Source organism: Allobosea sp. 47.2.35, from assembly GCF_024655635.1.
Lineage (GTDB): Bacteria > Pseudomonadota > Alphaproteobacteria > Rhizobiales > Beijerinckiaceae > Allobosea.
Window position 1 is genome coordinate 1 of sequence record NZ_JANLGI010000025.1, and the last position, 45,577, is coordinate 45,577.

A 45,577-nucleotide genomic window follows, 5' to 3' on the forward strand; every position below is an offset into this window, starting at 1 on the left:
CGGCAAGATGGTGAAGGGCATGGGCGGCGCGATGGACCTCGTCGCCGGCGTCAAGAAGGTCATCGTCGTCATGGACCACGCCAACAAGGCCGGCGAGTCCAAGGTGCTGGAGCGCTGCTCGCTGCCGCTGACCGGCGCGGGCGTGGTCGACATGATCATCACCGATCTCTGCGTGATGACCTGCGACAAGGCCAATGGTGGCGGCTTGACCCTGATCGAGCTCGCACCGGGCGTCACGCTCGACGAGGTCAAGGCCAAGACGCAGGCTGCCTTCGCCCTCGCGCCAAGTCTCGCAAAGGCCGCGTGAGCGGTCTTCTCCGCGCAAGGCCGGCGACGACCCCGGCGATGCTGGCCGCGTTCTCGGACGCGGCCACGTTGCGTCATGCCCTCGCCTTCGAGGCCGAGCTGGCCCGCGCCGAGGCGGCCGAGGGCCTGATCGGCACGGAAGCGGCGGAAGCGATCGCGACGCTCTGTAGCTCGATCACGATCGACCCCGCCGAATTGGCGGAGGAAGCCGCGCTCGCCGGCACGCTGGCGATCCCGCTGGTGACACACCTGCGCGTTGCCCTGAGCGGCGAGGCCGCGAAAGCCTTGCACAGGGGCGCAACCAGCCAGGACGTCGCCGACACGGTGCTGGCCTGCCAGATTCGCGCCGCGAACGGACTGCTCGGCCGTGAGCTTAGCCGCATCACGACGGCGCTCGCCGCCCTCGCCCAACGCCACGCCGCGACGCCGGCCATCGGCCGGACGTTGCTGCAGGATGCGCTGCCCATCGGCTTCGGCCTGCGCATCGCGCAGTGGCAGGCCGGCATCGCGGAGGCCGCAACCCGACTCCGTCGAGAAGCAGAGGCAGCTGCCGCCCTGCAGTTCGGCGGCGCCGCCGGTTCGCGCGCCGGCCTCAATGGTAAGGCCGCAGCCGTCTCCGCTCGCCTTGCCGCCGCGCTTGACCTCCCCGACGCACCGCCCTGGCATGCCCGCCGTGGCGGCATCGCCGGCGTCGCGGCAGCGCTCGCCATCGCCATCGGCGCGCTCGGCAAGATGGCGCGCGATGTCTCGCTTTTGGCTCAGAACGGCATCGCTGAGGCCCGCGAGCCCGCGATCCCCGGGCGCGGCGGCTCCTCCGCCATGTCCCATAAGCGCAACCCGACCGGCTGTCAGGTCGCCCTCTCCGCCAGCCTGCGTGCGCCCGGCCTCGTCGCCGGCATCCTCGCCGGGCTCCCCGCAGAGCAGGAACGCGGCCTCGGCGGCTGGCAGGCGGAAGGCCCGGCGCTGGCCGATCTCTTCCTGCTCGCGGCCGGCGCGGCTGAGGCCATGGCGACGGTCGCGGAAGGGCTGGAGGTCGACGAAGCCGCCATCGCCCGCAATCTCGCGGCAGCCGGGCTTGGCAATGATATCGGCGAGAGCGCAGCTTTAGTCTTGCAAGCCCTCAAGCTGCGGGAGCCGAAAAATGCCTGATGATCGACGGCGGCACTTGTACGCGACATCTCTGATCGCCGCGCCGCGCCGGCATTCTCCTTATGGAAAGCGAAGAGCCTGCTAGCGAGGTAAGTGGGTGCCGCATAAGGCATTGGAATTTACTTTGTGCACTGATATTCAGTATGCTTATTAATTTGTGCTGTTGCCGCCAACGCTAGCTAAGCGAATGGCTTTAGCCGGAGGAAAACAATGTGCAGCGACGACTCTGAAGGCGTTGGGGCCGCTAGCGAACTGGATATCGGCGAGCCTTCGGCCAACGCATCTCCAGCTCTGCTTGACGAGTTGGTGGCAGCCAATCACATCCTGTTCGACCAGGGTGTGGTAGATGCCTTCGGTCATGTCAGCGTCCGTCACGACAAGAGGCCGGATCGCTTTTTTCTTGCCCGCAACATGGCGCCCGGCAGGGTTACTCTCGACGATCTGGTGGAATTTACACTCGACGGCGAGCCGGTAAGTGCTAATGGGCGCAAGGTTTATCTCGAACGCTTCATCCACTCCGAAATCTTCAAGGCGCGGCCCGACGTCCAGGCGGTCGTGCACAGCCACTCGCATTCAATCGTTCCGCTCAGTGTTGTCAGCGGCGCACGTCTGCGCCCTGTGTTCCATATGGCGGGCTTCATCGGGTCCGGTGCTCCGGTTTTCGAGATTCGAGAGGTCGCAGGCGATGCGACGGATCTTTTGATCAGCAACAGCGAGATCGGCGCGGCGCTGGCACAGCATTTCACACAAAGCGACATCGTGCTGATGAGAGGGCACGGATCGACAGTAGTCGGCGACAGCATCAAGCGGGCCGTCTACCGCGCCGTCTATGCGGAGCTTAACGCGCGCTACCAGCTGCAGGCGTTGCAGCTCGGTGATGTCACCTTCCTTACCGAAGGCGAATGCCGCGCCTGCGTCGATAGGGTGGAGGGGCAGATGCAGCGACCCTGGGAACTCTGGCTCGATAAGGCACGCATCCGTTGCGAGGCCGTGCCGAACTGAGTCTCACGCTGCTTCACGATTTCGGAGTGCCCGTGCAGTTCCATCTCAATGGCTTCAGACCGGGCGACCCGGCTGAAAAGACGATCGCATCTCTAGGAAGCGGCCAACGCCTGCCGCGTGAGGTCGACGTGTTGATTGTTGGCTGCGGTCCGGCCGGGCTGGTTCTGGCGGCCCAACTCGCTGCCTTTCCGGATATCAGTGTCTGCATCGTGGAGCAGAAGTCCGGGCCGCTGCAGATCGGACAGGCGGACGGCGTGGCATGCCGCACGATGGAAATGTTCGAAGCCTTCGGTTTTGCCGAGAGAGTCGTCAAAGAGGCGTATTGGGTTAACGAGACCACCTTTTGGAAGCCCGACGAAGTTGATCCCAACAGGATCATGCGCCATGGCCGCATTCAGGACACCGAGGATGGCCTGTCGGAGTTTCCGCATGTCATCCTCAATCAGGCGCGCGTGCACGACTTTCTTCTTCAAGCCATGCGCCATGCGCCGCTCGGGATCGAGCCCCACTATGGGGTGCGCTTCATCGATATCGAGATTGCAAGCTTCGCTGAGGGCAACTCCCCGAGCCATCCGGTAACGGTGAGGCTGGAGCGAGTAGACGGTGATCCTCGGCGAAAGGTGGAAATCGTCAAGTCCCGCTACGTCGTCGGTTGCGACGGCGCGCGCAGCGCCGTGCGAAAGGCACTCGGCCGCAACCTGACCGGCGACTCCGCCAACCAGGCCTGGGGCGTGATGGATGTTCTCGCCGTCACCGATTTTCCGGATATTCGCCTGAAGGCCGCGATCCATTCCGCCGAGGAAGGCAGCATGCTGATCATCCCGCGCGAGGGCGGCTATCTCGTGCGCTTCTATATCGAGCTCGACAAGCTCGCCGAAAACGAGCGGGTCTCGGCCCGGGCGATTACCGCGGACCGCCTCGTCGCGGCAGCCCGGCGGATCATCCGTCCTTATTCCCTCGAGGTGAAGGAGATCGCCTGGTGGTCGGTCTATGAGATCGGCCAGCGGCTATGCGACGGATTCGACGACGTTGCGCCCGGAGAGGACCGCCGGCCGCGTGTCTTCATCGCCGGGGATGCCTGCCATACCCACAGTCCGAAGGCGGGCCAGGGGATGAACGTCTCGATGGGAGATGCCTTCAATATCGGCTGGAAGCTGGCGGCGGTCGTTCGAGGGCAGGCCTCGCCGCGGCTGCTCGACACCTATTCGAACGAGCGCCATGCGGTCGCGAAGGAGCTGATCGATTTCGACCGCGAGTTCGCCAGGATGTTCAGCGCCCGTCCCAAAACCGGGGCGGAGGATCAGGACGATGCCGTCGATCCTGCCGCGTTCCAGCGCTATTTCGTCAAGCAGGGACGGTTCACGGCGGGCACGGCCGTTTGCTACGAGCCGTCGCTGATCCGGGGCGATGAGGGGCACCAGGCACTGGCGAGCGGATTTCCGCTCGGCATGCGGCTGCATTCGGCCCCCGTCCTGCGGCTGGCGGATGCAAAGCCAGTGGAACTGGGCCATTGCGTGAAGGCGGACGGGCGCTGGCGCCTGATCGCCTTCGCCGACGCGGGCGAGCCTTTCGATGCCGGATCGAATCTGGTGAGGCTCTGCCATTTCCTCGATGCTGACGAAGCGTCGCCCGTCCGGCGCCACACCCCTCCCGGACAGGATGTCGATGCCGTGATCGAGATGTTGGCAGTGCTCCAGCAGAACCATCGCGAGGTCGACATGACCCGCGTTCCAGCCTTCCTGCGGCCGGCAAAGGGACGCTACGGTCTATGGGACTATGAAAAGCTGTTCTGCGCCGACACGCGCTCGGTTCGGGATATTTTTGACCTGCGCGGCATCCGTCGCGATTCCGGCTGCATGGTCGTCGTCAGACCGGACCAGTATGTCGCCGCGATCCTGCCACTCACCGATACGGCGGCGCTTTCAGGCTTTTTTGCTTCATTCATGCTCGAACCGGCCGAAGCGAGATTGACGACATAAACAAAGGTGAAGAGACCAATTCCCGCTGATAGGTATAGATTCCAACGCATTTTCAAAGCGAATTCGGATTGGATTACGTGCAGAAAATGCGTTGAAAGCGATTATGAGCAATTCCGCGGTTCTAAGAGTTGCGGAATTTCTCCAGTATGGCCGAGCCACTCTAAGGTTTTGGGAATGACGAGCCAGAAACTCAATTTGATGCCCGGCCACCTGATCAGGCGTGCACAACAGATCGCTGTTTCGATCTTCCTAGCTGAGTGCGCTTCACTGGATATGACTCCGGTCCAGTACGCCGCGCTTGTAACGATCGGGGAAAACACGGGGATCGATGCGACGCGGTTGTCCGCGCTGATCGCTTTCGACCGCTCCACGCTCGGAAACGTACTGGAGCGTCTGGAGTCTAAACGGCTCATCCGTCGGTTGAGCGATGGTAAAGATCGACGCGTCAAGGTTCTGCAACTTACCACGGAGGGAGAAGCAATCCTTGCGCAGGCCGCGCCTTTCGTCGAGAGCGCGCAGCACCGGATTCTCGCGCCGCTTTCCTGCGAGGATCGACGATCGTTCATGACGATGCTGATGCAACTGGTCGAGGCAAACAATGAAGCGTCTCGTGTACCGCTGCGCTTGCAAGAATCAGGGTGATTACCGATGGGCTGAGCCGGAATTTACAGCATTCGTTCTGCGCGGCTTCGTCGCGGGCACCGATAGTCGCGAATGCCTGGTGTGCCATCGGCAACAGGTGATGATCCGCCGACAGATTTCGAAGATGTCAGACTGGTTCACCGTCTGCCGCGGCATGGGGCGGCAATTGAAACGCAGCTGTCACTTGGTTCCAGTTAAGTCTTCCGGCCAGAGCAGTGCTCCCGCTCTTGGAGACGCGGGGTCGCGTTAGACCATCGGACTGAATAACGTATTCAGTCCGATGGTCGAGTTCTTTGATCTTGCATCGGATTTCCCCAAAAAACCACGTTCCACTTTTCGGGCCGATGCTCCAGGTCCGGAGCGTCAAGCCGCGCCGTGCCGCAGGTGTCGGTTGATCGCCAGCAGCATCAGGCTCGCCGTGATCGCGAAGCCGACGATCAGGAACGTCAGCGCCATGATCCGGTCCGTATCGTGCAATCCGATTGCCTGCATGAGCAGAAAGCCAATGCCCCTTTGGGACGCAAACATTTCGCCGAGCAAAGTGCCTATGAGTGTCAACGAAAAGCCCAGTCGCAGCCCGGTGAAGATCTCTGGACGAGCCGCTGGAAAAAGGATGGTCCAGACGCTCTGCCACCGCGTCAGGCGTAGGACCTTCGAGGTACGACCTAGGATGGGAGGCAGGTTCCGCAAAGCCCCGAGCGTGAAAATCGTGATCGGCATGATTCCATGAATGGCGCCGAACGCGACCTTGGAGGGCATCCCGATGCCGAAGATCAGCAAGACGATCGGATAAAGAGTGATCTTCGGCAGCGAGTAGAACGATACCAGAAGGGGCTCCCCGACCTCGCCGGCAAGCCGGTTCATTCCCAGGCAGAAGCCGAGCGCGACGCCCACCGTCACGGCGATGGCGAGTGCGAAGGTGAATGCTTGAAGCGTTTCGTTGAGATGGGCCATGAACCCTTCCGAACCGATCAGCGACCAGGCATTGCGGATGGTGTCGAGCGGAGGCCGCAGCGCAAGATCTCCGATTGCCCAGTAAGTGATCTGCCAGACTCCGAACATGGATAGGATCACGAAGAGATTGTTCCTCGCGCTCGACATCACGATCGACTCCTGCGGCTCAAGAGGCGTTTTTCCCAAGCGTAGAACACCCAGTTGACGGTTCCGGCCGCCAGCAGGACGAACAGGATGAGCGGGTACATCACCTGATTTTCGAAGTTGTTGTAGGCAAAGACGATCTCGTGCCCGATGCCGATCCTAGACATGATGAACTCGGCTCCGATCACGCCGATGAAGGAATAGGACACCGCCAGTTTGACGCCGGTCGCCAGATAGGGGCCGGCATGGGGCAGATAGATTCGTCTCGCAGCTTCCAGCGTGCTCATCCCATAGACCGCCGCAGTTTTGCGGAAGACACGCGGTATGCGGTCGAGCGCGCTGATCGTGTTGACCACCACGGCGACGACGGCCAGCATGAAACCGATGACGATCTGGGGAGCCTCTCCTATGCCGAAAATGGCGATCATCATCGGATAGAAGGCATAGATCGGCACCGCATAATATGCTGTGAAGAACGGCGACAGCGTGTCGGCAACGGCCCGGAAGTGCTGGACGACCACGCCGACCAGAGTGCCGACGGCGATCGCCAGCGCGCAAGCGATCGTGATCTTGCCGAGCGTCTGGCCGATCGCAGGCTGGACGCGGCCGGAGAGCAGCAGCCGCCCGAGGTCGACAACGATCTCGCTGGGGGGTGGGGCAACGAATCTAGAGATTGCGCCCGAGCGGCTTAGGATCTCCAGAATCAGCACGATCAAGGTAATCAATCCGAGCCGAAGGGCTGTCGCGGGCTTCATGTCAGGCTGCCTTGTGGGAAAGCGCCGCCATGGACTCGTCGCGAAGACGGGTCCACAGGTGAGCGGTGATCTCTCCGAAGCGCGGATCCGAGACCACGCGACTGTCGCGATCCTTTCCCCAGGGTGTCTCGACGACATCGATAATTCGCCCGGGACGCGCCGACATGACACCCACCCGATCGGCAAGCATGGCTGCCTCGTCCAACGCGTGTGTGATGAGCAGGACGGTTGCACCGGTCTCCCGCCAGAGTTTGAGAAGCTCCTCCCCCATGATGAGTCGCGTCTGCTGATCGAGCGCGCCGAAGGGCTCGTCGAGCAGGATAAGGCGCGGGCGCTGCACGAGGGTTCGTGCGATGCAGACCCTCTGGCGCATGCCGCCGGAGAGTTGTGACGGATACGCCGCCGCGAAATCGCGCAGTCCCATGAAGGTCAGCGTATCGTCGACGCGACGCGTGATCTCGGCTTCGCCGAGACCGGCGCGCCGTAGGCCGAAGGCGACGTTGTCCGCCACGTTAAGCCATGCGAACGAGGCGTCTTCTTGGAAGACGACGCCGATGCCTTCAGGCACCGCCCGACCGTTGAGTTCATGCCCCTCGAAGACGGCCCGCCCTTCCGTCGCCGGCGAGAGCCCGGCGACGATGTCGAACAGGGTCGACTTGCCGCAGCCGGACGGGCCGACGACGGCGAAGAACTCGCCCTTGCGCAAGTCGAGATCGATGGGGCCGAGGGCCTCGACCCGCGTCTTCGGATCCGTCCCGAAGACACGGGTCACGCCGCGCAGGCCGACATGGACGGCCGCGTCGATCGTCGTGTCGTTCATTTCAAGACGCGCTCGCTCTCGGGAAGGAAGCTCTCGTCGATCATCTTGGTCCAGTCGATGTCGCCGTCGGCGGCGCCGACCAGGATCTGGGCCCGCCACATCTCCTTGAGCCCGGCGAGGTCGAACTTGCCGGTGCTCCAGTAGGGAAGCCCAGCCTTGGCTCCGATCAAATTGCTCACCGCCTGGAGCGCCACCGGCTGCTCCAGCTTGTAGACCTTCGCCACGATCGCCGCGGCCTCCTCGGGGTGCTCCTTCATGAAGGCGACCGCCTTGGCCCGCCCGGCCACGATCGCCCGCAGGAAATCTCCGCGCTTCTCGGCTGCGGCTTGTGTCGTCACGCCAACGACATTGCTCATGGAGGGGAACAGCGCGTCCGCCGTCGCGATGACCCTGTACTTGTCGCGGTATTTGGAGAGCAACGGCTCGGTCGCCGGCGCGACGTCAATGGCACCGAGATCCAGCGCGACGAGAGCCTCGCCAAGTCCGCCGGTCATGACCAGCTCGACGTCGGATGGCTTGAGGCCGGCCTTTTCGACGATCAGCATTCCGAGAGCCTGACTGACGGAACGAGGACTGGAATAGCCCAGCTTGCGACCCTTGAGGTCGGCGATCGATTTGATCGGGGAGTCGATCTTCACCATCCAGCCGAATTCGGAAACCGTCTGGACGTTGTTGCTGATGATCTTCAGCGGCGCGTTTTGTCTGATAGCGGTGGCCACGGCGATCGGACTGACCTCCGCATAGGCTATGTCGCCGGCCAAAAGATTGCGTACGGTCGTGCCGCCGCCCTGGGATGACAGGATTCCGGTCACCTTGCCGTCGAAGAATCCTTTCTCCATCGCCACCGCGAAGGGCATGCCGCTGGCGGACACCCCGTAATTGCTGACGACGATCTGCTCGGCACGTGGTGCGGTCGCACCCAACGCGCAGGCGACCAGCGCCAGCGACAGGCACCACCGCAATTTGCGCATGAATTGCATTTCCTTCCTTCCTTTACTTTTTGGCTGATTGTTCGGAGACAGACGTCAGATGTCGGCCGACCAGTACTCCCAGATCCTTTCGATGACCGCGGCCGCCAGGTTGCTTTGACTGGACAGTTCGATCTCGCCGTTCGTCAGCGGGGAGAGCGATCCGATCGTCGCCGCCTGTAGCTGCAATTCGGCATTGAGCCGCAGATGGACAGCCCGGAAGGTCAGCTCGCGGACCGAGCGGCCGGCCACGGTCGCGCCGTGGCGGCGCATCATCACCACCCAATTGTCCGCCAGCGCAGCGGCGAGCGAATCGGCCTGGTCGGCCGTGCGCACGAGCAGGTCCGTGTCGCCGAAGTCGTCCCGGCTGTCCCACACCGGCACCCGCTTCCCGATCACCGCGCCGAGATGGCAGACCGGCACGATCTCGACCCCGGCTATGCAGAAGGCTACGACGGCCGGCGCGTGATGGTGGCAGACGGACATCACATCGGGGCGCGCCCTGTATATGGCTTCGTGGATCACACGCTCCGCGTACAGCTTGGCACCAGTGTCGCTGACGGGGCGGCCATCAAGGCGCAGCTCGATCAGATCGGACTTCGCGACGAGCGCGGGACTTCGCGAGCGGGAGATAAAGTAGCGCTGGGAATCGACCGGGTGGCGGGCGCTTACATGCCCGAAGCCGTCGAGGACACCTTCATGCGCAAGAATGCGGTTGGCCACGACCAGGTCGTTCAGGACATCTTCCAGGTCCTGCGCATGCGAGGCTTCGGCCGCGCCAGCGTCGGAAGCGAGCGCTGTGCTCATCGGCAAACCTTTCCTCTCGTATATTGACCGGCTGCTCTGCACGCCGCGGATAGCGCCCGGCATCGGCACAAACCGGCTGCGGCAGCTCAATTTCAAGGAATGTGAAGTATTCTGACGGGTCCCGCAAAGGTTGTTTCCGCCTTGCCGCCAGCAGAAAAAACGCTCGCCAACAGGCCGCCTCCTGTGGCATGCGGATCGCGGAACGGCGCTGGTGCCGCCAGCGGCCGATACCCGAGGAAAACCACCGGCCGTGAGATTCCGTCAGCTCGAATGCTTCGAACGGGTTTGCGAACTCGGCAGCATCACCCAGGCCGCCGCCTCTCTCAATCTGGCCCAGACCGCGCTTGGGTTGCAGATCCGACAGCTGGAGGAAGAGACGGGCGTCTTATTGCTGAGCCGGACGAGCCGCGGCGTGCTTCCCACGGACGCCGGAAAAGTCTTCCTGGACTGGGTTCGGCGGACGCTCGACAGCCGCAGGGACATAAAGGGCGCCCTCGCCATGTTCCGCGACAATACCGTTCCCAGAACCGTAACGGTCGGCCTGACGCCGAGCCTCACCCTGCTGATGGGAGCCGAGTTGATCCAGGCGGTCGCGCGGTCGCCACTGAACGTCACTCTCCGCCTCACCGAAGGCCTCAGCCATGTGATGGTGGCGAGCCTCCCCACGGGCAGGATCGACCTGGCCTTCGCCTTCAAGCCTGAGGCGGGCGGGGCCTTTCGATGCACGCCATTGTTGAAAGACTCGTTATTCCTTGTGCGCTCGCCGTCTGAAGCCGGACGGCTCGCAAAGACGATCTCGCTGCGCGAGGCGCTCAGCGATCGTTTCGCGATGCCCGATCGCGATGATGTCGTACGCCGTATGGTCGAGGACAGCGCCTCCGCGGAGGGACTGTCTTTGAATGTGGCTTACGAGGTTCAGTCGCTTATAGCGATCAAGCAGCTCGTTTCGCGTGGACTGGCCTCGGCCATACTCCCCTTAGGGAGCGTCCACGAGGACGTCGCCGCTGGAAGACTCACTGCCTTGCGCATCCTTGACGCTTCGCTTGAGAGGACGCTTTACGCCATACGCGCGCACGACATCGACCCTGCTGTGGACGGGTTTCTGGTCTCGACCTTCCTGTGCGTTTACCGGAAGAACGCAGACGGGTGGGGAACGGGGGAAGTCCTGATGCTTGCCTGACAGCGTCCAACAAGGCGGGTCGAGATCTCTCCGGATTTGTCGGAGGTTCTAAGGCCGTGTCCCAAGCTCGGCTCCCGCCCGGCGCTCCATCGGCCGAACGACAGCAGTTAGGTCGTCTATCTCGACGCCTTCGGCCTTGGCGCGTCTGTAAGCTTGCAGAGCGCTGCGGCAGGTGTCGACGACAGCGCCCTCGTTCGCGGCCGGCTCGGCCAGGAAAAGCTCCAGGTCCTTGATGACGACGTCCAGGCTTGCGCCGAAATCGAACGAGCGCGGGACGATGTGAGCCGGAACCTTTGCCTGCGTCGCGCTGTTCTGGCCGCTTCCGTTATTGATCACCTCCAGCATCGCATCGATCGGCAGGCCGGCCTTAGCCCCGACAACCAGGGACTCGCAGGCCGCCACGAGATTGACGAGCGCGATCGCGTTGTTGACCAGCTTCAGCGTCTGAGCTCTGCCAGGCGGGCCGTCGATCCCCACCACCTTTCGGCTGTAGAGGTCGATAGCGCCCCGGATAGCGGAGAAGCATTCCGGCTTGCCAGAGACGATCGAGGTCAATTCTCCCGACCGCGCCTTCGGCGGCCCGCCGGTTACAGGAGCATCTACCGTCTCGATCCCTGCCTCTGCCATGCTCTTCGCCAGACGCGCCAGTAGGGGCGATCCGCTCGTCCCCAAGTGGACGTAGATTCTGCATCGCCTGCCTCTTATCAGACCAGCCGAGCCCAAAAGGGCTTCGAGATGATGGCTTTCGGCTGCAAGGCAGGCGAATACGATATCGGCACGGTCTCCAGTCTCGGCGGGTGACGCAGCTCGCTCGATCGCTGCGGGAAGTCCATCGAACCTGGCTGGGTCGGGATCGAAGGCTACGATTGGCCCTGCCAGCGCCAGCCGGCGCGCGATGGGCGCGCCAAGCGAGCCTAGCCCAAGAAAGCCGAGACTCTGAATTCGATCGGGATGTCCCACTTCTTTGTCCTCGCTGCGGCCCATGCCTGTTCACAATGCCGAATGGAGGACGGCAACACTTATTTTTCGCTCGCCGCGAGCGATCGCTTCGCGCCTTTGACGCCGATAGCGCATCCGACCGTAGCGCACTGCGGGCGGCTTGGCAGAGAGAGCGCTTTTGTTTTGGACCAATGGTGGGATGGGCGGCTAGGATGCCGACAAGCGCCGTCTTCTGCGCTGTCCAAGAAACGGGAGGATCGAACTTGCCCACCATCCGCATCGAACCTGTTGAGGACGTCGCCTCCGGCCGCTTTGCTATTGAAATCTATTATCCGGCAGATGCCGAGCGGCCGCTCGTCACGACGGCGCCGCGCTATAAGAGCGCCGCCGCGGCCGAGCAGGACACACTCGCCATCCTCGCCGCGACCGCCAACAATCCACCGCCGGAAGAGCCTGCAAACAGGCGATAGACATCAACCGATTTGGTGGGACACCGACCACCGGCGTCAGGCGACGACCATGAGCACGCCAGCCGTCGCGGCGAGCGCAGCGATGATCGTGATCAGATTCGGTGCGCGTTCGGTTCGCAAGATAATGGTTGCGATCAACATCGAGACGAATACCTCAAGCGACTGGATCGCCCCGACGGTTGAGATCGTCGTGTATTGGATCGCATAGAAGTTGCCGATCTGCCCGACCGCGAAGCACAGCGCCGCGACAACTCCCCAGATATTGCGGGCGATCAGCGCGGCAACGATCGCTTGGCGGCTGCGCGGGCTTACGAGCGCGGCGATAACATAATAGCTCATCGCCGCCATGGCGCCGACGAAGGTGCCTAGAGCTCCGTCCGGAATGAGGTTGAGCCCCAGTTTGCGCGCGACGTAGGCCGAGGCGTAACACAGGCCCGAAGCCGTTCCCCAGAGATAGCCGATCGGCTCGATCCCGTCGGCCACCGGCGCGGAAACTTTCCCTCTGCCGGCGAGATCGACCGCCACCAGGGCGGCAACGCTGATCCCGATCAGCATCAGGCCGCCAAGCTTGGCCGAGGTTAGGATCTCGCCGAGAAAAACGACGCCGAAGAGCACAGAGAAAAAGGGAATGGCGCGTTTGACCGCAGCGCCACGAATAGCTCCGAGATCCCGTACTGATAGGAAATAGAGACTGCGGGCAAGGGCGGTCGCGAGGAGCCCCGAAAGTGCAAACCATGCGAGACCTGCTAGCAGGCCAGGTTCTCTGAGCAGATGAGCCGAATCTCGTGCAGTGCCCAACCAGAGAGCCGCTGAAAGCAGCGCGGTGAACCCAACTGAGAGAATGGCGCCCCCGTCCCCCGGGCCTCTCTTGCGTGCCTTGGCGATCGCCACTCCGCCGAAGGCAAAGGCCAGGACCGACAGGATTGAAAACAGCTCGCCGAGCCGCGCCGCCAACAATGTCATGTAAAAAGCGAACTTTCCGTACGTACGCCGACGGGCGAGTGAGATGAGGTGGGCCCCTGTGGGCGTGGCTTGTGCGGGAAACGGCCTCGATCGAAGTTCGAAAATGCCGCAAACTCGGAACGGGGCATCCTGCAGAACACAGGGTGCGGAGAAAGGACGCCACTCGCCCGAAGCCCCGCGAGGCTGCACCCGCCGATGAGGGCCAGGCTTCGCTCGAATTCATCCGGAAGTATCGCGAGATCACTCTGGCCACCACGCCTTGCTGTCGCAACGCCGTACAGCGTCGGGCAGCCTAACATGACCGGACGGCTCCTCGCGCGACGGCCTTGACAAGGTCGAGGCCGCGCAGGATGCCACCGTCCATGAGCACGAAAATCCGAACCGCGCGCCGTCTAACTGGAGTCCGTCGGCATTTGCGATGCCGCCGCCAGCTCCGTGGCCAAGGGCGCGATTGAATCTCTCGTGATTGCGGCAGAACTGGCTCACGGTTGCGATCCATCCTCTCGCGAGATCGACAAGCGCGAGCGCATGAATGCTACATCCACCGACCCCTTTCCGGACAATCTCGTCGATCGTCACCCCCTGCTTAACGGCGGCTGTCCACCAGGAAACGCACATCCGAAACACGTTCGAGGCCGAACGGCTCGTCCGGGACGAGCTTGGCTGCGACTAATGCCTGATGGACCCGCCTGGTCCCTGCCGCGGAAATTTCCATCTTCGGCGTCAATATGCCCAACCTCGCAGTATCCCGGATAGCGCGCTCAGCGAGTTTCTCGTCGGTTCTGAGCTCGCGGGCCGCGACTTTGATCGCGGCCGTGGGGTCCTCGGTGATTGCATCGAGCCCTCGCTGCAGGGCGCGCAGAGCGCCGACGAGTTCGGCCCGATGCTGCTCGGCCCAGCGCAGGTCCACATTGACGCTTGTGAACTGCCAGTCGGGCACGAAATCCGCCAAGGTGCCGAGATTGCTGAACCCGGCAGCTTCAGCCTCGTAGCTCAGCGGAAATGGCTGAAGGCCGGCATCTATCTCTCCCGAGCGAAGAAGTCGCCAGCGTGTCGGCGCACCACCCACCGCCTTCACCGTATAGTCGGATGGCCGGAGGCCCGCGCTCCGCGTGACTTCGGGCACGAGATGCGTGGTACCTTCGTCGCTCGACAGCACCCCGATCGTTTTGCCGCGAAGGCCGGCGATTGAGCGAATCTCCGGGCGAGCGATCACGTAGTGGGGCAGCCGGCCGGCATTCCCCGCCGCCATTCGCAAACTCCCGCCCTTAAGCGCGTCGACTATAATGCTTTCGGGAGTCGAGACGGCGATCTGAGCGGCGTTCTCGCGCAGGGCGCCGTTAATTTTCTCGGCATTGTCGAAGACCTGAACATGGACGTCGAGGCCCTCGTCTGTGAAGTAGCCTTTTTCCGCTGCCAGCCAGACGGGCAGGTAGAAAATTGTCCGCGAGACGATAGCGACATGGAGCTGTTTGGCTCCTTCGGCTGAAACCGATGTCGCTGCGATGATCCCCAGTCCGACGAGCAGCCCACGCAAGACTCTCAATCGTAGTCCTCCTCTAGTCGACGCCGTTCTTGGTTTATATTAGTTAGAAAACTAAGTGCTAATTTTGAGAATGGCAATTGCTGGTGAACCTTTCCGTCCGACCGCCCAACCAGGGCGCAGTTTGGCCGGTCAGGCAGGGGCGCAAACCCGCGTTCCGGTTTTGCGCGCTTTGAGGAGAATGACTTTGAGTTCGATTTGTCGAAGCGATCTGTCGGGCGCTTTAGCTGCGACGGCGACTTAGCCACCGGCATATCCGTAGCACTCTTCCGACTCACGATGTGAAGCTTTGCTCTGGATGCGAGCTTCCTGCGCCTAGCGCTACGCATGCCTTATTGAAACCGCCGCCGGCGCGGCATTTTCCCAGCGGACAGAACATGACGAGTATCTCAACCAACAGGCCGCGACTGGTCTTCTTCGACGGATGGGTGGACGCGGTAGCCGAGAGCATGCTGCGTGATCGTAAAGACATCGAACTGGTCAAGCTCGACTACGCCACATCGGAAGCGCTCAACTGGCAGGTCATGGCTGGCGCCCACGGGTATCAGGTCCAGGCTCGCACGGAGTTGCGCGAACCCTGGTTCGGAGACGCGGCGCTGATAGCGCGCTGCCCAAACTTGTTGGCGATGAGCTCGACCGGCGCCGGCTACGACTATATCGATGTCGATGCCTGCACCGCGGCCGGCGTCCTGGTCTGCAACCAGGGAGGAACCAATACCGAAGCGGTCGCCGAACACGCTCTGGGGATGATGCTCGCCCTGTCCAAGCGCATCGGACTCGCCGACAAGTTGCTGCGCCGGGCAGGCGCCGCAGTCGACCGTTACGCGCTGCAAGGCAACGACATCCACGGCAAGACTGTCGGCATCATCGGCATCGGCACGATCGGCCGACGCTTCGCAGAACTCTGCAGGGGGCTGTTCGGAATGACGGTTCTGGCCTGCGATCCTTATCTCAACGCCGATGAGATCGCGCGTCGACATGGGCGCAAGGTCGATATCGATGAGCTCCTGCGTAGCAGCGACTACGTATCGGTTCATTGTCCGCGCTCGAAGGAAACGCTCAATATGCTGGGCGCAGCGGAGTTCGCGCTCATGAAGCCGACCGCCTATTTCATCAATACCGCCCGCGGCGGGATCCATGATGAGGAGGCGCTGGCCGACGCGCTGCGTGAGCAGCGCATCGCAGGAGCTGGTATTGACGTGTTCCTGAACGAGCCGCCGCCGCCGGAACATCCGTTGCTGGCCCTCGACAATGTCCTCGCCACGCCGCACACGGCCGGAATTACGGAGGAGGCGCTGTGCCAGATGGCGATTTCAGCGGCAGAGCAGTGGATCGACCTGCTGAACGGCCGGACTCCTCCGCGCATCGTCAATCCGGAAGCGTGGCCGGACTTCAGTCGGCGCTTTACCGAAATCATGGGCTTTGCGCCGGAGCCACCCTCGTTGTTCTGACCCCGGCGTCTGCACCGCCAGGAGAGCAGCTCAGGCGCCCGGACGAGCGTCGCCGAGAGCGACCTCTCGGCCGGAGGCCGCAGAATCGAGAATGGCAAGGCAAGCTTCCAGTGTCGCCATGCCCCATTCCCCGGAGTGCAGCGGCGGCACATGCTTGCGTACGGCCGCATAGAGTTCGTCCACGACCTCCGATCGAGGCACCGCCGGAACCGGCAACCTGTCGAGCCAGTTGCGTTCGTCGGCGTAAATATGGACCCCTTCAGCCGTCGGCCGTAGATCAGCCTTGTCGCATGAGACCACGATGTGCCCGAAATGGTTGTGGCTCGCCGGGACAGCAAAGGAACCGGCTCCGCCTGTCGAGATTCCGTAAGCGCGCTTGTTCTTGAGCGCAACCTCCTCCTCCGGCGACGAGATTTCGGCGAGCGCTCGGCGCGCCGAGCCATATTGCGACGGGTCCCTCTTTTGGCCGAGCTCGCCGAGCCAGCCCAGTTGCTCGTCGGTGTCGTAGCGTCCGTAGCCGCTGTAGGTCAGCATGGCGCTCGCACCATTGGCGAATGTCAGGAACGCCTGGTAGGCGCCCTCGGTCGGACGCGCCGGATCAAACGTTGCGGTCACAGCGCGGACTGTGCTGATCTGGCTTCCCGCCAGCAGCCTGACCACATCCAACTGATGTGCGGCCTGGCTGAACACTACGCCGCCGCCCTGGCTGGTGTCGAGTTCCTCCGGCCTTCTGGGCCTGTATAGGAAGTCTGTGAAATTCGCTGCGAGGATCATGCGCGGCGGGCCGTATTCACCAGAGCGGATCAGCTCGGCGGCGCGAAGGTAGGGAGCGTCGAATGAGTGGCTGTGTCCGACCAGGAGATGGACGCCGCTTTCGCGGGCGGCCTGGATCATCGCCCGGCAATCGGGCAGGGTAAGAGCCATCGGCTTCTCGACGAGAATGTGCTTTCCGGCTCGCGCCGCCAGCCGCACATGCTCAACATGGAACTGGTGAGGCGAAGCGATATAGACGGCTTCCACGCCGGGATCGCCGCATAGTGCTTCGGGCGTCTCGTAGGAGCGCGCGGCGTATCCGGGCTTGGAAAAATCGGCTTCGAACCGCCGTCTCGCTTCCTCGCGCGGATCGCTCGCCGCGGTCAGGCGCACTAGGGGATGCTGAGCGAAAGTGGGCAGCATTAGCATGAAGGCGCGGCCGAGACCGACCACGCCAAGGCGCAACGGATCGCTCATCACCGTTCCTCAGAGATCGAGTACAAGTTCGTCGGATTTCGCGCGCGAGACACAGATCATGATGTTGCGCGCACGCTCCTGCTCGGAAAGGGCCAGATCGCGGTGATCAGGCTCGCCGCTCACGAGCCGCGTTTTGCAGGTGCCACAGGTGCCGCTCTCGCAGGAGCTCGGCAGAGTCTTTCCCGCGCTGCGGAGCACCTCGAGGATCGACTTGTCGACCGGAATCTCGTGGCGCTCGCCGCTCTTGCCGAGGACAACGGTGAAGGGCGTATTGTCCTCCGGGCGGGCCTTGGCGGCACCGAAATCCTCGAAATGCACCGCAGCTGAGGACCAATGGCCGGTCATGTCGCGCACGGCCTCCATTAGGCCGCGCGGACCGCAGCAATAGAGATGGGCGCCCTTCGGCTCTTCCAGAACCGGCCAGAGGTCATAGGCTTGTTCGGGATCGCCGTTGTCGTGATGAATGACGACCTTGCCGCGGAATTCCGGCCCGACGAACTCTTCGCGGAACGCCATCATCCCCGGCGTCCGGGTAAAATAGTAGAGCTTGAACGGCTTGCCGCGCGTCGCCATCAGGTGCCGGATCATCGACCGGATCGGCGTGATGCCGATGCCGCCGGCGATGAAGATGTAGCTCGACGGGCCTTCCTTCAAGGAGAAGTCGTTGCGTGGAGGCGTGATTGCAAGATCGTCGCCGACTTTCGTCTCCTCGATCAGGCTGACCGACCCGCCGCGCCCGCCATGCTCCTTCTTCACCGCGATGACGTAGCGATCGACCTCATCGGGCCCGTTGCAGAGCGAATATTTGCGGAGCTCGCCATTGGGCACCTGCACGCCCAGATGCGCGCCCGGCGTGAAAGGCGGCAACGGGCTGCCGTCGGCGTTCTGCAGTTCGAACATCACGATATCGTCGGCAACCGCCCGCTTCCCGATGATTCTGACGCTAAAATTCTGATTTTCCTCAGTCATCTTCACCCTCGGCCTGCCCGCTCGACAGGAGCTTGCATCCAGACTAATGTGAGGATTAGATATCTAAGTATTTTCCGGCTGGCTAGCCCCGGTCGATGTGAGGAGGAAGCCGATGCTATCGCGCGAGGAAAACGAACTACTGTGCCGTGTCGAGGGCGATGCGCCCATGGGCCAGTTGATGCGCCGCCATTGGGTGCCGGCATTGCTGTCCGAACAGCTCGTCGAGAGCGATGGTGCTCCGGTCCGGGTTCGACTCTTTGGCGAGGATCTCGTCGCTTTCCGCGACACCGACGGCCGCATCGGCGTGCTCGGCGAGTATTGTCCTCATCGGAAGGCGTCGCTCTTCTTCGGCCGCAACGAGGAATGCGGTTTGCGCTGCCTGTACCACGGCTGGAAATTCGACGTGGACGGCAAGGTGCTGGAGATGGTCTCGGAGCCGGCAGAGAGCGGTTTTGCCGAGAAGGTCCAGCATAAGGCGTATCCCACGCAGGAGGCCGGCGGCTTCATCTGGGTTTACATGGGGCCGAAGGAGGAAATGCCGGCGTTCGAAGCGCCACCTTGGGCGCCCACGCCCGAGGCCAAGGTCTCAATCGTGAAGATCGACCTGCCCTGCAACTGGGCGCAGATAATGGAAGGGCAGATCGACTCAGCTCATTCGTCCAGCCTGCATTCGTCGGACATGAAGCCAGCGCGAGTGACGACCGCCGGAGCCACCGACACACACTGGACCAGGCCTTCCACCGACAAGAATCCGCGGATCCAGGTCCAGCTCACCAATTATGGCTTCCGCTACGCCGCCCTTCGCCGGCCCATCGCGAATGCCCAGACGCATGACTACGTACGCCTAACCGTCTACGTCGCACCCTTCACTGCGCTCATCCCGCCGAATTCCTCTTACAACGTGGCGACGGTGATCGTGCCGAAGGACGACGTTTCGAGCTATTTCCACTTCATTGCATGGGGCAACGACGACTGCATCGACCAGGAGAGCTGGCGCAAGTTCTGCGTCGCCCAAGTCGGCATCGACCTCGACAAGACCTACAAGCCGGTCCTGCGCACCCGAGCCAACAATTATCAGCAGGATCGTCAGTGGATGAAGCTCGGCAATTTCACGGGCGTTCCGGGCATCCCCAACCAAGACATCATGATGTGGGAGTCCATGGGGCCGATCGCCGACCGGACCAGCGAGCGTCTCGGCGCCAGCGATATTGCTATCGTTCAGTTCCGTCGTGTCATGATCGATGCCGCCCGCAAATACGCGGCCGGAGGCCCGCCCATAGGGCTGATCGAACCACATATTCCGCAGGCCAAGCTGCGTTCTTACCAAGGTATCGTCCCCAAAGGCGACGATTGGCGGCGGCTCGGCGCGTCTAGCGAGGAAATCGCGCTGATCGAGGGCATGGAACAGGACGAGACTGAAGCCGAGATGGCGGCTGCCGCGAGCGCCTGATTGCGGACCAGTTCGTGAGGGGTGGCCGTGTCGGCCGCCCCTTGGCTATGGCTTGCGAGGACCTGAGGATGTTGAAGTCGCAACCGGCCCCCGGTGGCCGCAGCCTCTATTTCGATGGTAATTGGCACCACCCGGGTTCAGGGCGCTACAGACCGACTTTCAATCCCGGGCTCGACGCGCCCATCACCGAAGTTGCGGAAGCGGATGCGTCTGATGTCGATGCTGCGGTCGGTGCCGCCCGTGAGGCGTTCCGCGTCTGGCGCGATGTCGCGCCGCTGGAGCGCGGGCGCCTGCTCAAGGAAGTGGCGGCTGTTGTACGCGCCAATGCGCGAGAGCTGGCCGCTCTCGATGCTGCCAATTGCGGCAATCCCGTACGCGAGATGATCGGTGATGCCACGATTGCCGCCGCCCAGCTCGACTTCTTCGCCGGCCTCGTCACCGAGATGAAGGGCGACACCATTCCGATGGGGCCCGATGCGCTGAACCTCACTGTGCGGCAGCCCCTCGGCGTCGTGGCCCGCATTCTCGCGTTCAATCATCCGTTCATGTTCTGCGCAGGCAAGATCGCGGCTCCACTCGCCGCAGGCAATGCCGTGATCGTTAAGCCGCCCGAACAGGCCCCGCTTTCCTCGCTGAGGCTGGCGGAGCTTGTTCACAGCATCCTGCCCAAGGGCGTGTTGAGCGTCCTACCGGGCGGGCGCGAGGCGGGCGCGGCCCTTGCAAGCCATCCCGGCGTAGACAAGGTCGCCATCATAGGCAGCGTCGGCGCGGGCCGAGCGGTCATGCGCGCGGCCAGCGACACGATCAAGCCGGTTCTGCTCGAACTCGGCGGCAAGAATGCTCTGATTGCCTTCGCCGATGCCGATCCTGAGCGGGTCGCGCAGGCCGTTATCGCAGGTATGAACTTCACTTGGTGTGGCCAATCCTGCGGCTCGACGAGCCGCGCCTTCATCCATAAGGACATATACCAAGACGTCTTGTCCCGCCTGCCGGCCAAGGCAAGCCATTATGTGCCTGGTCTGCCGACGGACGACGCCACGACGATGGGGGCCATCATCAGCAAGAGTCAGTACGAGCGCGTCCTCGACTACATTGCTTCAGCGAAGCAGGAGGGAGCCCGACTCGTGACGGGCGGCGGCCGGCCCGAGAACCCCGCGCTACAAAAAGGCTTCTATGTCGAGCCAACGATCTTTGCCGATGTGACACCCAGCATGCGGATTGCCCGGGAGGAAATCTTCGGCCCGGTGCTCGCGATCGCGCCGTGGGACGACGAGGCCACGATGCTGTCGCGCGTTAACGGCGTCGAATACGGACTGACTTGCTCCATCTGGACCAACGATCTCATCAAGGCTCATCGGACCGCGATGGCAGTCGAGGCCGGCTTCGTCTGGATCAATGAGGTCTCCAAGCATTTCCTCGGCGCACCTTTTGGTGGCTGGAAGCAATCAGGCCTGGGGCGCGAGGAGTGCTTGGGCGAGCTCCTGGCGTTCACGCAGGAGAAGAACGTTCACGTCAGCCTGAAGCGAAGCGACCGCTGATCGGATTAGTCCAGGCTGCCCGAACGGGATTTGCTTTTGCAGATGGTCGGGCTGGGCTGCACGTTCTATGCGTCTTGTCCAAAGCCGGCGAGCTTGCTGCCAGACAATCATGATCCGTTCTGACTGGCGAGCGGGTATGCGAAAAGCGGCATAGCTAGAAAAGCATAACCGAGGAAACTTTGATGAGCACTCCGCTGGACGGCATCGACACGCCGGTCGCATCCCACGACAATGGGTTTTGGGGCAGCGATGCGGTAGCGCTTATGCTCCGCAAGCTCGACATTCCCTATCTCGCGCTCAATCCCGGATCGAGCTTCCGCGGGCTGCATGACAGCCTCGTGAACCATCTCGGTAATGAGCAGCCCCAGATGTTACTCTGCCTGCACGAAGAGCATGCCGTCGCCGTAGCCCACGGCTTCGCGAAGGTGACGGAACGGCCGATGGGGGTGATCCTCCACAGCAATGTCGGCCTGATGCACGGCGCCATGGCGATCTATAACGCGTGGTGCGACCGTGTCCCTATGTTGATCCTCGGCGCGACGGGCCCCTTCGACGCAGCAGAGCGCCGCCCCTGGATCGACTGGCTGCACACAGCCAAGGACCAAGGCGCGCTGATCAGGCCCTATATCAAATGGGACGACCAGCCCGTTTCGGTGCCGGCGACTCTGGAGTCCTTGTTGCGCGCAGTCAATCTGACCCGCGCAACCCCGATGGCTCCGACCTATGTCTGCCTCGACGTCTCGATGCAGGAGCGATCGCTGGATGCGATCCCAGTGTTTCCCGAGCCCGCCCGCTACGCCACTCCATCACGCAGCATCCCGTTGCGGGAGGAGGTCACCGCTGCCGCATCGCTCCTGGCCGGAGCCCGGCAACCTCTCATCTTGGCGGGGCGCCTTTCGCGCAGCCCGCGCGACTGGGCGCGACGCGTCGCGCTTGCTGAACACCTGAATGCCAAGGTGCTAACTGACATCAAGGTCGGGGCGGTGTTTCCGACCGATCATGCCCTCCATCCCGCCAAGCCGGGCTACTTCCTGGACGAGGCGGGAGCTCAATGCATCCGGGACGCCGACGTGATCGTCGCCTTCGACTGGGTGGATCTCGCGGGAACGCTAAAGCAGGGCGGCGGCGCGAGCCACGCCAAAGTCGTCAATGTGACCCTCGACCACCATCTTCACAACGGCTGGAGCATGGATCATCAGGCGCTGGTGCCTACGGAGCTTTACCTGGCCGGAGACCCCGACCGCACGCTGCATCTGATCGCGGACGAACTCGGCGTGGCGTCGGGAAGGGAGCCGGAAGCTCTCACGGCTCTTCCCGCGCTGAAGCTTGAGGGGCCGCCCCGCGAGTTGGACGTCGTCTCGCTCGCCGCGGCCGCCGGCGAGGTCCTGCGAGACGAGGTCATCTCGCTGGTGCGGCTTCCTCTGGGCTGGGCGGGCGATTCCTGGCATTTCCGCCATCCACTCGACTATCTCGGCTCCGATGGTGGTGCCGGCATCGGCTCCGGCCCCGGCATGCTCATAGGGGCGGCGCTCGCATTGAAAGGGTCGGGCCGGCTGCCGGTTGCCGTGCTGGGGGACGGGGACACCATGATGGCCGTCTCGGCCTTTTGGACGGCTGCTCACTACAAGCTGCCGTTTGTGGCGATCGTCTCGAACAACCGCTCGTTTTATAACGACGAAATTCATCAGGAGCGTGTCGCGCGCACGCGCGCCCGGCCGATCGAGAACAAGTGGATCGGACAACGCATCGACGATCCGGACATCGACATCGCAGCCATGGCCAGAGCCCAAGGCCTCGTCGGGATTGGCCCCGTCCGGACAACTGACGAACTTGTCAGAGCTGTGCGGGAAGGAGTGGAGGCAGCACAAAGGGGCGCGTCGGTAGTCATCGATGCGCGCGTGAAGCCAGGCTACAACCCGGCGATGGCGGCAGGTATGACGCGGGAGGGCGCGAAGGCAGTCGGAAGCTGAAGCATTTCCGAGGCAAACAGGCACTGCTTCGCTTCATGAACGTGCGGAGTACCGCGTATTCGCGCTGCGAGCAGCGCGGAACTGTCTTAGTCGCCGATGTCCTCAGGCCCCGCGGTGCAGTTGCCCAGATTATGTTGGACCGCCGCGAGATATCGGATGAACCGGGCTTTCTCTTCGGGTGTGAGACCCGCTGTCGCCCGGTTCACGACATGATTGGCGCAGGGCATCAACACGTCCTTCAAAGCCAACCCTTTCGCCGTCAGCCTCACATTCAGCTTTCGCCGATCGCTGACGTCGCGCTCGCGAGTGACGAGACCAGAACGCTCCATGGCGTTCAGCGCCGTCAACGTCGTCGGTTCCATCGTGCCTATGCGCTGCGAAAGCTCGCGCTGGGTTAGTCCGTCTTCCTGCCAGAGCGCCCGTAGAAAATACCACATTCCGAGCGTGACGCCATGCGGTTCGATCTGCGTCTGCAAATATCGTTGGGTCGCCCGATTAGCCATGCGAAGCTGATAACCGACGCTCTGGTCAAAAGGCAGGTCGTCAGAAACTGCGTTCGGCTGGACCGACGACCCAGTTTTGCTTCTCGGCATGTCTTTCCCATTCACGATCGGTTCGTTCTCCTAAGTATCACTATTGCTGCTTTGGCTCACCCCATTCGGCCTACTCCGGCTAACGGGCAAATGTTTGAGAGGCCAATCGAGATAATCTTGGACCTGGAAGCGTCGCACCCATACCGTCATTATCAAGCGGGCATCCAATAAAAACACCATGCGGCAGGGAAGGACGACATGCCCGGAGTAGGCCTGATCATCATCAAAGCTGCCATGCCCGCTGTTATGTCGCCGTACAGGCCGACGCGGGGAGTCCAATAATGAGCGGCAGCCACCCGGAGGACGACGAGGATATGCGAGCTGCAAACGCCAAGCTGCGCCTTGCCAGCGATACGACCGATGAAGTCGATCTGGTCATTCAGGATGTCTCGATGCGCTTCAACACGCGCGAGGGCACCGTGACCGCCGTGGACGGTGTGTCGTTCGAGATCAAGCGCGGCGAATTCGTTTCGATCATCGGTCCGTCAGGCTGCGGCAAGTCGACGGTGTTCAACATCCTCGGCGGACTTGTCCGTGGCTATGAGGGTTCCGTCACCGTCGGCGGAGAACAAATTTCCGGCCCTCACGCTTCGATCGGGATGGTTTTCCAGGAGGAATCGACCTTCCCCTGGCGGACCGTCATAGACAACGTCGCGTTCCCACTCGAAGTGAAAGGGGTCGGCAAGAACGAGCGCTACGAAGTAGCCCGGAAATTCATCGACATGGTCGGCCTCGCGGGTTTCGAGCAACGATACCCTGCCGAACTGTCCGGCGGCATGCGCCAGCGCGTTGCCATCGCACGCACACTCGTATTCGAGCCGAAAATCCTGCTGATGGACGAGCCCTTCGCCGCCCTCGACGAGCAGACCCGCGTCCTGCTCGGGGACAAGGTCCTCAAGATCCAGCAGGAGCTGCGCCAGACCACGCTCCTGATCACGCACAACATCACTGAAGCGGTCCAACTGTCCGACCGGGTGCTGATCATGACCTTCCGCCCCGGCAAGGTGAAGCGCGTCGTCGATATCCGTCTCCCGCGTCCCCGAACCGGCGACGTCGTCGGCAGCGATGCGTTCGGACGTTATGTCGCCGAGATTTGGAACGATCTTCGCGAGGAGGCTTCGCGCGGCATGGCCGAGGCGGAAGACGGCGCGCGCATGAGGAAGGCCTGAGCCGTGGGCAAGCTGATTGTTCCGCCGCCCATCTTCGGTGCGGCCTGCGTGGCTCTCTTCCTTGGCCTGGTCGAGTTCCTGCTGAGCGTCGGGCTGTTGAATCAGTTCGTCATCCCGTTTCCTTCGGCTGTGCTCGGAAGTTTCTGGCGGCTGTTTGAAGAGGAGCAGCTGCTGCACCGGCTCGTCGTAACCGGCGCGGAAGCGCTGTCGGCTAGTATGCTTGTCGTCGCGTTCGGTGTTGGGATCGGCGTGCTTCTGCACAAGCGGCGCATTCTGAGGCTTGCTACCGAACCCTGGATTGCCGCTGCTGCGGCCGCCCCGATCGTGCTGGCCTATCCCCTTTTCCTCGTTATCTTCGGAAGGAGCTCGGCGACGATCGTAGCGATGGGCTTCGTCGCAGGCCTTGCGCCGGTCATCTTGAAGACAGTCGAAGGCTTCCAGGGCGTCAAGAAGTCCTTCTTGAACGTAGGTCGTAGCTACAATCTGTCGCCTGGGCAGCTCTTCTGGAAAATCCAGTTCCCGGCTTCAATCCCGACGATCTTCACGGGTATCCGCCTGGGTCTTATCTTCACCCTTATTAATCTGATCGGCGTCGAGTTCCTGATTAACTTCGGAGGGCTCGGTCAGTTGATCAACGATCTGGCGGAGCGTTACGACCTCCCGGGCGTCTTCGCTACCATCATCTTCGTGATCCTGGTGAGCGTTGTGATTTTCTCCTTGCTTGAGCGGCTTGAGCGTTGGTTGCGGCCGGTACGCTAGCTGGCACGTTTCCATGCTTCTCAAAGCCGCGTGAATGCGCCGTACCTCTGCCCATTCACGCGCGACTAGGTATTTGCTTCGCTTGGTCTCCCTTCGGGCTTCGCGCTGCCTTGAACTCACCATTTCGGCGTCTTCTCGTCGATGGTCAGCGAGGTCATACTGGGTCGTCTTGAGATGCCATCGGAGGCGGCCATAAATCTTCGACAGCTTCGCTACTTTGTTCGGATCGCGGAGGTGGGCAACATCACGCGCGCAGCCGAGCAGCTCAACGTGGCCCAACCGGCACTCGGCCTTCAGATCCGCCAGCTCGAACAGGAACTCCAGACGGAGTTACTGCTCCGCCATTCGCGCGGCGTGGTTTTGACGGAAGCCGGAAAGCTGCTGTTGGAACGAGCTCGCAAGCTGCTCAAGGAGGTGGAAGATCTGAAGCGCGAGATCGGGGGCGTCTCCGGCCTGGAGCAGGAGATGCTAGTGCTCGGTCTGACGCCGAGCATCATGCTCCAGATTGGGCCAGACATGTTGCTCGACGCGAAGCAGACGATCCCGAACGTTTCGCTCTCCCTCGTCGAGGAGCTCAGCTATAGCTTGGCGACCTCGCTGGAGCGAGGCGAGCTTAACTATGCTCTCGCATATGGCGCGGATGAGCAGCGCCCGAATGTGGATCGCCGTGCGATCCTCGAAGAAGAACTTCTCTTCGTACGTCCGAAGACCGAGGAGAACCTGCCAGAAACATTGACCCTAGCCGAGGCGTTGACCCACGAACTGGTCCAGGCAGGGGAGCGCGACATGGTGCAGCAGCTGCTCAAGCGAGCCGCCGACAAGTACTCGCTCAAATTGCAAATCACCTACGAAGCCCAGTCCATCCCGGCGATGCGCACGGTGGTCGTTCGCGGCGCCGCAGCGAGCTTCATGCCTTACGGCACTGCGATCGAGGAGATTCGGACCGGGAAACTCGTTGTGCAGAGAATCTCGGATGTCCCCCTGTCGCGCACGCTTTATCTCCTGAAGTCGACGAAGGATGCGCCTTCGCGCTATCAGGATGCGATCGACCAGTTTATTGACAACATCGTCGAGCGACTCCTTGCCTCCTTGGGTCCCCTGGCGCGCCGCGTCGGCCGTTGAGCCAAACAGCCAATATCTCACTGGCATGTCGCGGAAGTCTTTGTCCCCAACGACGCCAAGTCGCATGATCGCTCAAAATCAGGCCGGCGATTGCTGCCGTTTGGGAGGGATCTTTGTCTCGACTGCGTCTTTCTATCGCGATTGGCGATTATGACCGCAACAGGCCTTTGCTGGATGGCGAAGTCCAGATCGATGGTGTCGAACCGGTCTTCATGAAGCTGGTGCCCGAGGAGATTTTCTTCCGGGCTTTTCGCCATGCAGAATTCGACGTCGCAGAGGCGTCTCTGTCGAGCTTTGCGATTAAGACCGCGCAAGGCACGAATCCCTATGTCGGGGTGCCGGCTTTTGTGTCCAGAGCCTTTCGCCATACCGGAATCTTCATTCGCAACGACCGTGGGATCGAAAAGCCGCAGGACCTGAAGGGCAAGCGCATCGGTTGCCCCGAGTATCAGCTTACCGCCTGCGTCTGGATTCGCTCGATGCTGGAGGACGACTATGGCGTGAAGCCCTCCGATGTGATCTGGGTGCGCGGCGGCATCGAGCAGCCCGGGCGCACCGAGAAGATCCAAGTCTCATTGCCACCGGACATCCGCTTGGAGCAGGCGCCGGCAGACCGGTCGCTGAACCAGATGCTGGTCGACGGCGAGATCGACGGCTTCATCGGGCCGCGCTCGCCATCGTCCTTCGATGCCGGCCATCCCAAGATCTCCCGCCTATTCGCGGCGCCAACCGTAGCGGCGGCCGAATATTATAAGCGCACCAAGATCTTTCCCATCATGCACATCATCGGCGCGCGCGGCACCATCGTGGAACAGCATCCGTGGTTGCCGGCGGCGCTGCTCAAGGCTTTCGAGCAATCGAAGCGGGTGGCCCTGGGTCGCTTGAGCGACACCTCGGCGACGAAAATCACGCTGCCTTTCGTGGAGGAGCAGCTTCAGGCGGCCCGCGAGCTCATGGGGGATGATTTCTGGTCCTATGGTGCGGCGCCGAATCGGCATGTGCTCGAAACCTTTCTGAAGACGCATCATCTGCAGGGACTGTCTTCCCGCCAGCTCACGGTCGAGGAGCTGTTTCATTCGTCCGCCCTGGAGGCCTTCAAAATCTGACGCAGCTCGATTGAAATTGTCCTTCACAGTCAAAAAACGTAACCGAGGGAGGAAGCTATGACTGTATTGAAAGGAATTCTGCTGGCGGCCGGTATTGCCATGGCCATTTCGACCAGCGCGGCCCACGCTCAAGATCAGCTCAAGCTGGCAGTCGGCCAACGCGGGAACTGGGACACGTCCATATCGGAAGTGGGCAGCCGTCTCGGCATCTTCAAAAAGCACAATCTGCAATTGCAGATTCTCTATACGCAGGGTGGCGGCGAGACGCAGCAGGCCGTCCTGTCCAACAGCGTCGACATCGGCGTCGCGGGTGGCATTATGGGTGCCCTCTCGGCTTTTTCGAAAGGCGCGCCGATCCGCATCATCGGCGCCGAGACCACCGGCGGACAGGATCTCTACTGGTATGCGAAGGCGGATTCGCCGATCAAAACTCTCAAGGATTTCGACGGCAAGACCGTCGCCTACTCGACAAACGGTTCGTCGACCCATGGCGTCGTGAACGCATTCGTCCAGGAAAACGGCATCAAACCTCGCCTGACGGCGACCGGCGGTCCTGCGCCGACCCTCACTCAGGTCATGTCGGGGCAGATCGACGTGGGCTGGTCGGCGCCCCCCTTCGGGCTGGAGCAACTGAACAAGGGCGAGATTCGCGTGATCGCTACTGGGAATGACACAAAGGCGTTCAAAAGCCAGACTGTTCGCCTCCTGATCACGAATACGTCCGTTCTGCAGGAGAAAAAGGACCAGATCGATCGCTACATGACGGCGTATCGCGAAACCATCGAGGCGATGTATTCCGGCGAGGAGGCTCTCAAGGTCTATGCCGATTTCGTGGGCGTGCCGCTCGCGATCGCCAAGCGCACGCGGGACGAGTTCTTTCCCAAGGAGGCGCTGAATCCGGACCGGATCGTGGGACTCGACACGATCGTCAACGACGCAGTCACGCTGAAGTATACCGCTCAGCCTGTGACCAAGGACAAGCTCGACGTGCTCATCCAGATTCCGTCGCGTCGGTGATCGCCGCTCCGCCGTGCCTCCTCGCGGAGGCGCGGCGGGAGTGCTTCATCCATCTTGTTTGCATCGGGCTTCCCGAACCGGGATTTTTGCCTTTCCGGCCCGATGCCGCAGCCATCACAGGATCCGGTCATGCAGCGGCTTGCCATACTTGGAACTGGCCGAGCGATCCCGGGCACGGGGTCCGACGAAGCTCGTTCCGTGCTCCTGACTCGCTTGGTGATTCTCGCATCGGTGCTCGTCGGCTGGGAGTTCCTGGCTCGCTCTGGCCTGCTCTATCGCGACGTCGTGCCGCCGCTCCCCCTGATTGCAAGAGAGTTTGCCCTGCTGTTCGCGGACGGCAGCTTCTACTGGAATCTATGGGTCACGGTCGGCGAGGTCCTGCTGGCCCTGGCGATCGGCGGAAGCATCGGAGTCGTGGTCGGGGTCGTCTTGGGCAGGAACCGCTATCTCAGCGGCGCTTTCGAGCCGCTGCTGCATTATCTCGGACCGACGCCGAAGATCATATTCTTTCCGATCATGATCATGTGGTTCGGCGTCGGACCGGGATCGAAGATCGCGATGGGCGCGTTCTCCTGCTTCTTTCCGGTCGCCGTCAGCGTTGCCAGCTCGATGCGCCAGGTCGATCAGGTGCTTATCCGCGTTGGGCTCAGCTTCCGTCTCAGCGCCTCCCAGATGTTTGCCAAGATCTACATTCCGGCGATGCGGCTGCCGGTCATCAACGGCATCCGCATCGGCCTCGGGGTGGCGATCGTCGGCACGTTGTTGGCCGAGACCAAGCTCGCCAACCAGGGATTGGGCTACGCCGTGATCCAGACCTATGCTACCTTCAACATGCCGCGCATGTACGCGCTGTTGGTCGTGGTCTTTCTGCTTGCCGTGGGCGTCAACTCGTTGCTGGGCCGATATAACGAAGGGCGTCAAGCCCCAAAGGACGGCAATGATTGATCGTACCGCCAGCCGACCGGACGAGGCGCCCGACCGGAACATGAAGATCGCCTATCTCGTCGCGACTATGCCGCCGCTGTTCTGGGCAGGCAATTTTCTGATCGCTCGGATGATGCGAAACGAAATTCCGCCGATCCAGATGTCATTCTGGCGCTGGCTCTTGGCCGTGGTCATTCTGGTTCCGTTCACCTGGTCACCCATCAGGCGGGACTGGAGCCGAATCCGCTCGAACCTGCCGTTTCTCGTGGTGCTTGGCGCTGTCGGTGTGACGGCCTTTAACTGCTTCATATACACCGCGCTCCATTACACCTCTGTGGTGAACGCTGCACTCGTCAACTCCCTCTTGCCAGTCGTTACGGTCGTTCTCGCATTGGTGTTGCTCCGTCAGCCGGTTTCGCTTCGCCGCGGGCTGGGCATCCTGATCTCCCTGCTCGGCGCAGCTCTCGTGATCGCCCACGGCAATATCGCCTCTCTCGGGAGCCTCACGGTCGGCCGGGGGGATCTTCTTGTTTTTGCGGGCATGAGCTTCTGGGCTCTCTACACGGTGCTCATCAGGCGGCGCCCGCTCGGCCTGCACCCGCTCTCGCTCCTCGGCGTCACCAGTCTGTTCGGTATGCTGTTCCACATACCGTTGATACTGGTCGAAGCGGGTAGCGCCGGATTGTTCCTGCCTGGCATCCGCACATGGCCGGCGATGCTGTATTTCGCCGTTTTCCCGTCCATCCTGGCCTACGTGTTCTGGAACCGTTCTGTCGCGGCCCTAGGCCCGGCCACCACGGGCATGTTCATGCATTTCATGCCGGTGTTTAGCGCCGCGTTGGCGGCGATCTTCCTCGGTGAAACCCTGGCGTGGTATCACCCGGTGGCATTTGCGATCATCATCGTCGGGATCGTTTTGGCGACCACGCAGGCTGGCACCGCAGGCAAGCGCAACGCTTCCGGCGAGCCCGCCGCCAGCCGATAGATCAGAGGCCCGCGAAGTCCACGGTTGCCGACGATGGTCTAGCCTCGACCGAAATAAGAGTCGTCGGAAACATCCTCAAGCCAAACCACCGACACGCCATCGACCGCCGGCTGGATGGTGAAGATGGAGACATCGGACTCGGGTGAGCCGCCGTGCCAATGTTTCTCGTCCGGCGCGATCTGGATCACATCGCCCGGCCGCAGATCGCGGATGTGCTGGCCCCAACGCTGCATGCGGCCGAGCCCCGCCTTCACGACAATGGTCTGGCCAAGCGGATTTGTGTGCCAGGCGGTTCGCGCCCCGGCTTCGAACTTCGCATGCGAGCCCGGCGAGCGGCCGGAGAAAGGATCAGGCGGCCGGCGATCGACGCTGGCCCGACCGGTGGTCCGGATGACGAAGGGCGTTTTGCGATGAGGCCTCCCGGAATTGGCGGCGTTCAAGGTTCTCTCCGTTCTCCCGTCAAGTGCTTCTCCAAAGACCCGTCACGGCAGCCACGGAATATCATGCGCGTCCGGTTGAAGCGGCAGTTCACGCCTTTTTCGGCTCCTCGCGGAGTCTTGTTGCGAGGGCCTCCTGGTACCCACGCAGTGCATCCGGCCCCGCGCCGGCGGCACCCAGGAAGGCCAAAGGCTTCGAGAATGTCATGCCAGTATATCTGGCGCTGGCGCGCAGCGGTGTCAGCACCTCCTCGATGGAGAAGCCAAGCCGACCTTCGCCGCTGTAAGCCTTCGCATCGCCGGCTGTCGTCGTGACGACCAGCAGCTCTTTGCCTCTCAGTTCAGGCGGAGCCCCGACACCCCAGACCTCGTTCATGTAGGCCTTGAGCATCGGCGTCAGGTTGAACCAGTGGATCGGGAACATCATCACGAGCCGGTCCATCTTCTCGTAGAGCTTGCGCTCCGCTGCTCGATCGAATCCGCGCATGTCGTCGCCGTAGACGGCTTCGAGATTGCGAAACAAGGTATCGTCAGCCTCCCGTGCGACCTCCCACAGGGCTTTATTGACGACGGAGCGGTCAGGATAGGGATGCGACGCTATGATCAGCGTCCTGGCGTTGCCGGCGGCCTGGGCATGCGCATCCCTTGTCACCGCAGAAATCGTGGTGCTGATGGCGATTCCGGCGCCGGCCTTGACCACATTGCGCCGGTTGATCGTGCTATCGCCCAACATGATAGTTCCTTCTGGGGTTTGCTGGTCAGCGGCGCCGGATGCATATGGTGGCCGCGCGCGCCTGATCGCCGATCATGGATGCCAGATACGGGCTGCCGCTGTATTTCGTTCGATATGCCTCATCGATGCGGTCTTTCAGCCTGGTTTCGGCCTGCTCGAAAGATACCTCATAGGAGGTCTTGGCTACGCTGATCTGGCCGGACTTCTCCCGAACTGCCGCCTTGTACCAACGCGAGTCCACGCCATGATAGGCGCGGACAAAGAGCCCGTCCTCGATAACGACGGACCAGATCCAGGTGGGCGTGCCGGGCGTCATTCCGTCCTCGCGAAATGGCGCGATGCGAAGGTCATCGGCCTTTGCGATGTTCCCGAGTTCATCTTTCGTCCACGGCATAACAACCTCGCTTGTTTCGGTGCGGCTTCGTCAAAGAGGTTGAACGAAGGCTTCACCAAGGCTGGCTTGTCGGCCCGACCGTGAACTCGCTGATGGTCGTGTCCTCCGGCACGTCGATCGCGAACGCGACGACGCTGGCGATCCGATCGGGGCTGATGGCGTGCTGCGCGTAGAGCTTCTTCATCCCCTCGGCCGCGCCCGGGTCGGTGATTCCGTTCAGCAGCTCGGTGCTTATCGCGGCGGGATAGATTGTCGCCGTCCGGATGTTCGTGCCCTCCATGGCCGTTTCCATGCGAAGGACTTCCATGAAGTCGCGCACGAACCACTTGGTCCCACCGTAGATCGCGCTGCCCGGATAAGCCTTGATGCCGGCAACCGACGACGTCGCGATCACCTGGCCGGACTTTTGCGCGATGAAATGAGGCATTACGGCCGCGACGCCGTTCATCACGCCCTTGATGTTGATGTCGACGGCCTTGTTCCATGCGTCGGTCCGCAGCGCCGATACCGGCGATGTCGGCATGATGCCCGCATTCAGGAAGATCACATCGACGCCGCCGAACTTGTCCTGCGCCAAACGCACGATGGCCTCGTTGTCGTCCGGCCTGGTGACATCCATTGCCTGGTAGATGGCTTGGCCGCCATCACCGACGATCGCGTCGGCGATCTCCTTCAGCCTGTCCTCACGCCGCGCGCCGAGAACGACCTTGGCCCCCTGCTTGGCAAGCAGCCGCGCGGTGGCCTCGCCGATCCCGGACGACGCCCCGGTTATGATTACAACCTTGTCCTTGACCATGGTGCCTGTCCTTTCGTCGTCATGCTGACAGCGTTCAATCGTCCGGGCCGTGCGAAAGGCGCGCTTCAACCTCTCTCTGGAACCGGCGGTGTCGTCGTGAAGCGTTACCTCGCCCCGTCCGCTAAGCGATCTCGATCGAAGGTCACTCAGCATCGGGCGGGCAAATTCTTCGCCCCTTTGCTCTTTGAGAGCGAGACTGGGCGTCAGATAGGCCAATGCCGCTCTTGCACCATGAAGGATGGCACTGAAGAGCCGACAAATGAATGGGCGATTTTCAATCTCGCCTATGAGCGAAATTCATCAATCACGATGCGAGAGACGAGGCTCAGGTTGCGGCGGCGGATTTGTCATCAGCAAATTCCGTGGCCAGCCGGCGAAGCGTGACGAGCGGAGTCATGGGCAAATGACTGCCGCCCGCATTCATGAAGTGGCCTCATAACATTATGCCGGATCGCAGAAGAAACCTGCGGGCATGTTGCCAGTTTATAATCAGTCTTGTTCCAGCGATTGCCGCCGCGCAGCCACCGTGCGTACATCAAACCGAGCCTGAGGAGACACCGATGGCCGAGCTTCCCGAATGTAAGCCGTCGCGCCGCGCCGTCATGGCAAGCGGCGCCGCGACCGCCCTTGTTCTGAGCACGTCTACGCGGCGCTCACATGCGCAACCTGCCATATCGACGGAGGCCATGATCATGATGCCCGTGCGCTTCAAGGTGAACGGAGAAAGCCGGGAACTCACATTGGACCCGCGTACGACCCTGCTCGATGCGCTCAGGGAGCATCTGCATCTGACCGGCACCAAGAAGGGCTGCGACCACGGTCAATGCGGCGCGTGTACCGTCATTGCCGGCGGCCGTCGCATCAATGCCTGCCTGAGCCTCGCGCTTCAGCATGACGGCGATGCAATCACGACCATCGAGGGGCTGGGGACGCCGGACAAGCTCCATCCGATGCAGGCTGCCTTCGTCAAGCATGACGGCTATCAGTGTGGCTATTGCACGCCAGGGCAGGTCTGCTCGGCAGTCGCGGTCCTTGACGAGATCGCGCGCGGCGTGCCGAGCCATGTCCAGGCGGATCTCCTGCAAAGGCCGCAGGCCAGCAATATCGAGATGCGCGAACGGATGAGCGGCAATATCTGCCGCTGCGGCGCCTATTCTAACATTGCCGAGGCCATGGCCGACGTTGCGGGAGGTCGGGGATGAAGCCCTTCACCTATGAGCGCGCGAGCAGCCCCGTCGAAGCCGCGCGGATTGTTGCCAATCGGCCCGGCGCCCGTTTTCTGGCGGGAGGGACGAACCTTCTCGACCTGATGAAGATCGAAGTGGAGACGCCGACCCATCTCGTCGACGTGCAGGATCTCGGACTCGACAGGATCGAGGAGACGCCCGAAGGCGGCCTCAGGATCGGCGCGCTGGTCAGCAATACCGACCTCGCCGCGGATGAGCGCATCCGGCGCGACTATGCGGTGCTGGCCCGCGCGATCGTGGCCGGCGCTTCCGGCCAGTTGCGCAACAAGGCCTCGACCGCGGGCAACCTTCTCCAGCGCACGCGCTGCCCGTATTTCTACGACACCAACATGGCGTGCAATAAGCGCTCGCCCGGCGCCGGCTGCGCCGCGATCGGCGGCGTGACGCGGCAGCTCGGCGTGATCGGCGTCTCCGACAAATGCATCGCGACCTTTCCCGGTGACATGCCGATTGCGATGCGCCTGCTGGATGCAGTGGTCGAGACGGTCGACGGTGAGGGCCGGCGGCGCTCGATCCCGATCGCGGAGTTCCATCGCACCTGGGGCGATACACCCCATGTCGAGACCGCGCTCCATCCTGGGGAGCTCGTCACCGCCGTGACCTTGCCTGCGCCGCTGGGCGGCAAGCATTTCTACGAGAAAGTGCGCGACCGCGCTTCCTACGCCTTCGCACTGGTCTCGGTTGCCGCCGTGATCCAGCCCGACGGTTCGGGCCGCGTCGCGTTCGGCGGGGTGGCGTCCAAGCCCTGGCGTGTCGAGGAGGCGGAGGCGCTGATCCCGCTGGGCGCCGCCGCGGTCGTCGCCCGCGCTTTCGAGGGCGCGACGCCAACCGACGACAACGCCTTCAAGCTGCCGCTCGCCATGCGCGCGCTCGCCTTCGTTCTTTCGCAAGCCAAGAGCTGATCATCACGGGGCCAGACGCTGATGAAATTCGCAACTCCCGCCGGCGCTAATCCGATCGACCGCATGGCGATCGTCGGTCGCGCCCATCCCCGCATCGACGGCCCGCTCAAGACGACGGGCACTGCTCCGTACGCTTATGAGCATCAACACCTGGAATCCAAGCTTGCCTATGGCTGCATCGTCGGGGCGGCGGTGGCCAAGGGCCGCATCACCGCGATCCGCGTCCACGAGGCGCGGGATGCGCCCGGCGTGCTCGCGATCGTCACCGCGCAAGAGGCCGGCAAGCTTGGCAAGGGCAAGCGCAACACGGCCAAGCTGCTCGGAGGCCCTGAGGTGGATCATTACCACCAGGCAATCGCCGTCGTTGTCGCGGAGACCTTCGAGCAGGCGCGCCATGCGGCGGGTCTCGTCCATGTCGACTATGATCGGACCGAGGGGCGGTTCGATCTTGCCACGGCATTGGAGAAGGCGGAGCTGGCCATCGATCCAAACGCCGCGCCCGCGCCCAAGGAGAACCGCGTCGGGAATTTCGAAGAGGCTTTCGCCGCCGCTGCGGTCAAGCTCGATGCCTCCTATACGACGCCGGATCACAGCCATGCGATGATGGAGCCCTTTGCCTCGATCGCCGCCTGGAACGGAGACGAACTCACTGTCTGGACCTCCAACCAGATGATCGACTGGGGCCGAACCGACCTGGCCATCACCCTGGGCATCCCGAAGGAGAAGGTGCGCCTGATCTCGCCCTATGTCGGCGGCGGCTTCGGCGGCAAGCTCTTCCTGCGGGCCGACGCGCTGCTGGCGGCGCTCGGTGCCCGTGCGGCAGGCCGCCCGGTCAAGATCGCGATGCCGCGCCCGCTAATGGCCAACAACACGACGCACCGGCCGGCGACCCGGCAGCGGATCCGCATCGGCTGCGATGCCGGCGGCACGATTACCGCGATCGGACATGAGAGCGGGTCGGGCGACCAGCCCGGCGGCAGCCCCGAGGCGGCGGTCAGCCAGACACGCCTGCTCTATGCCGGCGCCAACAGACTGACGACCCTGCGTCTAGCCGAGCTCGACCTGCCGGAAGGCAACGCCATGCGCGCGCCTGGCGAGGCGTCGGGCATGATGGCGCTGGAAATCGCGATCGACGAGATGGCGGAAAAGCTCGGCATGGATCCGGTCGCATTCCGCGTGAAGAACGACACGCCGGTCGATCCCGAGAAGCCGCAGCGGCGTTTCTCCGAGCGCCAGCTCGTGCGCTGTCTCGAGGAAGGAGCGGAACGCTTCGGCTGGTCGCGCCGCAACCCCCGGCCGGGTCAGGTTCGCGACGGGCGCTGGCTGGTCGGCTTCGGTGTCGCAGCCGCCTTTCGCAACCATCTCGACATGCCGTCGGGCGCCCGGGTCCGGCTCGGCCGCGACGGGCACATCACCGTCGAGACCGACATGACCGATATCGGCACGGGCAGCTACACGATCATCGCCCAGACTGCGGCTGAGATGATGGGTGTGCCGGTCGATGAGGTTACGGTCAGGCTTGGCGACTCCGCCTTTCCGGTATCGGCGGGATCGGGCGGCCAGTTCGGCGCCGCAAACGCGACGGCGGGTGTCTATGCGGCCTGCGTCAAGCTGCGCGACGCCGTGGCGCAGCGACTGGGGTTCAATTCTGCGGAAGCCGTCTTCGCCGATGGACGCGTCACCGGCGGCAACCGCTCCGCCGCGCTGCGCGAGGCCGCGGCGGCGGGCGAACTCGCCGGCGAGGACAAGATCGAGTTCGGCGACCTCAGCAAGACGTATCAGCTTTCCACTTTTGGTTCCCATTTTGTCGAGCTGGGCGTGGATAGCTATACGGGCATCGTCAGGCTGAGGCGGATGCTGGCGGTCTGCGCCGCCGGCCGGATCCTCAACCCGGTCTCGGCCCGCAGCCAGGTAATCGGCGCGATGACGATGGGCGCCGGCTCCGCTTTGATGGAGGAACTGGCCGTCGACAAGCGCTTCGGCTTCTTCGTCAACCACGACCTCGCCGGCTACGAGGTGCCGGTCCATGCCGACATCCCGCATCAGGAGGTGATCTTCCTCGAAGAGGCTGACGACAAGGCCAATCCGATGAAGGCCAAGGGTGTGGGCGAGCTCGGCCTCTGCGGTTTCGGCGCGGCGGTGGCGAATGCCGTGTACAACGCGACCGGCGTGCGGGTCCGGGATTATCCGATCACCCTCGACAAGTATCTCGATCGTCTCCCTCCCGTCGATTGACGTTTTGCCACTACGACAGGAGCGAGACGCACAGATCGCGAAATCATCGCGAACGGAAAGTCCCGGCCGGTGTGAGGCGAACAGCTACGCCTCGATAGTTTCATGAGGTCGGCTCATGAAACCTATCCGATCCTCCGTCTAATGCGATGCGGCCACGCTGCCTAAATTCAAATGGTCAAAAAAAGCCATGCCGCTGCGGATACGAAAGGACGTGAAAATGAAGCACCTGGCCGCCGCTCTCATCACTGTAGGCCTTGGCGCCGGCCCTGCATTTGCACAGGAAAGGTCACCGATCATGCCGAATGATATTCAACGCGTCGCCCCCGCACTCGGCGCCTATACGACTGAGGGGCTATTCGGAAAGGTCTGGGCAGGAGCCGACCTCTCGGCGCGTGACCGGGGCCTCGTTACCGTGGCGATTCTCATCACCCGCAACCAGACGGCGGAACTCAAGGCCTACATCGCTCGCGCGCTTGAGGCCGGCGTCACCCCCGCGGAGATATCTGAGACGATCACGCATCTGGCTTTCTATGCCGGCTGGGGCAATGCGATGGCTGCCGTGGCTGCCGCGGCGGACGTCTATGAGGAGCGAGGCGTGGATGCCAATGCATTGCCGAAGGCCAAGCCGGAGCCGCTGCCGCTCAACGAGGAGGCCGAGAATGCGCGCCAGAAGCAGGTTCAGGGCAATTTCGGCAGCGTTTCGCAAGGCGTCGTAGACAACACGCAGAACTTCCTGTTCCGTGACCTATGGCTGCGCCCTGATCTGAAGCCGCGCGACCGGAGCCTGATCACGGTAGTCGCGCTGATCGCCTCCAGCCAGGTGGCCCAGATTCCGTATCACCTGAATAGGGCGATGGATAACGGCCTGACACGGGAGGACGTCGGCGGCGTTTTGGCCCATGCTGCCTTCTATACGGGCTGGCCCAACGTCTTCACGGCTCTGCCGGTGGTCAAGGAGGTCCTTGAGAAGCGGACGAAATGATCGGCCCTTTTTTGATCGGGAAGCGCCCTGACCGCGAAGCGCGGGCAGGGCGCTCGCTCATTTGGGCTCGCGCATCTGCCGGGTCGTGAAGACGAAGTCGTTGGCGGCCTGCGACTGATGGCAGGCGGCACAGCGCGAGCCGTCCTCGCTGGGGTTCGGCGATTTGTCTGGCGCAAACTCACGAAACTGCCACTGCCCAGCCCGCGAGATGCGGCCCCATTCCGCGCGCTTTTCCATCACGACGTAGCGATGGAGGCCACCGTCCCGGTGGTCTTCCATCGTGATGATCGTGCCCTCTGGAAAGGGTCGCCCCTCTCTCGCCGCCGCCAGCGCCGCGGGTGACGCGAAGAGCTCCTCGCGGATATTGCCGCGGGTGACTGTGCCGTAATGGACGTCGTTTCGATAAGCCTCCGGGAACGTCACGGCATCGTTGGTGGTTTGGGCGAAAGCGAGCGTGGCGACGATGAGCCCGCCCGCGCCGAGCCCTGCTGCGGTTCGCAATCGCATGGCACCTTCCTGATCCTGGATTTAGAAGGAAGACAATGGGCCCAGCGTTTGGATCCGGGTAGCGTCTCGGAGCAGAAGGCAATTATGAGGGGGATTCATAGGTCACGGCTCGCGATGGCGTAGCGCATCGACGATCAGGGAAAACGCGGGCGAGGACTGCCTCCGATGCGGGTAATAGAGGAAATATCCCGGAAAGGGCGGGCTCCATTCGTCCAGAACGATTTGCAGACGACCCGATTTGACATGGGACTCGGTCAGGCTTTGGGGGACATAGGCGATGCCGAACCCGTCGACAGCTGCTTGTACGCAGGGGTTGATGGTGTTGAAAATGAGCTGACCCTCGACACGCACGCGGATTTCGCGCCCCCTTTGTTCGAACTCCCAGGCATAGAGCCCGCCATGTGTCGGCAAGCGGAGATTGACGCAGCGGTGACGGGTGAGTTCCTGCGGGGTTTCGGGAACGCCATGCTTCTTGAAGTAGGACGGCGCACCGATCGCGACCATGCGGAAATCCGGACCGACCCTGACGGCGATCATGCCGTCCGAAACCGACTCGCCCAGTCGCACGCCGGCATCGATCTTCTCGCCAATGATGTCAGTGAGCGCGTAATCGGTGACGATTTCGACCGAGATGTCGGGATATTTCTTCAGCAGAGGCTTCAGCTTCGGCCACAGGATCGTATCGGCTGCGTAGTCGGTCGCCGTGATGCGAAACAGGCCGGCCGGACTATCTCGTGACTCGATGACGGACGCGAGCTCGTCCTCCAGTTCAACGAAATGAGGCGCCATCCGCTTCATGATGCGCTCGCCGACCGCGGTCGGAACGACCTTGCGGGTGGTCCGGGTCAAAAGTCGGACGCCGATCCGCTCCTCCAGCCCCTTGATCGCGTGGCTGAGCGCCGATTGCGAAACGCCGATCTGCGCGGCCGCGCGCGTGAAGCTCCCTTCCCGGGCCACGGCGACGAAGGCCAGCAGATCGTCGATATTCTCTCTCAGCATTGATGAGCTGCCCTCATAGCGTCTTGAAGATTCTATGGGCTAATCGATCCGGCTTGAACAGGGCATTCTGTCTTGCGCGAGCATTGATCACGCAGGAGGCCAAACGATGAGAGTCGGAATCCTGGGCTCGGGCCTGATGGGCGGCAAGCTCGGGACGATCTGGGCGAAAGCCGGGCACGAGGTCACCTTCAGCTATGCCCGCGTTGCGGGCAAGCTCGAACGGCTCGCGCGCGAGTGCGGCGGACAGGCTGGAACCGTCGCGGAGGCAGTCCATCGCGCCGATGCCTTGCTCCTCGCGGTTCACTGGTCGCGTATCGACGACGTGCTGGAGCAGGCAGGCGATCTGGCGGGGAAGGTCGTGCTGAACTGCTGCGTCCCGCTTGATACGAGGAACCGCGATCTCGTCGTCGGCGTTACTACGTCGGGAGCCGAGGACGTGGCGCGCAGACGCCCGCATGCGCGCTGGGTCGCCGCCTTCAACACGAGCCCCAGTGAGGCTTTGTTCGATGTCTTCGCGCGGAACGGAAAGGAGCCCCGCCCACACCTTCTCCATTATGGTGACGATGTCGAAGCGAAGAAAGTGGTTGCCGCCCTCATCGAGGATGTCGGCTACGCGCCGCTGGACGCCGGACCGCTTCGCACCGGCCGCTTCGCCGAACCATTCGCCATGGTTACGGCGGAGCTCGCCTATGCCCAGGCCGGCGGGCCCAAGCTGATCTATCGCTTCGACAGGCTCCCCTAACTTTGATGAGCCGCGTTCATAGGAGCGTGTATGCGGGGCGGGCTAATCGACCGCCGAAACAGTCCCTAAGATTTCAAAAAGGCAACGGCTCCGAAAGGAAACGACGATGAAGATCACGAGAGCGGGTTCCGCGCCTTCCGCCAAGGGGCCGGCGGATTGGTTTACCGGCACGGTTCGGGTCGACCCATTGTTCAATGCCGAAGCGCCCGGGCGCACCGGGGCGGGCGCCGTAACCTTCGAGCCCGGCGCGCGGACCGCATGCCATAGCCATCCAGCGGGACAGGCTCTGATCGTCATCTCGGGTCGTGGCCGTGTGCAGCGCGAGGGCGGTCCGGTCGAGGAGATCCGGCCGGGGGACGTCGTGTGGTTTCCCGCCGGGGAGAAGCACTGGCATGGCGCCGCACCGGACGTCGCGATGTCGCATATCGCCATTACGGAAACCGTCGACGGCAGCAATGCAACGTGGATGGAGAAGGTGACGGACGCCGAATACGGCGGGTGACTGCGGGCAATGGCGCAACAGACCGACGTGCCCCGATTGGGCTTCGCCGGTCCATTTGTCTACCAGCGAACAAGACGTGATCAGGATGCGGCCCAGGATTATCTGCCACATGATCGCCTCGGTCGACGGAAGGCTTACCACCGAGCGGTGGACAGCGCCGGACGGAGGACCCGCCGCCGCGCTCGTCCATAAAGCCTATGATGCCACGGCTGCGCGGCTAGGCAGCCAGGGGTGGATGGTCGGACGAACGACCATGGCCGACTATGTCGAGCGGGAGAGCGCCCCGCAGCTCCTGGACAGGCCGATCAGGCGCGCGTCCTTCGAGGGGCGCCGGAACGGCCGGAACCTAGCCGTGGTCCTGGACCCCTCCGGCAAGCTCGTGCATACCTCAGACGATCTCGACGGCGATCATGCCGTCGCGATTGTTTCGGAGCGCGTTGACGAGGTCTATCTCGAAGCACTTCGTGCAACCGGCGTTTCCTATCTCTTCTCCGGCCCGGATGGTTCGGATCTCGCTGGCGCCATGGCGACGCTTGGCGAGGTTTTCGGCGTAACGACTATCCTTCTCCAGGGCGGGGGAACCATCAACGGCGCCTTCCTGGCGGCCGGTCTGATCGACGAGTTCAGCACCCTGATTTTCCCATCGGTCGACGGTCTGGCCGGAATTCCTTCTATTGTCGATTACCGCGGCATATCGACCGACCGGCCTGCATTGGGGCAGAGTCTCCATCTAATCGGCAACGAAATGCTCGAAGGCGGTGTCGTTTGGCTGCGTCACGGAGTCAGCCACAGGGCTGGCACAACGCTGTGACGCGGATACTGAAGCGGCCAGAAAAAGGGAGCGCCCGGCGAATGGCCTCTCGCTTGAAAGCGAAGGGCGCCCTCTTCATTCATGAGCCTCGCTCATCATTTCTAGTGTCTGTTCGCCGCTAATCCTACAGCCTGAAATGGCCCATATTCACGAAGCAAGGTCGCCGTGCCCAGCTAGCCCGACGCTGCGGCGCACCGCTATCAGGGATCCGTTCCTGTTTTTTGAGAGGAACCCGGCTATGCGGGTCAACAGGACATATTCGGCCTGGGCGTGCGCTGGACGGATCGGGGTGATCGCTCTGCTGGCGCTCGGCGCCTGCACTACGGCCTGCGCCGGTAACGAGCTCGGGACGGCCAGAAAGGACGGAGCCATGAGAGTTCGTGTCGTCATCGACGGTCAAGCCCTGACGGCGACGCTCGACGACAGCCCGGCGGCGCGGGACTTCGCATCCCTGCTGCCGCTCGACCTCACGCTCTCGGACTATGCCTCCACCGAGAAGGTCGGCGACCTTCCGCGCCGGCTTTCGATCGATGCAGCGCCGCGCAGCTATAAGCCTTCGAGCGGCGACATCACCTACTACGCGCCTTGGGGCAACCTCGCGATCTTCTACCGGGACTTCCGGGACTCGGACGGTCTCGTGAGGCTCGGCGCCTTCGACGGCGGCATCGACGCATTGCGTCGGGCCGGTGCGTTTGCGGCCCGGTTCGAACGGGCAGAATAGCGGGCACGATCGAATTGCTGGCCATGAGATCGGGCCCGGAGAAGCGGTCCGTGCCGGTATGAAATGGACCGCCGTGTCACCTCGAATGCCAGCGGAGACCCCGACATGCCACACGTGATCGTCAAAGCCCTGCGGGGCCGAACTGAGGATCGGAAGACCCGTCTTGCTGATGCCATCACCCGGAACGTGATGGAGATCTTCGGCAACGATTAAGACGCAGTCTAGATTTCGATCGAAGACATCGCCCCGGACCGGTGGAATGAAGAAGTCTACCAACCAGATATCGCCCGGAAGCCATCAGAACTCTACAAGAAACCGGGGTACAGGCCCTGATTTCGACTTTCATGCTGCAACCAAGAAAGGTCTTCATAATGAGAAAATTGATCTCAGCCGCTTCTTTCCTGGTGTTGTCGACCGTGCTTGCCCGTGCCCAGGGCATCGAGATCACGCGAAACGCATCCGCCCCTTCCACGGTGGGCGACAACAAGCTGTTCAGCGGCCATGCGGTCGTGGACCCGCTTTTTCCCGCTAATGCGTTCACGCACGGCACCGGCGGCCTTGTCACCTTCGCGCCCGGCGCCCGCACAGCCTGGCACACGCATCCTGCGGGCCAGATGCTGATCGTCACGTCCGGCAAGGGCTGGGTCCAGCAGGAGGGAAGCCAGAGGCAGGAGATCAACCCGGGCGATGTGGTCTGGATTCAGCCGGGCGTAAATCACTGGCATGGCGCGACGGACAAGTCCGGGATGAGCCACATTGCGATTTCCTACATGAAGGACGGCAAGAACGTCGAATGGGGCAGGCTCGTCACCGGCGAGGAATATGCCAAGTGAGCCGTCACGTTGACGGAGCGAGCGCCAGCTCGCTCCGCTCGTTCATGCCAAGCGAAGCAAGCCCCCGCCTTTGATCTGACGATCTGAAACAACCTTGCCCGCCACCACCTTGGAGCGCCGCCGGCGTCTCCGAGGCTGGCGTTCTGCGCCGGATACCCCGGAGAACCCCCTTGAATATTCGATACGACTTCACGGGCCATGTCGCCCTGGTCACCGGTGCCGCCTCCGGAATGGGGCTCGCGACGGCGAAAGCCTTTGCCGAGGCCGGCGCCAAAGTGGCTCTTGCCGATGTGAACGCCGACTCTCTCCAGACGGCTGCCGATGCATTGTCCGCTTCAGGGCACGATGTCATCGCTCTCCAGTGCGATGTCGCCGACGATACCCAGGCCTCGACTTTGATCAAACGCACCGTCGAGCGGTACGGCCGTCTCGACGCCGCCTTCAACAACGCCGGCATCCAGAGCCCCGCGGTCGAGACCGCCGACGTTCCTGTCGATGTCTACGACCGGATCATCGCCATCAACCTCCGGGGCGTCTGGTGTTGCATGAAGCACGAGCTCCTTCAGATGCGGTCGCAGGGTAGCGGAGCGATCGTGAACTGCTCTTCTCTGGGAGGGCTTGAGGGCGTGCCCGGCCGCGCCGCCTACCATGCTGCCAAGCACGGCGTTCTCGGCCTGACGAAAAGCGCTGCCCTCGAATATGCGGCACGCGGCATCCGGGTCAACGCGGTCTGCCCGGGTATCATCGATACACCGATGGTGTCCGACATGCTGACCGGCGAGAAGGACGTCATGGAAGAGATGATGCGGAACGTCCCGATCAAGCGACTGGGTCAAGCGGATGAGATCGCCCAAGCCGTACTTTGGCTTTGCAGTGACGCTTCGAAATTCTTGATCGGCCAGGCTCTGGCCGTCGACGGCGGCTACACCGCCCGCTAGGCCGCTCAAGGATCCGCCATGGCCGCTCCTCTTTCCGAAGCTCCGGCGGATACCCGCCCGGTCTTCATCATCTTGCTGCCGCTGATGATGGCGGTCTTCGTGGCGTTCCTGGTGATCGGCGTCGCCATGCCGGTGCTACCCTTGCATGTGCATAGCGGGCTTCACCTCAGCACTTTCATGGTCGGCCTCGTCGCCGGCGCTCAGTTCGTTGCGGCCTTGGCATCCAGGCTCTGGTCCGGCCATGTCGCGGACACGCGCGGCGCCAAGCCGGCCGTTCTCGCCGGCCTATTGGCCGCTGCCGTCGCGGGATTGCTCTACTGGATCTCTTTGCCTTTCGTCGACACTCCCTTCGTATCGGTGGCGATCCTGCTGCTCGGCCGGGCGGTTCTCGGCGGGGCCGAGAGCTTTATCATCACGGGAGCGACGATCTGGGGGCTCGCACGTGTCGGTCCCGCACATGCGGGCAAGGTGATCGCCTGGATGGGAACGGCGATGTTCGCCGCCTTCGCGGGCGGCGCGCCGATCGGTACGATCCTGTACGAGAAGGAAGGCTTCGGCGCCATCGCAATCGCGACACTGGCGGCACCACTCGCGACCATGTTTCTCATGGCCCGGCTGCAATCCGTGGCGCCGCCGCCCCGCAACGGAAAGCCGCACTTCCTGACGGTCATCGGGCAGATCTGGAGGCCGGGCCTGGGCGCGGCCTTGAGCAGCATCGGCTTCGGCACGGTCGCAGCCTTCGCATCGCTGCTGTTCGTTGAGCGAAGCTGGAGTCCCGTCTGGCTCGCCTTCACGGCCTATGCGGGAGCGCTCATCCTCGCCCGGCTCATTTTCGGACATGTCAAATCGCATTGAAGCGCAGCCCCCTTATCGCGTTGAAGGCTAGCCCCCCTT

General features: G+C 62.7%; 47 protein-coding genes. 30 read left to right on the plus strand and 17 right to left on the minus strand.

Going from position 1 to position 45,577, the window contains the following annotated elements; genetic code table 11:
- The 5 genes from NUV79_RS22155 to NUV79_RS22175 all read left to right on the plus strand — a co-directional run.
- The coding region (locus tag NUV79_RS22155; protein ID WP_308218239.1) for a CoA-transferase at positions 1–307 on the plus strand (307 nt) is incomplete at its 5' end.
- Positions 304–1,455: a lyase family protein gene (locus NUV79_RS22160; protein ID WP_257735239.1), complete on the plus strand. Its 1,152-nt coding sequence runs from the start codon at positions 304–306 to the stop codon at positions 1,453–1,455. The genes NUV79_RS22155 and NUV79_RS22160, both read left to right, overlap by 4 nt.
- A gap of 210 nt (positions 1,456–1,665) precedes the next feature.
- Positions 1,666–2,457 carry a class II aldolase/adducin family protein gene (locus NUV79_RS22165; RefSeq protein ID WP_257735240.1) on the plus strand — a complete coding sequence of 264 codons (792 nt, stop codon included), beginning with the start codon at positions 1,666–1,668 and terminating at the stop codon, positions 2,455–2,457.
- A 32-nt stretch (positions 2,458–2,489) separates the two neighbouring features.
- A complete protein-coding gene (locus tag NUV79_RS22170; protein ID WP_257735241.1) occupies positions 2,490–4,436 on the plus strand; it encodes an FAD-binding monooxygenase in 1,947 nt (648 codons plus the stop codon).
- Between the two features lie 174 nt (positions 4,437–4,610).
- Positions 4,611–5,078 (plus strand): MarR family winged helix-turn-helix transcriptional regulator, encoded by a 468-nt coding sequence (locus tag NUV79_RS22175; protein ID WP_257735242.1) that lies wholly within the window; start codon positions 4,611–4,613, stop codon positions 5,076–5,078.
- Between the two features lie 363 nt (positions 5,079–5,441).
- On the opposite strand, the gene NUV79_RS22180 is transcribed toward NUV79_RS22175, so the two are convergent.
- From NUV79_RS22180 to NUV79_RS22200, 5 genes are read right to left on the minus strand one after another with little or no spacing between them, the layout of a single operon-like run.
- On the minus strand, positions 5,442–6,179 hold the full coding sequence (locus tag NUV79_RS22180; RefSeq protein ID WP_257735243.1) for an ABC transporter permease: 738 nt from the start codon (positions 6,177–6,179) through the stop codon (positions 5,442–5,444).
- Positions 6,179–6,931: an ABC transporter permease gene (locus NUV79_RS22185; RefSeq protein ID WP_257735245.1), complete on the minus strand. Its 753-nt coding sequence runs from the start codon at positions 6,929–6,931 to the stop codon at positions 6,179–6,181. Before NUV79_RS22185 ends, NUV79_RS22180 begins: the two co-directional genes overlap by 1 nt.
- Position 6,932: 1 nt before the next feature.
- The gene (locus tag NUV79_RS22190; RefSeq protein ID WP_257735246.1) at positions 6,933–7,751 is read right to left on the minus strand and encodes an ABC transporter ATP-binding protein; all 819 of its coding nucleotides are present in this window, start codon (positions 7,749–7,751) and stop codon (positions 6,933–6,935) included.
- Positions 7,748–8,722, minus strand: coding sequence for an ABC transporter substrate-binding protein (locus NUV79_RS22195; protein WP_257735247.1), 975 nt, complete (start codon positions 8,720–8,722; stop codon positions 7,748–7,750). The genes NUV79_RS22190 and NUV79_RS22195 overlap by 4 nt, the downstream gene beginning before the upstream one ends.
- 54 nt (positions 8,723–8,776) lie before the next feature.
- Entirely contained in the window at positions 8,777–9,526 is a 750-nt protein-coding gene (locus NUV79_RS22200; RefSeq protein WP_257735248.1) for a class II aldolase/adducin family protein, read from the minus strand.
- A gap of 250 nt (positions 9,527–9,776) precedes the next feature.
- Between NUV79_RS22200 and NUV79_RS22205 the strand changes: the two genes are divergently transcribed.
- A complete protein-coding gene (locus tag NUV79_RS22205) occupies positions 9,777–10,706 on the plus strand; it encodes a LysR family transcriptional regulator (RefSeq protein WP_257735249.1) in 930 nt (309 codons plus the stop codon).
- 48 nt (positions 10,707–10,754) lie between these two features.
- Here NUV79_RS22205 and NUV79_RS22210 read toward each other — a convergent pair whose 3' ends face one another.
- A complete protein-coding gene (locus tag NUV79_RS22210; protein WP_257735250.1) occupies positions 10,755–11,690 on the minus strand; it encodes an NAD(P)-dependent oxidoreductase in 936 nt (311 codons plus the stop codon).
- 218 nt (positions 11,691–11,908) lie between these two features.
- Between NUV79_RS22210 and NUV79_RS22215 the strand changes: the two genes are divergently transcribed.
- Entirely contained in the window at positions 11,909–12,115 is a 207-nt protein-coding gene (locus tag NUV79_RS22215) for a hypothetical protein (protein ID WP_257735251.1), read from the plus strand.
- A 36-nt stretch (positions 12,116–12,151) separates the two neighbouring features.
- Here NUV79_RS22215 and NUV79_RS22220 read toward each other — a convergent pair whose 3' ends face one another.
- On the minus strand, positions 12,152–13,078 hold the full coding sequence (locus NUV79_RS22220; protein ID WP_257735252.1) for a DMT family transporter: 927 nt from the start codon (positions 13,076–13,078) through the stop codon (positions 12,152–12,154).
- A 586-nt stretch (positions 13,079–13,664) separates the two neighbouring features.
- Positions 13,665–14,615: an ABC transporter substrate-binding protein gene (locus NUV79_RS22225; protein ID WP_257735253.1), complete on the minus strand. Its 951-nt coding sequence runs from the start codon at positions 14,613–14,615 to the stop codon at positions 13,665–13,667.
- Positions 14,616–15,007: 392 nt separating this feature from the next.
- Between NUV79_RS22225 and NUV79_RS22230 the strand changes: the two genes are divergently transcribed.
- Positions 15,008–16,072 (plus strand): NAD(P)-dependent oxidoreductase, encoded by a 1,065-nt coding sequence (locus tag NUV79_RS22230; RefSeq protein WP_374679315.1) that lies wholly within the window; start codon positions 15,008–15,010, stop codon positions 16,070–16,072.
- Positions 16,073–16,102: 30 nt separating this feature from the next.
- On the opposite strand, the gene NUV79_RS22235 is transcribed toward NUV79_RS22230, so the two are convergent.
- Together NUV79_RS22235 and NUV79_RS22240 are read right to left on the minus strand one after the other, a co-directional pair.
- Positions 16,103–17,302, minus strand: a complete 1,200-nt coding sequence (locus NUV79_RS22235; protein WP_257735255.1) for a Gfo/Idh/MocA family oxidoreductase — start codon at positions 17,300–17,302, stop codon at positions 16,103–16,105.
- A gap of 9 nt (positions 17,303–17,311) precedes the next feature.
- On the minus strand, positions 17,312–18,202 hold the full coding sequence (locus tag NUV79_RS22240; protein ID WP_465246828.1) for a PDR/VanB family oxidoreductase: 891 nt from the start codon (positions 18,200–18,202) through the stop codon (positions 17,312–17,314).
- Positions 18,203–18,383: 181 nt separating this feature from the next.
- Here NUV79_RS22240 and NUV79_RS22245 point away from each other — a divergent pair, with 181 nt between their 5' ends.
- The 3 genes from NUV79_RS22245 (at position 18,384) to NUV79_RS22255 (ending at position 23,229) form a co-directional block, all read left to right on the plus strand.
- Positions 18,384–19,721, plus strand: a complete 1,338-nt coding sequence (locus NUV79_RS22245; protein WP_257735257.1) for a Rieske 2Fe-2S domain-containing protein — start codon at positions 18,384–18,386, stop codon at positions 19,719–19,721.
- A 68-nt stretch (positions 19,722–19,789) separates the two neighbouring features.
- Positions 19,790–21,259 (plus strand): aldehyde dehydrogenase family protein, encoded by a 1,470-nt coding sequence (locus NUV79_RS22250; RefSeq protein ID WP_257735259.1) that lies wholly within the window; start codon positions 19,790–19,792, stop codon positions 21,257–21,259.
- Positions 21,260–21,441: 182 nt separating this feature from the next.
- Positions 21,442–23,229: a thiamine pyrophosphate-binding protein gene (locus NUV79_RS22255; protein ID WP_257735260.1), complete on the plus strand. Its 1,788-nt coding sequence runs from the start codon at positions 21,442–21,444 to the stop codon at positions 23,227–23,229.
- Between the two features lie 86 nt (positions 23,230–23,315).
- Here the strand turns inward: NUV79_RS22255 and NUV79_RS22260 are convergent, their stop codons facing one another.
- A complete protein-coding gene (locus NUV79_RS22260; protein ID WP_257735261.1) occupies positions 23,316–23,837 on the minus strand; it encodes a MarR family winged helix-turn-helix transcriptional regulator in 522 nt (173 codons plus the stop codon).
- A 266-nt stretch (positions 23,838–24,103) separates the two neighbouring features.
- Between NUV79_RS22260 and NUV79_RS22265 the strand changes: the two genes are divergently transcribed.
- The 7 genes from NUV79_RS22265 (at position 24,104) to NUV79_RS22295 (ending at position 30,904) form a co-directional block, all read left to right on the plus strand.
- Positions 24,104–24,991, plus strand: coding sequence for an ABC transporter ATP-binding protein (locus NUV79_RS22265; protein ID WP_257735262.1), 888 nt, complete (start codon positions 24,104–24,106; stop codon positions 24,989–24,991).
- A 3-nt stretch (positions 24,992–24,994) separates the two neighbouring features.
- The gene (locus NUV79_RS22270; protein ID WP_257735264.1) at positions 24,995–25,750 is read left to right on the plus strand and encodes an ABC transporter permease; all 756 of its coding nucleotides are present in this window, start codon (positions 24,995–24,997) and stop codon (positions 25,748–25,750) included.
- A 141-nt stretch (positions 25,751–25,891) separates the two neighbouring features.
- Positions 25,892–26,872, plus strand: coding sequence for a LysR family transcriptional regulator (locus NUV79_RS22275; protein ID WP_257735265.1), 981 nt, complete (start codon positions 25,892–25,894; stop codon positions 26,870–26,872).
- A 113-nt stretch (positions 26,873–26,985) separates the two neighbouring features.
- Positions 26,986–27,978 (plus strand): ABC transporter substrate-binding protein, encoded by a 993-nt coding sequence (locus tag NUV79_RS22280; RefSeq protein ID WP_257735266.1) that lies wholly within the window; start codon positions 26,986–26,988, stop codon positions 27,976–27,978.
- A 57-nt stretch (positions 27,979–28,035) separates the two neighbouring features.
- Positions 28,036–28,995: an ABC transporter substrate-binding protein gene (locus NUV79_RS22285; RefSeq protein WP_257735268.1), complete on the plus strand. Its 960-nt coding sequence runs from the start codon at positions 28,036–28,038 to the stop codon at positions 28,993–28,995.
- Positions 28,996–29,124: 129 nt separating this feature from the next.
- Complete coding sequence (locus tag NUV79_RS22290) at positions 29,125–29,940, plus strand: ABC transporter permease (protein ID WP_257735269.1); 816 nt, start codon at positions 29,125–29,127, stop codon at positions 29,938–29,940.
- Between the two features lie 40 nt (positions 29,941–29,980).
- Positions 29,981–30,904 carry a DMT family transporter gene (locus NUV79_RS22295; protein WP_257735270.1) on the plus strand — a complete coding sequence of 308 codons (924 nt, stop codon included), beginning with the start codon at positions 29,981–29,983 and terminating at the stop codon, positions 30,902–30,904.
- A gap of 38 nt (positions 30,905–30,942) precedes the next feature.
- Here NUV79_RS22295 and NUV79_RS22300 read toward each other — a convergent pair whose 3' ends face one another.
- From NUV79_RS22300 to NUV79_RS22315, 4 genes are all read right to left on the minus strand, one after another.
- The gene (locus NUV79_RS22300; RefSeq protein ID WP_257735271.1) at positions 30,943–31,344 is read right to left on the minus strand and encodes a cupin domain-containing protein; all 402 of its coding nucleotides are present in this window, start codon (positions 31,342–31,344) and stop codon (positions 30,943–30,945) included.
- 88 nt (positions 31,345–31,432) lie between these two features.
- Positions 31,433–32,074 carry an NAD(P)H-dependent oxidoreductase gene (locus NUV79_RS22305; protein WP_257735272.1) on the minus strand — a complete coding sequence of 214 codons (642 nt, stop codon included), beginning with the start codon at positions 32,072–32,074 and terminating at the stop codon, positions 31,433–31,435.
- A gap of 25 nt (positions 32,075–32,099) precedes the next feature.
- On the minus strand, positions 32,100–32,468 hold the full coding sequence (locus tag NUV79_RS22310; protein ID WP_257735273.1) for a DUF2255 family protein: 369 nt from the start codon (positions 32,466–32,468) through the stop codon (positions 32,100–32,102).
- 52 nt (positions 32,469–32,520) lie between these two features.
- Positions 32,521–33,264, minus strand: coding sequence for an SDR family oxidoreductase (locus NUV79_RS22315; protein WP_257735274.1), 744 nt, complete (start codon positions 33,262–33,264; stop codon positions 32,521–32,523).
- Positions 33,265–33,824: 560 nt separating this feature from the next.
- Between NUV79_RS22315 and paoA the strand changes: the two genes are divergently transcribed.
- The 4 genes from paoA to NUV79_RS22335 all read left to right on the plus strand — a co-directional run bounded on the left by paoA (position 33,825) and on the right by NUV79_RS22335 (position 38,630).
- Positions 33,825–34,466, plus strand: a complete 642-nt coding sequence (paoA, locus tag NUV79_RS22320) for an aldehyde dehydrogenase iron-sulfur subunit PaoA (RefSeq protein WP_257735275.1) — start codon at positions 33,825–33,827, stop codon at positions 34,464–34,466.
- Positions 34,463–35,413, plus strand: coding sequence for an FAD binding domain-containing protein (locus NUV79_RS22325; protein ID WP_257735276.1), 951 nt, complete (start codon positions 34,463–34,465; stop codon positions 35,411–35,413). Before paoA ends, NUV79_RS22325 begins: the two co-directional genes overlap by 4 nt.
- Before the next feature lie 21 nt (positions 35,414–35,434).
- Positions 35,435–37,648 (plus strand): aldehyde oxidoreductase molybdenum-binding subunit PaoC, encoded by a 2,214-nt coding sequence (gene paoC, locus NUV79_RS22330; protein WP_257735277.1) that lies wholly within the window; start codon positions 35,435–35,437, stop codon positions 37,646–37,648.
- Between the two features lie 217 nt (positions 37,649–37,865).
- Positions 37,866–38,630 (plus strand): carboxymuconolactone decarboxylase family protein, encoded by a 765-nt coding sequence (locus tag NUV79_RS22335; protein WP_257735278.1) that lies wholly within the window; start codon positions 37,866–37,868, stop codon positions 38,628–38,630.
- A gap of 57 nt (positions 38,631–38,687) precedes the next feature.
- Here the strand turns inward: NUV79_RS22335 and NUV79_RS22340 are convergent, their stop codons facing one another.
- Positions 38,688–39,137 (minus strand): cytochrome P460 family protein, encoded by a 450-nt coding sequence (locus NUV79_RS22340; protein ID WP_257735280.1) that lies wholly within the window; start codon positions 39,135–39,137, stop codon positions 38,688–38,690.
- A 102-nt stretch (positions 39,138–39,239) separates the two neighbouring features.
- On the minus strand, positions 39,240–40,136 hold the full coding sequence (locus tag NUV79_RS22345; protein WP_257735281.1) for a LysR family transcriptional regulator: 897 nt from the start codon (positions 40,134–40,136) through the stop codon (positions 39,240–39,242).
- A 106-nt stretch (positions 40,137–40,242) separates the two neighbouring features.
- Between NUV79_RS22345 and NUV79_RS22350 the strand changes: the two genes are divergently transcribed.
- The 8 genes from NUV79_RS22350 to NUV79_RS22385 all read left to right on the plus strand — a co-directional run bounded on the left by NUV79_RS22350 (position 40,243) and on the right by NUV79_RS22385 (position 45,538).
- Positions 40,243–40,878, plus strand: coding sequence for an NADPH-dependent F420 reductase (locus tag NUV79_RS22350; RefSeq protein ID WP_257735282.1), 636 nt, complete (start codon positions 40,243–40,245; stop codon positions 40,876–40,878).
- A gap of 106 nt (positions 40,879–40,984) precedes the next feature.
- Positions 40,985–41,380 carry a (R)-mandelonitrile lyase gene (locus tag NUV79_RS22355; RefSeq protein ID WP_257735283.1) on the plus strand — a complete coding sequence of 132 codons (396 nt, stop codon included), beginning with the start codon at positions 40,985–40,987 and terminating at the stop codon, positions 41,378–41,380.
- Positions 41,381–41,465: 85 nt separating this feature from the next.
- Positions 41,466–42,191 carry a RibD family protein gene (locus NUV79_RS22360; RefSeq protein ID WP_257735290.1) on the plus strand — a complete coding sequence of 242 codons (726 nt, stop codon included), beginning with the start codon at positions 41,466–41,468 and terminating at the stop codon, positions 42,189–42,191.
- Positions 42,192–42,480: 289 nt separating this feature from the next.
- Entirely contained in the window at positions 42,481–42,912 is a 432-nt protein-coding gene (locus NUV79_RS22365; RefSeq protein WP_257735284.1) for a cyclophilin-like fold protein, read from the plus strand.
- A gap of 105 nt (positions 42,913–43,017) precedes the next feature.
- Complete coding sequence (locus NUV79_RS22370; protein ID WP_257735285.1) at positions 43,018–43,125, plus strand: tautomerase family protein; 108 nt, start codon at positions 43,018–43,020, stop codon at positions 43,123–43,125.
- Between the two features lie 158 nt (positions 43,126–43,283).
- Positions 43,284–43,745 carry a (R)-mandelonitrile lyase gene (locus NUV79_RS22375; RefSeq protein WP_257735286.1) on the plus strand — a complete coding sequence of 154 codons (462 nt, stop codon included), beginning with the start codon at positions 43,284–43,286 and terminating at the stop codon, positions 43,743–43,745.
- 170 nt (positions 43,746–43,915) lie between these two features.
- A complete protein-coding gene (locus NUV79_RS22380) occupies positions 43,916–44,683 on the plus strand; it encodes an SDR family NAD(P)-dependent oxidoreductase (RefSeq protein ID WP_257735287.1) in 768 nt (255 codons plus the stop codon).
- An 18-nt stretch (positions 44,684–44,701) separates the two neighbouring features.
- Positions 44,702–45,538, plus strand: coding sequence for an MFS transporter (locus tag NUV79_RS22385; RefSeq protein WP_257735288.1), 837 nt, complete (start codon positions 44,702–44,704; stop codon positions 45,536–45,538).
- Positions 45,539–45,577 lie beyond the last annotated feature (39 nt).

What these genes read in the sequence shown, in the direction of transcription:
- NUV79_RS22165 (WP_257735240.1), top strand. Translation starts at nt 1,666, where the DNA reads ATGTGCAGCGACGACTCTGAAGGCGTTGGGGCCGCTAGCGAACTGGAT.
- NUV79_RS22175 (WP_257735242.1), top strand. Translation starts at nt 4,611, where the DNA reads ATGACGAGCCAGAAACTCAATTTGATGCCCGGCCACCTGATCAGGCGT.
- NUV79_RS22180 (WP_257735243.1), bottom strand. Translation starts at nt 6,179, where the DNA reads ATGTCGAGCGCGAGGAACAATCTCTTCGTGATCCTATCCATGTTCGGA.
- NUV79_RS22185 (WP_257735245.1), bottom strand. Translation starts at nt 6,931, where the DNA reads ATGAAGCCCGCGACAGCCCTTCGGCTCGGATTGATTACCTTGATCGTG.
- NUV79_RS22190 (WP_257735246.1), bottom strand. Translation starts at nt 7,751, where the DNA reads ATGAACGACACGACGATCGACGCGGCCGTCCATGTCGGCCTGCGCGGC.
- NUV79_RS22195 (WP_257735247.1), bottom strand. Translation starts at nt 8,722, where the DNA reads ATGCGCAAATTGCGGTGGTGCCTGTCGCTGGCGCTGGTCGCCTGCGCG.
- NUV79_RS22200 (WP_257735248.1), bottom strand. Translation starts at nt 9,526, where the DNA reads ATGAGCACAGCGCTCGCTTCCGACGCTGGCGCGGCCGAAGCCTCGCAT.
- NUV79_RS22210 (WP_257735250.1), bottom strand. Translation starts at nt 11,690, where the DNA reads ATGGGCCGCAGCGAGGACAAAGAAGTGGGACATCCCGATCGAATTCAG.
- NUV79_RS22220 (WP_257735252.1), bottom strand. Translation starts at nt 13,078, where the DNA reads ATGACATTGTTGGCGGCGCGGCTCGGCGAGCTGTTTTCAATCCTGTCG.
- NUV79_RS22235 (WP_257735255.1), bottom strand. Translation starts at nt 17,302, where the DNA reads ATGAGCGATCCGTTGCGCCTTGGCGTGGTCGGTCTCGGCCGCGCCTTC.
- NUV79_RS22240 (WP_465246828.1), bottom strand. Translation starts at nt 18,202, where the DNA reads ATGTTCGAACTGCAGAACGCCGACGGCAGCCCGTTGCCGCCTTTCACG.
- NUV79_RS22245 (WP_257735257.1), top strand. Translation starts at nt 18,384, where the DNA reads ATGCTATCGCGCGAGGAAAACGAACTACTGTGCCGTGTCGAGGGCGAT.
- NUV79_RS22250 (WP_257735259.1), top strand. Translation starts at nt 19,790, where the DNA reads ATGTTGAAGTCGCAACCGGCCCCCGGTGGCCGCAGCCTCTATTTCGAT.
- NUV79_RS22255 (WP_257735260.1), top strand. Translation starts at nt 21,442, where the DNA reads ATGAGCACTCCGCTGGACGGCATCGACACGCCGGTCGCATCCCACGAC.
- NUV79_RS22265 (WP_257735262.1), top strand. Translation starts at nt 24,104, where the DNA reads ATGAGCGGCAGCCACCCGGAGGACGACGAGGATATGCGAGCTGCAAAC.
- NUV79_RS22275 (WP_257735265.1), top strand. Translation starts at nt 25,892, where the DNA reads ATGGTCAGCGAGGTCATACTGGGTCGTCTTGAGATGCCATCGGAGGCG.
- NUV79_RS22285 (WP_257735268.1), top strand. Translation starts at nt 28,036, where the DNA reads ATGACTGTATTGAAAGGAATTCTGCTGGCGGCCGGTATTGCCATGGCC.
- NUV79_RS22290 (WP_257735269.1), top strand. Translation starts at nt 29,125, where the DNA reads ATGCAGCGGCTTGCCATACTTGGAACTGGCCGAGCGATCCCGGGCACG.
- NUV79_RS22295 (WP_257735270.1), top strand. Translation starts at nt 29,981, where the DNA reads ATGAAGATCGCCTATCTCGTCGCGACTATGCCGCCGCTGTTCTGGGCA.
- NUV79_RS22305 (WP_257735272.1), bottom strand. Translation starts at nt 32,074, where the DNA reads ATGTTGGGCGATAGCACGATCAACCGGCGCAATGTGGTCAAGGCCGGC.
- NUV79_RS22310 (WP_257735273.1), bottom strand. Translation starts at nt 32,468, where the DNA reads ATGCCGTGGACGAAAGATGAACTCGGGAACATCGCAAAGGCCGATGAC.
- NUV79_RS22315 (WP_257735274.1), bottom strand. Translation starts at nt 33,264, where the DNA reads ATGGTCAAGGACAAGGTTGTAATCATAACCGGGGCGTCGTCCGGGATC.
- paoA (WP_257735275.1), top strand. Translation starts at nt 33,825, where the DNA reads ATGGCCGAGCTTCCCGAATGTAAGCCGTCGCGCCGCGCCGTCATGGCA.
- NUV79_RS22325 (WP_257735276.1), top strand. Translation starts at nt 34,463, where the DNA reads ATGAAGCCCTTCACCTATGAGCGCGCGAGCAGCCCCGTCGAAGCCGCG.
- paoC (WP_257735277.1), top strand. Translation starts at nt 35,435, where the DNA reads ATGAAATTCGCAACTCCCGCCGGCGCTAATCCGATCGACCGCATGGCG.
- NUV79_RS22335 (WP_257735278.1), top strand. Translation starts at nt 37,866, where the DNA reads ATGAAGCACCTGGCCGCCGCTCTCATCACTGTAGGCCTTGGCGCCGGC.
- NUV79_RS22340 (WP_257735280.1), bottom strand. Translation starts at nt 39,137, where the DNA reads ATGCGATTGCGAACCGCAGCAGGGCTCGGCGCGGGCGGGCTCATCGTC.
- NUV79_RS22345 (WP_257735281.1), bottom strand. Translation starts at nt 40,136, where the DNA reads ATGCTGAGAGAGAATATCGACGATCTGCTGGCCTTCGTCGCCGTGGCC.
- NUV79_RS22350 (WP_257735282.1), top strand. Translation starts at nt 40,243, where the DNA reads ATGAGAGTCGGAATCCTGGGCTCGGGCCTGATGGGCGGCAAGCTCGGG.
- NUV79_RS22355 (WP_257735283.1), top strand. Translation starts at nt 40,985, where the DNA reads ATGAAGATCACGAGAGCGGGTTCCGCGCCTTCCGCCAAGGGGCCGGCG.
- NUV79_RS22360 (WP_257735290.1), top strand. Translation starts at nt 41,466, where the DNA reads ATGCGGCCCAGGATTATCTGCCACATGATCGCCTCGGTCGACGGAAGG.
- NUV79_RS22370 (WP_257735285.1), top strand. Translation starts at nt 43,018, where the DNA reads ATGCCACACGTGATCGTCAAAGCCCTGCGGGGCCGAACTGAGGATCGG.
- NUV79_RS22375 (WP_257735286.1), top strand. Translation starts at nt 43,284, where the DNA reads ATGAGAAAATTGATCTCAGCCGCTTCTTTCCTGGTGTTGTCGACCGTG.
- NUV79_RS22385 (WP_257735288.1), top strand. Translation starts at nt 44,702, where the DNA reads ATGGCCGCTCCTCTTTCCGAAGCTCCGGCGGATACCCGCCCGGTCTTC.